At 29.4% G+C, this 57,671-nt stretch carries 60 protein-coding genes (1 of these 60 running past the window's edge); 17 read left to right on the forward strand and 43 right to left on the reverse strand.

The genetic code is table 11. The features are described 5' to 3' along the window. From ELQ07_RS05050 to ELQ07_RS05120, 15 genes are all read right to left on the reverse strand, one after another. Positions 1-935 (reverse strand): DUF4422 domain-containing protein (locus tag ELQ07_RS05050; RefSeq protein ID WP_134224826.1); only part of this gene is annotated, 935 nt, incomplete at its 3' end. 9 nt (positions 936-944) lie between these two features. Continuing rightward, positions 945-2,222, reverse strand: a complete 1,278-nt coding sequence (locus tag ELQ07_RS05055; protein WP_166738575.1) for a glycosyltransferase — start codon at positions 2,220-2,222, stop codon at positions 945-947. Between the two features lie 42 nt (positions 2,223-2,264). After that, on the reverse strand, positions 2,265-3,368 hold the full coding sequence (gene glf / locus ELQ07_RS05060; RefSeq protein WP_134224828.1) for a UDP-galactopyranose mutase: 1,104 nt from the start codon (positions 3,366-3,368) through the stop codon (positions 2,265-2,267). A 1-nt stretch (position 3,369) separates the two neighbouring features. Then, positions 3,370-4,344 (reverse strand): UDP-glucose 4-epimerase GalE, encoded by a 975-nt coding sequence (galE, locus tag ELQ07_RS05065; RefSeq protein WP_134224829.1) that lies wholly within the window; start codon positions 4,342-4,344, stop codon positions 3,370-3,372. Continuing rightward, positions 4,341-5,639: a UDP-glucose/GDP-mannose dehydrogenase family protein gene (locus tag ELQ07_RS05070; protein ID WP_134224830.1), complete on the reverse strand. Its 1,299-nt coding sequence runs from the start codon at positions 5,637-5,639 to the stop codon at positions 4,341-4,343. The genes galE and ELQ07_RS05070 overlap by 4 nt, the downstream gene beginning before the upstream one ends. A gap of 5 nt (positions 5,640-5,644) precedes the next feature. Continuing rightward, positions 5,645-6,601 (reverse strand): UDP-glucuronic acid decarboxylase family protein, encoded by a 957-nt coding sequence (locus tag ELQ07_RS05075; RefSeq protein ID WP_134224831.1) that lies wholly within the window; start codon positions 6,599-6,601, stop codon positions 5,645-5,647. Positions 6,602-6,654: 53 nt separating this feature from the next. Then, entirely contained in the window at positions 6,655-8,037 is a 1,383-nt protein-coding gene (locus tag ELQ07_RS05080; protein WP_134224832.1) for a glycosyltransferase family 2 protein, read from the reverse strand. A gap of 3 nt (positions 8,038-8,040) precedes the next feature. After that, positions 8,041-9,090 carry a glycosyltransferase family 2 protein gene (locus ELQ07_RS05085; protein WP_134224833.1) on the reverse strand — a complete coding sequence of 350 codons (1,050 nt, stop codon included), beginning with the start codon at positions 9,088-9,090 and terminating at the stop codon, positions 8,041-8,043. Further along, entirely contained in the window at positions 9,077-10,708 is a 1,632-nt protein-coding gene (locus ELQ07_RS05090) for a galactosyltransferase-related protein (RefSeq protein WP_134224834.1), read from the reverse strand. Before ELQ07_RS05090 ends, ELQ07_RS05085 begins: the two co-directional genes overlap by 14 nt. Beyond that, positions 10,708-11,655, reverse strand: a complete 948-nt coding sequence (locus tag ELQ07_RS05095) for a KpsF/GutQ family sugar-phosphate isomerase (protein ID WP_134224835.1) — start codon at positions 11,653-11,655, stop codon at positions 10,708-10,710. The genes ELQ07_RS05090 and ELQ07_RS05095 overlap by 1 nt, the downstream gene beginning before the upstream one ends. A 9-nt stretch (positions 11,656-11,664) precedes the next feature. Continuing rightward, the gene (locus ELQ07_RS05100; RefSeq protein WP_134224836.1) at positions 11,665-13,323 is read right to left on the reverse strand and encodes a polysaccharide biosynthesis/export family protein; all 1,659 of its coding nucleotides are present in this window, start codon (positions 13,321-13,323) and stop codon (positions 11,665-11,667) included. A 1-nt stretch (position 13,324) separates the two neighbouring features. Continuing rightward, positions 13,325-14,443 (reverse strand): capsule biosynthesis protein, encoded by a 1,119-nt coding sequence (locus ELQ07_RS05105; protein ID WP_134224837.1) that lies wholly within the window; start codon positions 14,441-14,443, stop codon positions 13,325-13,327. Next, complete coding sequence (locus ELQ07_RS05110; protein WP_022552422.1) at positions 14,443-15,105, reverse strand: ABC transporter ATP-binding protein; 663 nt, start codon at positions 15,103-15,105, stop codon at positions 14,443-14,445. The genes ELQ07_RS05105 and ELQ07_RS05110 overlap by 1 nt, the downstream gene beginning before the upstream one ends. Continuing rightward, positions 15,102-15,884 (reverse strand): ABC transporter permease, encoded by a 783-nt coding sequence (locus tag ELQ07_RS05115; RefSeq protein ID WP_070246281.1) that lies wholly within the window; start codon positions 15,882-15,884, stop codon positions 15,102-15,104. The genes ELQ07_RS05110 and ELQ07_RS05115 overlap by 4 nt, the downstream gene beginning before the upstream one ends. Positions 15,885-15,955: 71 nt before the next feature. Continuing rightward, entirely contained in the window at positions 15,956-16,363 is a 408-nt protein-coding gene (locus ELQ07_RS05120) for a hypothetical protein (protein ID WP_134224838.1), read from the reverse strand. 73 nt (positions 16,364-16,436) lie between these two features. Between ELQ07_RS05120 and ciaI the strand changes: the two genes are divergently transcribed. From ciaI to ELQ07_RS05135, 3 genes are read left to right on the forward strand one after another with little or no spacing between them, the layout of a single operon-like run. Next, positions 16,437-17,000: an intracellular survival protein CiaI gene (gene ciaI / locus ELQ07_RS05125; RefSeq protein ID WP_002826203.1), complete on the forward strand. Its 564-nt coding sequence runs from the start codon at positions 16,437-16,439 to the stop codon at positions 16,998-17,000. A 36-nt stretch (positions 17,001-17,036) separates the two neighbouring features. Next, positions 17,037-17,726 (forward strand): dUTPase, encoded by a 690-nt coding sequence (gene dut, locus ELQ07_RS05130; protein WP_134224839.1) that lies wholly within the window; start codon positions 17,037-17,039, stop codon positions 17,724-17,726. 1 nt (position 17,727) lies between these two features. Further along, the gene (locus ELQ07_RS05135) at positions 17,728-18,441 is read left to right on the forward strand and encodes an EI24 domain-containing protein (protein ID WP_063674786.1); all 714 of its coding nucleotides are present in this window, start codon (positions 17,728-17,730) and stop codon (positions 18,439-18,441) included. On the opposite strand, the gene tilS is transcribed toward ELQ07_RS05135, so the two are convergent. Together tilS and rimO are read right to left on the reverse strand one after the other, a co-directional pair. Continuing rightward, the gene (tilS, locus tag ELQ07_RS05140; RefSeq protein WP_070316813.1) at positions 18,424-19,389 is read right to left on the reverse strand and encodes a tRNA lysidine(34) synthetase TilS; all 966 of its coding nucleotides are present in this window, start codon (positions 19,387-19,389) and stop codon (positions 18,424-18,426) included. The two genes, ELQ07_RS05135 and tilS, sit on opposite strands and share 18 nt — an antisense overlap. Beyond that, positions 19,379-20,698, reverse strand: coding sequence for a 30S ribosomal protein S12 methylthiotransferase RimO (rimO, locus tag ELQ07_RS05145; RefSeq protein ID WP_134224840.1), 1,320 nt, complete (start codon positions 20,696-20,698; stop codon positions 19,379-19,381). Before rimO ends, tilS begins: the two co-directional genes overlap by 11 nt. A gap of 74 nt (positions 20,699-20,772) precedes the next feature. On the opposite strand from rimO, the gene ELQ07_RS08255 reads away from it, so the two are divergent. The 3 genes from ELQ07_RS08255 to prfB all read left to right on the forward strand — a co-directional run bounded on the left by ELQ07_RS08255 (position 20,773) and on the right by prfB (position 23,523). Beyond that, complete coding sequence (locus ELQ07_RS08255) at positions 20,773-21,765, forward strand: hypothetical protein (protein ID WP_208359323.1); 993 nt, start codon at positions 20,773-20,775, stop codon at positions 21,763-21,765. A 254-nt stretch (positions 21,766-22,019) separates the two neighbouring features. Next, positions 22,020-22,304, forward strand: a complete 285-nt coding sequence (locus tag ELQ07_RS05155; RefSeq protein WP_243833563.1) for a hypothetical protein — start codon at positions 22,020-22,022, stop codon at positions 22,302-22,304. A 121-nt stretch (positions 22,305-22,425) separates the two neighbouring features. Then, positions 22,426-23,523: a peptide chain release factor 2 gene (gene prfB / locus ELQ07_RS05160; protein ID WP_002867022.1), complete on the forward strand. Its 1,098-nt coding sequence runs from the start codon at positions 22,426-22,428 to the stop codon at positions 23,521-23,523. A gap of 130 nt (positions 23,524-23,653) precedes the next feature. On the opposite strand, the gene ELQ07_RS05165 is transcribed toward prfB, so the two are convergent. From ELQ07_RS05165 to ELQ07_RS05175, 3 genes are all read right to left on the reverse strand, one after another. Continuing rightward, positions 23,654-23,935, reverse strand: coding sequence for a hypothetical protein (locus tag ELQ07_RS05165; protein ID WP_079862131.1), 282 nt, complete (start codon positions 23,933-23,935; stop codon positions 23,654-23,656). Positions 23,936-24,091: 156 nt separating this feature from the next. After that, positions 24,092-25,210, reverse strand: a complete 1,119-nt coding sequence (gene truD / locus ELQ07_RS05170) for a tRNA pseudouridine(13) synthase TruD (protein ID WP_134224841.1) — start codon at positions 25,208-25,210, stop codon at positions 24,092-24,094. Beyond that, the gene (locus ELQ07_RS05175; RefSeq protein ID WP_070316807.1) at positions 25,179-26,000 is read right to left on the reverse strand and encodes a thiamine-phosphate kinase; all 822 of its coding nucleotides are present in this window, start codon (positions 25,998-26,000) and stop codon (positions 25,179-25,181) included. The genes truD and ELQ07_RS05175 overlap by 32 nt, the downstream gene beginning before the upstream one ends. Before the next feature lie 86 nt (positions 26,001-26,086). On the opposite strand from ELQ07_RS05175, the gene ELQ07_RS05180 reads away from it, so the two are divergent. The 10 genes from ELQ07_RS05180 to ELQ07_RS05225 all read left to right on the forward strand — a co-directional run bounded on the left by ELQ07_RS05180 (position 26,087) and on the right by ELQ07_RS05225 (position 33,783). Next, positions 26,087-27,160 (forward strand): DUF5644 domain-containing protein, encoded by a 1,074-nt coding sequence (locus ELQ07_RS05180; protein ID WP_070316806.1) that lies wholly within the window; start codon positions 26,087-26,089, stop codon positions 27,158-27,160. Beyond that, positions 27,157-27,540 (forward strand): hypothetical protein, encoded by a 384-nt coding sequence (locus ELQ07_RS05185; protein ID WP_002870895.1) that lies wholly within the window; start codon positions 27,157-27,159, stop codon positions 27,538-27,540. Before ELQ07_RS05180 ends, ELQ07_RS05185 begins: the two co-directional genes overlap by 4 nt. Further along, positions 27,533-28,216 (forward strand): 16S rRNA (guanine(966)-N(2))-methyltransferase RsmD, encoded by a 684-nt coding sequence (gene rsmD / locus ELQ07_RS05190; protein ID WP_070316805.1) that lies wholly within the window; start codon positions 27,533-27,535, stop codon positions 28,214-28,216. The genes ELQ07_RS05185 and rsmD overlap by 8 nt, the downstream gene beginning before the upstream one ends. 58 nt (positions 28,217-28,274) lie before the next feature. Further along, positions 28,275-29,321 carry a flagellar basal body P-ring protein FlgI gene (locus ELQ07_RS05195; RefSeq protein ID WP_070316804.1) on the forward strand — a complete coding sequence of 349 codons (1,047 nt, stop codon included), beginning with the start codon at positions 28,275-28,277 and terminating at the stop codon, positions 29,319-29,321. Then, positions 29,321-29,662 carry a hypothetical protein gene (locus ELQ07_RS05200; protein ID WP_002869194.1) on the forward strand — a complete coding sequence of 114 codons (342 nt, stop codon included), beginning with the start codon at positions 29,321-29,323 and terminating at the stop codon, positions 29,660-29,662. The genes ELQ07_RS05195 and ELQ07_RS05200 overlap by 1 nt, the downstream gene beginning before the upstream one ends. Positions 29,663-29,724: 62 nt before the next feature. Next, positions 29,725-29,922 (forward strand): flagellar biosynthesis anti-sigma factor FlgM, encoded by a 198-nt coding sequence (gene flgM, locus ELQ07_RS05205; RefSeq protein WP_002792053.1) that lies wholly within the window; start codon positions 29,725-29,727, stop codon positions 29,920-29,922. A gap of 41 nt (positions 29,923-29,963) precedes the next feature. Next, on the forward strand, positions 29,964-30,398 hold the full coding sequence (locus tag ELQ07_RS05210; RefSeq protein ID WP_070300822.1) for a flagellar protein FlgN: 435 nt from the start codon (positions 29,964-29,966) through the stop codon (positions 30,396-30,398). A gap of 9 nt (positions 30,399-30,407) precedes the next feature. Further along, a complete protein-coding gene (gene flgK / locus ELQ07_RS05215; RefSeq protein WP_088303592.1) occupies positions 30,408-32,234 on the forward strand; it encodes a flagellar hook-associated protein FlgK in 1,827 nt (608 codons plus the stop codon). Between the two features lie 16 nt (positions 32,235-32,250). After that, a complete protein-coding gene (locus tag ELQ07_RS05220) occupies positions 32,251-33,015 on the forward strand; it encodes a TIGR02757 family protein (RefSeq protein WP_134224842.1) in 765 nt (254 codons plus the stop codon). Between the two features lie 3 nt (positions 33,016-33,018). Further along, positions 33,019-33,783, forward strand: a complete 765-nt coding sequence (locus ELQ07_RS05225; protein WP_070300830.1) for a TSUP family transporter — start codon at positions 33,019-33,021, stop codon at positions 33,781-33,783. On the opposite strand, the gene ELQ07_RS05230 is transcribed toward ELQ07_RS05225, so the two are convergent. Next, positions 33,755-34,972, reverse strand: a complete 1,218-nt coding sequence (locus tag ELQ07_RS05230; protein ID WP_134224843.1) for a hypothetical protein — start codon at positions 34,970-34,972, stop codon at positions 33,755-33,757. The genes ELQ07_RS05225 and ELQ07_RS05230 overlap by 29 nt on opposite strands. 95 nt (positions 34,973-35,067) lie before the next feature. Here ELQ07_RS05230 and ELQ07_RS08410 point away from each other — a divergent pair, with 95 nt between their 5' ends. Beyond that, positions 35,068-35,202, forward strand: a complete 135-nt coding sequence (locus ELQ07_RS08410) for a hypothetical protein (protein WP_257841183.1) — start codon at positions 35,068-35,070, stop codon at positions 35,200-35,202. A gap of 37 nt (positions 35,203-35,239) precedes the next feature. Here the strand turns inward: ELQ07_RS08410 and ELQ07_RS05235 are convergent, their stop codons facing one another. The 22 genes from ELQ07_RS05235 to bumR form a co-directional block, all read right to left on the reverse strand. Further along, positions 35,240-36,421: a type II secretion system F family protein gene (locus tag ELQ07_RS05235; protein ID WP_070316801.1), complete on the reverse strand. Its 1,182-nt coding sequence runs from the start codon at positions 36,419-36,421 to the stop codon at positions 35,240-35,242. Further along, on the reverse strand, positions 36,418-37,977 hold the full coding sequence (locus ELQ07_RS05240) for a GspE/PulE family protein (protein ID WP_070316800.1): 1,560 nt from the start codon (positions 37,975-37,977) through the stop codon (positions 36,418-36,420). Before ELQ07_RS05240 ends, ELQ07_RS05235 begins: the two co-directional genes overlap by 4 nt. Continuing rightward, positions 37,967-38,554: a hypothetical protein gene (locus ELQ07_RS05245; RefSeq protein WP_002936491.1), complete on the reverse strand. Its 588-nt coding sequence runs from the start codon at positions 38,552-38,554 to the stop codon at positions 37,967-37,969. The genes ELQ07_RS05240 and ELQ07_RS05245 overlap by 11 nt, the downstream gene beginning before the upstream one ends. Positions 38,555-38,557: 3 nt before the next feature. Next, positions 38,558-39,166 (reverse strand): ATP-binding protein, encoded by a 609-nt coding sequence (locus tag ELQ07_RS05250; protein WP_070316799.1) that lies wholly within the window; start codon positions 39,164-39,166, stop codon positions 38,558-38,560. Continuing rightward, positions 39,159-40,571 carry a pilus (MSHA type) biogenesis protein MshL gene (mshL, locus tag ELQ07_RS05255; protein WP_002862130.1) on the reverse strand — a complete coding sequence of 471 codons (1,413 nt, stop codon included), beginning with the start codon at positions 40,569-40,571 and terminating at the stop codon, positions 39,159-39,161. The genes ELQ07_RS05250 and mshL overlap by 8 nt, the downstream gene beginning before the upstream one ends. Continuing rightward, positions 40,549-40,860, reverse strand: coding sequence for a hypothetical protein (locus ELQ07_RS05260; RefSeq protein ID WP_002862131.1), 312 nt, complete (start codon positions 40,858-40,860; stop codon positions 40,549-40,551). Before ELQ07_RS05260 ends, mshL begins: the two co-directional genes overlap by 23 nt. Before the next feature lie 23 nt (positions 40,861-40,883). Continuing rightward, on the reverse strand, positions 40,884-44,444 hold the full coding sequence (gene nifJ / locus ELQ07_RS05265; protein ID WP_134224844.1) for a pyruvate:ferredoxin (flavodoxin) oxidoreductase: 3,561 nt from the start codon (positions 44,442-44,444) through the stop codon (positions 40,884-40,886). Positions 44,445-44,536: 92 nt separating this feature from the next. Then, positions 44,537-45,178, reverse strand: coding sequence for an HAD family hydrolase (locus ELQ07_RS05270; RefSeq protein WP_002867040.1), 642 nt, complete (start codon positions 45,176-45,178; stop codon positions 44,537-44,539). Continuing rightward, entirely contained in the window at positions 45,178-46,137 is a 960-nt protein-coding gene (cadF, locus tag ELQ07_RS05275) for a fibronectin-binding outer membrane protein CadF (RefSeq protein WP_088303597.1), read from the reverse strand. The genes ELQ07_RS05270 and cadF overlap by 1 nt, the downstream gene beginning before the upstream one ends. Positions 46,138-46,262: 125 nt before the next feature. Then, the gene (gene rpsI, locus ELQ07_RS05280; protein WP_002851459.1) at positions 46,263-46,652 is read right to left on the reverse strand and encodes a 30S ribosomal protein S9; all 390 of its coding nucleotides are present in this window, start codon (positions 46,650-46,652) and stop codon (positions 46,263-46,265) included. Positions 46,653-46,654: 2 nt separating this feature from the next. Then, on the reverse strand, positions 46,655-47,080 hold the full coding sequence (rplM, locus tag ELQ07_RS05285; protein ID WP_002779321.1) for a 50S ribosomal protein L13: 426 nt from the start codon (positions 47,078-47,080) through the stop codon (positions 46,655-46,657). Positions 47,081-47,163: 83 nt separating this feature from the next. After that, positions 47,164-49,929, reverse strand: coding sequence for a RecB-like helicase (locus ELQ07_RS05290; protein WP_088303598.1), 2,766 nt, complete (start codon positions 49,927-49,929; stop codon positions 47,164-47,166). After that, positions 49,926-52,292 carry a PD-(D/E)XK nuclease family protein gene (locus ELQ07_RS05295; RefSeq protein WP_134224845.1) on the reverse strand — a complete coding sequence of 789 codons (2,367 nt, stop codon included), beginning with the start codon at positions 52,290-52,292 and terminating at the stop codon, positions 49,926-49,928. The genes ELQ07_RS05290 and ELQ07_RS05295 overlap by 4 nt, the downstream gene beginning before the upstream one ends. Then, positions 52,289-52,810, reverse strand: a complete 522-nt coding sequence (locus ELQ07_RS05300; RefSeq protein WP_088303600.1) for a FixH family protein — start codon at positions 52,808-52,810, stop codon at positions 52,289-52,291. Before ELQ07_RS05300 ends, ELQ07_RS05295 begins: the two co-directional genes overlap by 4 nt. After that, positions 52,797-53,399 (reverse strand): hypothetical protein, encoded by a 603-nt coding sequence (locus ELQ07_RS05305; RefSeq protein WP_002851454.1) that lies wholly within the window; start codon positions 53,397-53,399, stop codon positions 52,797-52,799. The genes ELQ07_RS05300 and ELQ07_RS05305 overlap by 14 nt, the downstream gene beginning before the upstream one ends. After that, positions 53,396-53,497 carry a hypothetical protein gene (locus ELQ07_RS05310; protein ID WP_002858872.1) on the reverse strand — a complete coding sequence of 34 codons (102 nt, stop codon included), beginning with the start codon at positions 53,495-53,497 and terminating at the stop codon, positions 53,396-53,398. The genes ELQ07_RS05305 and ELQ07_RS05310 overlap by 4 nt, the downstream gene beginning before the upstream one ends. Then, positions 53,494-53,715, reverse strand: coding sequence for a DUF4006 family protein (locus ELQ07_RS05315; RefSeq protein ID WP_088303601.1), 222 nt, complete (start codon positions 53,713-53,715; stop codon positions 53,494-53,496). Before ELQ07_RS05315 ends, ELQ07_RS05310 begins: the two co-directional genes overlap by 4 nt. Continuing rightward, a complete protein-coding gene (locus ELQ07_RS05320; RefSeq protein WP_002851306.1) occupies positions 53,712-54,575 on the reverse strand; it encodes a cbb3-type cytochrome c oxidase N-terminal domain-containing protein in 864 nt (287 codons plus the stop codon). The genes ELQ07_RS05315 and ELQ07_RS05320 overlap by 4 nt, the downstream gene beginning before the upstream one ends. Continuing rightward, entirely contained in the window at positions 54,575-54,838 is a 264-nt protein-coding gene (locus tag ELQ07_RS05325; protein ID WP_002851307.1) for a cytochrome c oxidase, cbb3-type, CcoQ subunit, read from the reverse strand. Before ELQ07_RS05325 ends, ELQ07_RS05320 begins: the two co-directional genes overlap by 1 nt. 4 nt (positions 54,839-54,842) lie before the next feature. Next, complete coding sequence (gene ccoO, locus ELQ07_RS05330; protein WP_002855439.1) at positions 54,843-55,508, reverse strand: cytochrome-c oxidase, cbb3-type subunit II; 666 nt, start codon at positions 55,506-55,508, stop codon at positions 54,843-54,845. A 12-nt stretch (positions 55,509-55,520) separates the two neighbouring features. Further along, on the reverse strand, positions 55,521-56,987 hold the full coding sequence (ccoN, locus tag ELQ07_RS05335) for a cytochrome-c oxidase, cbb3-type subunit I (protein WP_070300841.1): 1,467 nt from the start codon (positions 56,985-56,987) through the stop codon (positions 55,521-55,523). A gap of 125 nt (positions 56,988-57,112) precedes the next feature. Next, positions 57,113-57,671: the 3' portion of a butyrate response regulator transcription factor BumR gene (gene bumR / locus ELQ07_RS05340; protein ID WP_088303602.1), read on the reverse strand. Its footprint extends 122 nt past the window's final position; only the last 559 of its 681 coding nucleotides appear in the window; the start codon falls outside the window, past its right edge; it ends in the stop codon at positions 57,113-57,115.

Consider the following 57,671-nt stretch of genomic DNA (forward strand, 5'->3'; position numbering starts at 1 on the left):
ATAATTTTTTTCCCTATTTTATAAGATAAATGATTTTCAACAATTTTAACAGCACCGACCATTTTATTTTCTATGGTATTTTGCACAAAAGAAATAGGCAAAAATTCAACATTATTATGATTATCGCGAATATATTTTAAAAAAAACAAAGTTGAGACAAATTCACTTATCCATGCCAAATTCCGTTTTTCCCATAAAGAATCTAAATTCTTTAGCATTTCTTCGAAAATATCAAAAAGACTAAACATTATATCAAATAAAAAAGTACAATATTTACAAAACAATTCTTTTTTCATTATAAACATATTACATGGATAATAAGCAGTTCCTTTAGAAAATTCGATAAATATATCATAATAATCTGGATATTTATATTTAATAATATATTCAAGAGTTTTAAAACTAGTATTAGTTAAACCATGCTGTCTGCAAAAAAATTCTTCTATATTTGTTTCATGAAACAAACTCTTTTTAAAATCAAACATATAAGGAATAATTAAATCGCATTCTATTTTATCTTTTAAAAAATCATTTATATATTTGATATAAGTATAATCAATTTTATTAATAATATATGAGTATCTAGCATCAGAATCAAGCTTTAAAAAACTTGATAAATCTTTAGAAATAAAATGGCGTCTATAATGCATAAAACCTATATAATCGAGATTATATAGGTTGGAATAATTCTTCCATATCCAATAAATACCAGTTAATTCACAAAAATAACGATTCAAGTGTGATATATTAAACCCTATATTATCTTGTAACATATTTTCTGATAAAAAACTAAATCCGCTATCAGTAATATAACCATCTTTAGTTTCTTGAGTATATATTTCTTTGCCTAAAAATATCGGTTCAAATATATTGCTTTTAATTAAAAAATCTGGTTTATGATAACCTATAAAAATTTTTATTAAATTATTTCTCATAGATAAATCTTAAAATTTATTCTTAGTTACTCTATTTTTTAAAAAATAGAGTGGATTTTTCAAAAACATAGCTCCAATTTTATATAAATGACTTTCTTTTATCTGTAATGCATCTAAATAATCATCGTATTGTTCTAATTTTAATTTATTTAAGGTTGGATTAATATTAATAATACTTTTAAAAATTAATTTTGAAAAAATATGGAATACAAAAATTTTTAATATTACGAACGGAAGCTTATATGGTCTTGTATTTACGATAGCGTTTCCAATTTTATAAGATAAGTGAGATTTAACTAATAATACAGCACCCAAACATTTGCTATTTAATTCATATTGAAAAAATAATAAATTTTGATATCTTTTATCGCCAAAAAAATAAAATTGATTTTTATAAGAAGAATATAAATCTAGCGAATTAAAAAATTCTTCCTTGTTTAACTTAAGCAATTCTGCAAAAGTAAATGCTTCAGTTCCACCCAAATTAATCCATTCTTTATGGTTGTCATACCATTCATCATACGCACTTCCTAGATAAACTTTCCAAGGTTTATTATATCCCAATAAATGAATTAATTTTGCATTATTTTTATTTTCATAAGAAAATACATGATATATATCTTTTGGAAAAATATCAACTTTTAAATCAAATTTCTCAATCATCATTTGCAATATACCTTGCTCAGCATATCTTAGTTTTGAAGAATATTGTTCTAATTTTTGATATAGATATTTTCTTATTTCCAAAGGATTCTTTAATGCATCAGAGAATATAATTAAACCTGAAGCATAAGCAGTGGCATTCATATCGATTTCATCGATTTCATCGATAAAAAAATCTCTTATAGAGTGATTGATCGGATAAGGATATAGATCTAAAGACATTGAAATACCAGTTTTACCATAATTTAACAAACCACTAATATCATCAACAATTAAAAAATCACTATCAAACCAGACAACTTTTTTATATCGATCTAAATAAGTCAACATTTCAAATCTAGCATAAGGCATATTTGAAAAATATTTTAATCTTTCTCTATCTTCCAAATTTGAAATTTGAAAAGTATATTCCTTAAAAATAATATCTGAAAATATTTTACATATCGCATTTTTATCTTGTTCTTTTGCATTTTTATCTGTATATATAATGATATCATCAAACATATTCTGTGAATATTTTTTTAATCCAATAAGAACATTAGCTACAGCAAACAAATAATCATGAGTTGCAGCCATAATTAACAAAGCTTTTTTTTTATTTTTTTTATCATAAAAATTATTCATAATCATCAATCCTTTCAATCTTATTTGAATATAAAAAATAATCTACTTAATCTTTAACACTCTCTCTACAGCCTTATCCATATCATAGTACTTGTAATCGCCAAGCCTACCTAAAAAATACACATTTGTAAGTTTAGTAGCTTCATTTAAATATCTCTCATATAGTTTTTGATTTTCATGATTAGGTATAGGATAGTATCTTTCGTTCTTGCCTTCTTCATATTCACAAGGAAATTCATAAGAAAGTATGGTTTTATTAGATTTTTCATCAAGATAATATTTATACTCAACACTTCTTGTAAAATCGTAATTTTCAGGATAATTTATCTGAGGACCTGATTGCATATACTCTTTATCAAAGGTTTCAAATATTATATTTAAACTTCTATAAGGTAATTTTCCAAATTTATAATCAAAAAATTCATCAATCGCTCCTGTATAAAACAATCTTTCATATTCTATATCTTTTTTTATATCTTTAAAATCAATATTTAATTGTACTTTTATCAAAGGATGGTTGATTATATTTTCAATCATTTTTGTATAACCATCTTTTGGGATAGCTTGATAAGTATCTACAAAATATCTATCATCACGACTTATATATACAGGAACCCTTGCACTAACTGAAAAATCAAGTTCTTCAGGTTTTACACCCCATTGTTTTACTGTATATCCCAAAAAAACTTTTTTATAAATATACTCGGCTAAAAATTCTAAATCTTTATCGTTTGCATTTTTTAATTCTAAAATAGGAATTTTGGAATTAAAAGTAAATTTACTTACTAATTTTTGTTCAAGATCTTTAGCTAAATACTCTGGAAAAACTTTATGCAAAGTATCAAGATTAAATGGGATATTTACCTCTTTGCCATCTATAAAAGCTTTTACTCTATACATAAAATAATGCCATTTTGTAAAACGACTTAGATACTCCCATACTTCTTTGATACTAGTATGAAAAATATGAGGTCCATATTTATGGACAGTTATATTAGTTTCTTGATCCTTATAATCATAAATATTTCCACCGATATGCTCTCTTTTATCTATGATTAAAACTTCTTGTCCTTTACTAGCTAAACGCTCAGCTAAAATCGCCCCACTAAGCCCACAACCTACAATTAAATTTTTTACTTTTTTCATTTTAATACTTTCTATTATTTTCCCAATCCCAAGCACTTTTAATTATATCTTTAATATCAGTATATTTTGCTTCCCAAGATAAGATTTCTTTTGCTTTTTTATTATCTGCGTATAATCTTGCAGGATCCCCTTCTCTTCTTGGTGTATAATTTATAGGGCACTTTTTACCACTTACAATTTCAGCTGCACTGATGATTTCTTTTACACTTGTACCTATTCCGGTACCAAGATTTATGCAACCGCTAAATTTATATAAATTTTCTAAGGCTAAACGATGAGCCAATGCTAAATCTTCTACATGAATATAATCTCTTATGCAAGTTCCATCTTCGGTATCATAATCATTTCCAAAAATATTTATAGCAGGAATTTCTCCTTTTATAGCCTTTAAAACTAAAGGAATTAAATGAGTTTCAGGTTCATGACTTTCACCGATAAGTCCATCATTGCTTGCACCTGCAGCATTAAAATATCTTAAAGAAATATGCCTTAAACCATAAGCTTTTTCATAGTCAGCAAAAACTTGTTCTATCATAAGCTTAGTTCTTCCGTAAGCATTAATAGGATTTTGAGGGTGTTTTTCATCAATTGGAGTATATTGCGGCTCTCCGTAAGTTGCACAAGTACTTGAAAATACTATATCCTTAATATTATTTTCAAGCATTGCATTTAAAAGATTTATAGTTCCTACTACATTATTTTGATAATATTTTGCAGGATTTACAACGCTTTCTCCTACATAAGCAAAAGCTGCAAAATGCACTAGAGCATCTATTTTTTCTTGCTTGAAAACATTGGTTAAAGAAAAGGTATCTAGTAAATCTGCATGAATAAATTTAGCTCTTTTATCTATAGCTTGTTTATGTCCATAGATAAGATTATCCATGACAATACAATTATAATCATTGTCCAGCAAATGTTTTAAGGTATGTGAGCCTATATATCCTGCACCACCTACAACTAAAATATTCTTCATCTACCTACACCTTGATACTCAAAACCTAACTTTATAGCTTCATTTTTATCAAGTAAATTTCTTAAATCAACAATTTTTTTATGCCTTACCAAATCGTAAGCCTTTTTTAAATCAAGACTTGAAAATTCTTTCCATTCTGTTAGTATAGCAATCACATCAGCATCTTTTATGGCTTCATACATGCAATCAGCATAATCAATCTTATCCTCTAAAATTTGCTTAGCTAAATCCATAGCCTTTGGATCATAAGCGCAAATTTGAACTTTTTGTTCCAAAAGCCTAAAAACAATATCTACAGCGGGACTTTCTCTACAATCATCAGTGCCATCCTTAAAAGCAAGGCCAAGTACGGCTATTTTTGGATTTTTGATATCTTTAATACTATTTAAAATTCTTTCGCACATATGGTTTTTACGCTCTTCATTTCCCTTGATAGCTGCATTGATTAAAGTTAAATCGATATCATTTTGCTTACCCATAAAAGCCATAGCTAAAGTATCTTTTGGAAAACATGAACCTCCATATCCAGGCCCAGGATTTAAAAAGCGATCTCCTATCCTAGTATCAAGACCCATACCTTTAGCAACTTCTAAAATATCAGCTCCAGCTTTTTCACAAAAATTTGCCATTTCATTAATATAATGAATTTTAATAGCCAAAAATGCATTTGAAGCATATTTGATAGTCTCTGAAGAACGACGACTTACAAAAAGCAACTCGCTTTTTCCTTTAAAAGGCTCATAAAGTTTTTCTATCACCGCTTTTGCTCTTTGTGAATTTGTTCCTACTATAATTCTGTCTGGATTGAAAAAATCATATACTGCAAAACCTTCTCTTAAAAACTCAGGCAAAGAAAGAACATCAAATTCTGCATTTGGATTTTTCTTGCTAATTAAACTTTCTATATCATCACCCGTACCAACAGGAACAGTAGATTTTGTAGCAATTACTGTATAACCTGTTAAATAATCAGCTAACTCAGTTGCAGCTGCATGAATATACTTCATATCTGCTTCTTTTGTAACTGGGTGCGGTGGAGTTCCTACTGCTATGATCACTAAATCCGCATCTTTAATACCTTCTTGCATAGAAGTTGTAAATTTTAAACGACCTTCTTTTACATTTTTATGAAAAAGCTCTTCAAGATTATCTTCATAAATTGTTAAAATTCCACTATTTAAGGCATCAATTTTTGATTTTTCTCTATCTATACAAATAACATCATTTCCAAGTTCTGCTAATCCAACACCTGTTGGAAGTCCAACATAACCTGTTCCTATGATTCCTACTTTCATAAATTTTATCCTTTAAATTCTGTAATTTTTTCTTTAAAATACTTTATAGTTTTTTCTAAACCTTCATCTAAATTTATCTTTGGCTCCCAATTAAATTTAGCTTTAGCTAAAGAAATATCAGGTTTTCTTTGAGTTGGATCATCTAATGGCAAATCTTTATAGATAATCTTTGATTTAGAACCTGTTTTTTCTATAACCTTTTGCGCTAACTCTTTTATGGTAAATTCACCAGGATTACCAGTATTTATAGGTCCTTGAAAATCTTTTGAAGAATTCATCACTTTAATAATAATATCAATTAAATCATCCACATAACAAAAAGAACGCGTTTGCGAACCATCTCCATAAATTGTAATATCTTTTCCACTTAAAGCTTGACATATAAAATTACTTACAACCCTGCCATCATTTGGATCCATATTTTCTCCATAGGTATTAAAAATTCTTATTATTTTAATATCCACACCTTCATGCCTATGATAATCAAAAAATAAACTTTCTGCACATCTTTTTCCTTCATCATAACAAGCACGAATTCCTATAGGATTTACATTGCCTCTATATTCTTCATTTTGTGGATGAACGAGCGGATCTCCATAAACTTCTGAAGTTGAAGCTTGTAAAATCGTTGCATTATGCTCTTTTGCAAGTTCAAGCATATTTATAGCGCCATACACACTTGTTTTTGTTGTTTTTATGGCGTGTTTTCCTTGATAAGCAGGTGGAGAAGCTGGACAAGCAAAATTATAAATTTGATCAAGCTTTTGTGTGATTTTTAATGGCTTGCAAATATCATGCTCTATAAAAGTAAAATTTTCATTTTCTAAAAGTTCTTTGATATTTTCCATTCTACCTGTATAGTTATTATCTACACAAATAATTTTATTACCTTCACTAAGCAATCTTTTACATAAATTAGAACCTAAAAATCCCGTTCCCCCAGTGATTAAAATAATCTTCATTATAAACACTTTCCCAATTTCTATAAAAACTTATTATTATAATTCAAACTAGCTTATATTAAAATAATTTTTAAAAATTTCCCTAAACGATAAGAATAATGTTTTTTGATTTTTCTACTTTCTAGATCTTCACTACAAGAAGAAAAAACAATAAAAGGGTAATTTTTGATTGTTTCTTGAAACAACTCTTGTTCTTTTTGAATATTTAGTATCATTTTTTTAGCATTTAAAACAATTTTTATCAAACCTCTTAAACTTCTATAGTTAGATAAAACAAATTGCCCTAAACGATAAGACAATTGATATTTAAGACATTCTGCTCCACTTAAATGAAATTTTTCAAAATAATCTTTTAATTCTTGCAGTTTATTTTTAAGCAACAACGGATCTTTATCTATAAAAAAAATAATCAAAGTTCTATCAAGCAAAGTAGGCAAAAAGGTTTGTTCAACAAGGATTGATATTTCATTATTTGAATTATATTTTAAAACTTTTATCAATTCTAAACAAGTAAAAATCCAATTCATAGACATTTGATACCTTTTTAATTCATAGGTATTTTTATTAAATTCTATATATAAAGTATACAAATAAGAGTTAGTATTTATGCTATATTGTTTTTGATTGCTTATACTGTTTTCTCTAAAACGATATATATATTTTTTCTCAGGATATATGTATATATTATCAGCCATAGAAAAAAGTGCTATACCAAAATGATGATCCTCATGGATGATCTGATTAATAAATTTAATATTTATTTTTTGCAAAAAAGTAAAGTCAATCATTCCTTGCCAAGCATACCAAAATAAATAATTACCTATTTCCCTAGTCCTTTTTAACCATTGCAAAGGAGCAATGATTTGTTCTTCTGTGTAATCATAAATTTCCATTTGAGTCGCTTTATTTTTATTTAAAAACTTATAATCAAACCAAAGAACATTAACCCGATTCATTCTAGGAACACATTTTTCTATACAATCAAGCTCCCAATAATCATCAGAATCCAAAAAGATAATATAGTCTATACTAGGATAAATAAAATCAGCTAAATCTTTAGTAGTATGAAAAGCTTTATAACTTTTATACACTATATAAATTTCATAGGGATTATTACCTTCTATATTAAATTCTATTAAAGAATTTTTTTCTAAAATTTGAGTTTTATTTTTAAGTATATATTCTCCACTAAAATACTCTATGCCGACATTTTTAGCAGAACTATGACCACCATTTTTTTTATCAAAAAGTATAAATCTTTCATCTTTTAAAGTGTATTCTTTAGCTATATTAAATGAGTTTTCATCAGTGCTACCATCATTTACAAGTACAACTTGTAAATTTTTATAAGTTTGATTAACAACACTATCTAAACATTCTTTTAAGTATTTTTCTACATTATAGATTGGGATAACTACGCCTACTGTTTTATTCATCTTTTACCTAAAATATTTTCTTTTTATTCTAAAAATCTTTTTTTTTATACTATAAAAAACACTATTATATTTTTTATAGTATTTACTAGGATCTTGAACAATGCAAGAAACTTCAGATATTTCACTAACTTTAAACACTGTTTTATCTAACTTATCATAAATAAGTGAAAAATCTTGTGAAAATTTATATAAAAATTCTAACTTATACTTATCATCAATACGCTTTAAATTCCATGAATATATTTTAAATTTAAAACAATAAAAAACATCTTGCAATCTACTTTTAAGCTCTAAATTCTTATCAAAAAACTTATCTAAAAACTCAAACTCATCGCAGACACAATATATTTTATCTTTACTCTTAACCGAAGCATTTTCATTATCTTGTCTATAAAAATAAAACCCCTCTTGACAAAAATAAATACTTGAAGCCAAACTTAAAATTTGAAACCATAATCCTATATCTTGATAAGAAGCACCCTTTGTTTCATTTGCTCTTATATTGTATTTTTTAATAAAATCCATTTTATAAAGACTAGATTGATTCATATTCCAAGAATTTATAATAATACTTGGATTTAAATACGAATTAGTTTTTTTATTATATAAAGCTTGATCATAACATATAGAGAGGTTTTTAAAAATTCTTTCTTTCTCCTTATCTTCAAAACCAATAAAATCAGATTTAACTACTTGGCAATCTTGATTGCAAGCTAATCTATAAAGTTTTTCACACATATCTATTTTTACATAATCATCACTTTCAACTATTGTGCAATATTCTCCTTTGGCTTCTTTTAATCCTAGATTAATTTGATAACCCAAACTCTTTTTTTTTGAAAAAATAATTTTAATTCTACTATCTTGCTTTTTATATGATTTTAATATATCTATAGTTCCATCAATTGAATATGCATCTATACATAAAATTTCAATCTCTTTTAAACTTTGAAAAATCACACTGTCTAAACATTCTTTTATATATTTAGCCGAATTATAAGAAGGGATAATAACAGAAATTTTAGGTTTAACTAAACATTTATACGTTTGCATTCTTTTTAGCTCTCAAATCCTCAAAAAACCCCTTAGGATTAAAAAACAATTTTCTTGCCAAACGATAAAATTTAGTATGTGAAATCATAGCACCAAGATACTCTAAACCTAAAATTTTCATCAAAAATGAAAAAGGTCTTATACTCTTAAGCTCATACAAATAAGGTTTATAAATAAAAGATCCTAAAGGATAAAAGCTTTTATCATGTTTTTGCGCCATCAGCATTTTTTCTTTATCAATGATGATTTGATAAAAAATCCCATCATGCTCAAAACTATAAACTTCGTTAATCAAATAATAAAGCATTTCATACAAATCACACTTATCATCATTATTTTGGCTTAAAAAATCCAAGATAACTTTTTTTTCATCCTTCTTTAAAGTTAAGAAATATTCTTTCACTTGATAAAGTTTTTGCTCGCTTAAAATTAAATCTTGTTTATAATCTAAATCTAAATTTTTTGCAAAAAACCAAGAATGAGGTAAAATTCCTTTTTGAAAATAAAAAATATCACAATAATCTATACCATCAATTTCTTCTTTTATACTTGCATCCAAAAATATTTTAGTGATTTTTTCTTGTTGTAAAAAATCCAACAAAAGTTTATATTTTAACTCTTTAGCTATAAAAAAATCACTTATATTTTTATAAATGGTTTCTCCCACATAAACACTAATATCCTTAAAATCATAATTTTGGTCTTTAAAAAGTATTAAAACTTTTTCACCTTTGGCTTTAAAAACTTGCAAAGGCTTTAAATCATGTTTTTTGATATTTTTTAAATGCTTATAAAAAAGCTGATGATTCTTATCTTTATTTTGCATATAAGCATTTTGATTGGGTTCTACATGATAAAAATGATACATATAAATTCCATAAAAACAAGCCTCATGACCAAGCAATGAAAACCAAGATCTAAAACCTTTAAAGTTAAAAAAATTCCAATTTCTAGCATCATAGCTTAAATTAGTAGGCATTTTTTCAAAACTCACACAAGCTTTTAAAATTCTAGCAAAAAGATCAAAATCTTCATAACCATGCCCAATAAAATTTTCATCATTTCCACCTAATCTTAAAAACTGATGTTTATTTATCACAATACTTGAAGTAGAACTTGGGGCAAAAAATTTTACCCAAGTATTTTTTGCTGTAAATAAATCCTCTTGTATTAAAATATCCCAAAATTTCTCATCGTATTGTTTTAATTTTTCATTAGCATCTTTATTAAGATACACTACGGGTAAAACTACCAAAGCATTGATATTTTGAGAAATATTTTTAATTTGAACTAGTTTTAAAATTTTTTCAAAATTATCTAAAGAAATATAACAATCCACATCCAAAAATAAAAGAACATTTGAATGCGCATAACTTGCTCCTAAATTCCTACATCTTCCTTGAGAAAAAGCTTTTTGATTCATATCTTTAAGATAAATATGATGATTTGTTTGGATAAAATTTTTAAGCTCGTGATTTTTAGATGAATATCCTTCAACAAAAATAAATTCTATATTCTCATCACTTTGAAAAAATTTAGCTTTTTGAAGAACTCTTTCTTCTATATAGGGACGTTCTTTACTTAAACCAAAAGGGATAATAACAGATAAAAGAGCCATTAAACATTTCCTATGGCATAAAGCTGGATAATACCTACAACTTTTTCTTCTTTTCCTACTATAATTTCTTTGATTTTATGTTTTAACATGATCTCTTCTGCTTCACTTGCCATAGCATCAGCATCGACTACTTTAGGATTAGTGCTCATGATTTCTTTAGCTTTAAAATCAAATCTTGGCTTATCGCTTGCCTTTAAAGCACGACGCAAATCTCCATCAGTGATGATACCAACCAATTTTTCATTTTCAAGCACCACACAAAGCCCTAGCTTTCCACTAGTCATCACATCAACAAGATCATTAAATTCAGTATCAGGATGCACTATAGGAAGATTGCTTGAAACCATAAGATCTTTTACTTTAGTTAAAAGCTTACGTCCCAAACTTCCCCCTGGGTGAAAAAGTGCAAAATCATCAGGCTTGAAATTTCTTGCTTTCATCAAAGCAGCTGCTAAAGCATCTCCCATAACTAAAGTTGCCGTTGTTGAAGACATAGGAGCAAGCTGCAAAGGACAAGCTTCCTTTTCCACAGCTATATTTAAAAATATATCGCCTTGCTTTACAAGGGTAGAATTTTTTTTACCACACATTACTATAAGTGGAATTTTGCGCTTTTTTATAGCTGGAATGATTTTTAAAATCTCTTCAGTTTCTCCTGAATTTGAAATAGCAATTAAAGCATCTTCAGGGGTTAACATTCCAAGATCTCCATGCAAAGCCTCTCCTGGATGGATGAAAAAGCTTGGCGTTCCTGTACTTGCTAAAGTAGCTGCTATCTTAGCGCCTATATGGCCTGATTTACCCATTCCACTGACTATGCAACGCCCTTTAGTATTTAACATCAAATTTATAGCTTGATTGAAATTTTCATCTAAATTTTTAGACAAATCCAAAATAGCTTGTGCTTCTTTTTCAAAGACTTCTTTGGCTATTTCAAGAGTATTCATATTTAAACCTTAAAGATTAAGCACAACATTGGTTGCGATAGCAATTTGATAAAGAATTTGAGTTAACATTGAAAAAATTTGCAAATTCTCACTATCTACTTTTGGCAATACCAACACAGAATCACCTGGTTTCATATCTATACCACTATGATATTTTTCAGCTTTTCCATTGCTTCGTATCACCAAAACTTTTGAAGTATCCGCTCTTTCTCCATAACCTCCTGCAAGATTGATATAATATCTTAAATCTTTACCCTTATCATACACAAAAGCCCCAGGTAAAGAAACCTCGCCTTGAACTATGATGAGATTATTCTTACTTGGCACATTAATAGTATCACCATCTTCCAATATAACCGAGCCATAAGACTTTGGATTATCGATGACAATTTGACCCTTAGGCTCTACTTGCTTAGCTCTTTGAATAAATTCTAAAATCGTTTTTGCTTGTTGAGCTCTTATAGCTGCGCCTTGAGCTGTAACAGAACTGCTAGTTAAAGCTAGAGTTTCAAGCTCTTTAAGCTGAGCATTGATAAGCTCTTTTTGAGTTCTAGCTACACTTTTTCTAAATACTTGCAAAGCTTGCATGTTTGATTGCGGATTAGCCTTGATTAGTTTAGAAATATCTTCTAAAGTCGTTCCTTTACCTACAATTAAAGTTTTTAAACCATTATGCTCGCCATTTACACTTATAGTTATATTTTCAGAAACATACTCAGGGTGAAATTCTACCTCATCTCCTGTTCTAAGTAAAACTTTTGAAAATTGCATTTTATTATAAGCACTGACATTAAGTTTATGATCTTCACCATAACTTTTTACGATAGCATTAGTCACGATAGGTTTAGCACCTGATACTCTAGCTAAGTCAGCTAAAGTTTTAATATCATTTGAAAGTTCAAAACGAAAAGGTCTTTGCACATCACCGTTAACAAAAGCGTAATTTTGAACATTTCCTACTAAAATAACATCTCCACTTCTAAAAGGAAAAAGATCCATTTGCCCTTTTAGCAAAAAATCATACAAATCGATATTTTTTATCACACTATTATTGCGCAAAATTTGAATATCTCTAAAACTTCCATATTCTAAATTTATACCCCCTGCTTTATCAAGATACTGTATCACTGAATCCGAACTAAGTCCTTGATAAAGTCCTGGAGCATTAACACTTCCTGTTACAAAAACACTGACATTTTGATAAGCATTCATATCTGCATAAACAAAAACATTGCTTTTATAGATTTTATTAACATGTGCTTTTATAACACTTACAAGGGCGCTATTTTTCACACCTAGTAAATTTACAGCTCCTACTTTAGGGATAAAAATATTTCCTTGAGAATCCACCACTAAAACTTGCGAAAACTCAACAGCTCCCCAAATTTTAAGACTGATTTGATCACCAACTGCGATCTTATAATCTGGGTTATAAACTCTTTGATTGTAATTTTTAAAATTTCCATTAAAAAGATGAGCACCAAATACTAAAATTTGATGAATTTTTGTAAGATTATTTTCTTTATTTGCCATATCATAATTTGTGCTTAAATTTTGATCTATACTAGTTGTAGTAGAACCTTGATCTTCCGCTGAAATGATTTGTGAAACATCCACAGCTCCAAAACATAAAATACAACTAAAAAATAAAATTAATATTTTTTTCATTTTAATACTTATGCTCCTCTATTATCATTTTAATAAATTTAACAATCCCAAAAATCAAAGATAATACAATAAACGCTGTTAAAATATCATAAATTCTTTCAGGATATTTTGCACTTTCTGGAATATCTGGACTTTGAATGATGACAAGTTGTTTTATTTTCCTTAAAGCTTCTACTCTAGCACTTTCATAAGCTTTTAAAGCTGCTTCATAGGCTTTTTGCGCAAAAGTAGCTTCTATAGTTAAATCCTGAAATTTAGCAGCCAAATCATTAAGCTTTTGAGAAGAATTGTTAGCTGAAATTTTAGATTTTTCCCTTAAAAGCTGTTTTTTAATCGCTTCAATTTCTGCTTTAAGTGCTACTACTTCAGGTGCTGCATCATTCATATAGCTTTGTAAAGTTAAAAGCTTGGCTTCTTTTTGAGCTAGATTAGCCTCAATTTGTGCAACCAAACTTGCTTTATTTTCAGCTTGCTTTAAAGGATCAAAAACTCCATATTTATTTTGAAAAGCAATCAGATCATTTTGTGCTTTTTGATATCGTTCTTTGTATTTTTGTACTTCATTTTCAGCAAAAGCCATTTGTTCTCTAGCTGCTTTATGAGAGATTTCGTTGATAAATTTTTCGCTTTCTTGCATAATAGTTTGAGCAATCAAATGAGCTGATTTAGGTGTAAAACCCTCTACTTCTACCTGTAAAAGCTTAGTGGTTTCATCTGTATGCACCTTAACTCTTGCTTGGTAATATTTAAGATAAGATTCTATCGAACTTGAATCCCAAATTTTAAAAGGCAAATCTATATGTTGTTCTTGATAAAGACTTTTAAGTTTGATTTTTTCATCCAAAATCTTTAGCATATCACTTGATTCTATATAGCCTTTTAGATAATTTAAATCTTCACTTGCCGTAGAAGTGTTACTAAGTAAAGATAAAATTCCACTTGTTTGAGCACTTTCTCCACTTGTTGATCTAACATCTAAAATCATCGTGCTTACATATCTTGGTGCTGCAATCAATGTATAATAAATCACAACAAAAATCATTATAAACCAAACAATTTTAAAAGAATCAAATATACCTAAATCTTTAATTTTTTCTAATAAAGTTTTATTTTCTTCCATTAAGCTTTTCCTTGATACGCAGCTATTCCTTCATCTACATCATCATAAACCGTAATTTGTCCATTTTTCATATAAATTATTTTATCACACCATTCTTTAATTTCAGCTACATCATGAGATACCATAATCACTTTTGATTTGCTTAATCTTTCCCTATATAATTTCACGCTTTTTTCCCTAAAAGCAGGATCTCCAACAGCTCCAGCTTCATCAATTAAATAATAATCAAAATCAAAGGCCATGCTAAGTCCAAAAGCTATCCTAGCACTCATTCCCGAAGAATAAGTCTTCATAGGCTCATCAAAAAATTTCCCAAGCTCTGCAAAATCTTCTACGAATTTTACTTTTTCTTGAAGCTCTTGTCCTTTATAACCATATACTCTAGCTACAAATTTAGCATTATCTCTAGCAGTTAAAGAACCTTGAAAAGCTCCATTTAAACCTAAAGGCCAAGATAATTTTTTATTAGTAATTATTTTACCACTATCAGGAAGCTCTGCCCCGCTTAAAAGTCTCATGAGAGTGGACTTACCTGCACCATTACCCCCCATCAATCCTATACTACAATTTTCAGGAAATTCAAAAGTAAAATTTTTAAAAACATAATGCCTCCCACCGCTAAATAAAGGATAAGATTTAGTTAAATTAATTAGCTTTATCATTCTTTTTTTGCCGCCGTTAAAGCTTGTCTGTTATAGTAATAGACAAAAAGTCCTATAAATAAAACAAGTAAAATCCAAAATATAGCATAAAAATAACTATATTCATCTTGTAAAGGATAATTCTCAAAAAAATTAAATCTTAAAAGTTCAAAAATATGAAGTAAAGGATTATAATATAATATATCAAGTAAAGGACGAGGAGTTAGCCAAGTAGGGAGTATAACACCTGAAGTCCAATAAAACACTATGCTAAAATAAGTTAATAAAGTTCTTAAAGGCTCTACAAAATGCCAAATAATAGCAAAACAAACCCCCAAGGCAAAAGCTGAGCACATAAGTAAAAAAATACAAAATAAAACTCCAAGTAAATGAACTGGGAATACATCAAATCTAAAAAACCATCCTACAAAAAAAAGCACAGTGATAAAAATCACAAAATAAATACAAAACTCAAGCAAAGTTCTAGCAATAAATACATGTATAGGCTTTACAGGTTTATAAGCAAAAAGAGCCAAATTTGCCTGAGTACCATTCATAAGTTGAGTTACTATACTTCTAAACATAAAATAAGGCATAATACCTGAAATTAAAAACATAAAAATAGAAATTCCTTCAGGCATAACTTGATGATGATATTCTCTTATAATAGTGACAATTGCTGTGATAGCAAGTGTTATTGACATTGGTTCTCCAACTACCCAAAGATAACCCAAATGCCTATTAGCACCAAATCTAGTTTTTAACTCCCTAAAAAATAAAGCGTGAATTACATTTAACATTTATTTTCTATACCTAACAATTTACATAAACTATAATCATAACTCATTTTTTTAAATAAAATCATAAAAATTTATTTTTTACAAAATTCAAGCTTTTTACTAAGTCCTAAAGCATTGTTAGTAAATTTAAGCCAAAAAAGCTCTAAAGCATAAATTTTTGCACTTTTATCAAGCTTAGCAAAGGGAAATTTAGAAAAATAAATTTTCATTTGTTCCTTGCTTGCCATTTTAAACTCGGCCTTAGCTTGCACACCTTTTAAAAAGGCTATTTTATTTTCTTTAGTTATATTAAGTGCTATACTTGAATTTTCACTAGCTAATCTTATATGCTTAGTATCTTCATGAGAAGCGATAATAAAAGCTAAATTCTTCTCATCAAAAACATAAAAAGCACTAGCTGTATAAACACCTTTTTCATCAATCATAGCCCAAGATAAAAGCTGCTCATTTTTTATAAATTCTAAAATTCTTTCATCCATATTGTAAAATTATACTAAAATATTTTTAAAAATAACCGATTTATAATCTAAACTATAAATATAAGGGGAAGAAATGCAAATTGATGCTAGTAAAAACCAAAGTTTTTCGATGGATTATACAACAAAAAGTGGCAAACATTTAGCCTTATCTATGTATGATAATCAAAGCGTAAGTTATGCAAATAATGAAGAAGGTAAAACTCTTAATCTTAAGCGTCAGTATGGCTTTAGCTTTACTTTTGAAGGCTCTAAGCTCACACAAAATGATCTTGATGAGATTAAAAATGCTATGAAAGAAGTTGAACCTATGATCAAAGACTTTTTAGCAAATTCTAAAGTCGGAGAGTTAAAGCCAAAAGAAATTATAGAATCAGCTATGCAAATGGCAAATGTTCTACCAACACCAAATGATGAAAACCATCAAAATGCTATTATGAATAATTTTACAAATAAACTCAGTGATTTACTAAAACAAAATCAAACAGATGATAAAGATATCAATGCTTCTATGCTTGAAGATAGTAAAAAACTCCTCGATGAAGTTTTAGAACAAATGAAAAAACAACTTGAAAAACAACAAGAAAAAGCCAAGGAAAATCAAGATAAGACAGATGATAGTTTAAATCTTTACGCTTAAATCATATAATATTAAAAATTATCAAGGAGTTTTTAAATGACAAATATCGAAATTTTAGAAAATATGCTCAAACTCCAACAAAAACTCAACGATGAAACAAACGGCTTAAATTGGGAAAATGGCTACACCAAAGAAGGAAAACTGATCAGTTGGAGACGCTGTATTTATATGGAATGTGCAGAACTTATAGACTCTTTTGCATGGAAACATTGGAAAAACATTTCAAGTCCGACAAATTGGGAAAATGTGCGTATAGAGATTGTTGATATTTGGCATTTTATCTTAAGTCTTTTACTTGAAGAATATCGCGATAAAAACGGTAAAGATTTCAAAGCTATAGCTACAGAAGTTAATACTGTGAGTGTATTTCAAGATTTTTGCAAAGAAGAAGAACATCCTAATGAGAGTGATATTTATGGTATTTTAAATGATATAGAGCTTATTATCCACAAATGCAGTGGCTTTGGATTTAATCTTGGAGAATTGCTTTCAACCTATTTTACTTTAGCTATCAAATGCGGACTTAATCTTGAAATTCTTTATAAAACCTACATAGGTAAAAATGTTTTGAATATCTTTAGACAAAACAATGGTTACAAAGAAGGTAGCTATAAAAAAACTTGGAATGGCAAAGAAGACAATGAAGTTTTAGCTCAAATTTTAGAACAAGAGCTTGATTTTGATACTATTTATAAAAAACTAGAAGAATGCTATAAAAAGGCATAATTTGGATATTTTAAAACTTGCGATCAAAGATTTTTTAAGTCTTAAATTTTTAAAATTTGCCTTAATTCCTTTGATTTTTAGCCTTGTGCTGATGCTTTTTTTAGGAGTACTTGGCTTTTCGGCTTTGCTGGATTATTTTAATTCTTTATTTAGCGTTGGAGAGGATTCGTTTTGGGCGTGGTTTTATGCCCTTCATTTTGTGCAAATTTTAATCACCATCATAAGCTTTTTATTTTCAGGTTTTATTGTTGTTTTTGCTTCGGTTTTTTTAGCCCTTTTTATCACTTCTTTTCTCACTCCTTTTATCGCTAAAGAAATCAACCAAAAATATTACCATTATGATAATACAAACGAAGTTTCAACCCTAAAAACTATCTTTGAAATTTTTAAAATTTTTATAAAATTTATAGGGATTTTTTTACTTTGTACCTTGGCTTTATTTTTACCTTTTATCAATATTTTTGTATATTATCTTGCCTTTTATTATCTCTTTCACAAACTTTTAATGATTGATGTTACAAGCACGATTTTAGACAAAGAAAGTTTTAAAAGCTTTCTTTCTGATTTTTCGCCTTTAGAGTTTAAATTTAGCACTCTTTGTTTTTATCTACTCTCATCAGTGCCACTTTTAGGACTTTTTTTGCAAGTGTTTTTTGTGATTTTTCTCACACATTTAGCCTATCAAAGAATTTTAAAATTAAAAGCTAAGGCTTAAAATATCGATTTTGTGATTATACAAATAAGCTCTTAAAAGTCTTGGAATTTTAGCTATTCTGCACTCTTCTTTGAAATTTTTGGGTAATTTTTGACAAGTTTCATACTCAAAAACAATAGCTTGTTCATTTTTATATACAAGTGCTATTTTACCACCTAAAACACAATCGCCCTTTAAAAACTCCTTTCTTTGTGCCGTACTTAAAAGTAAACCTTTCATTTTCACCGCTCTAGCAATCAAACTTTCATTTTTAGGGCAAATAAGAAGTCCTTGAACTTCTTTGATATTTTCAAAGTCATAAAGTTTTTTCCTATCTTCATCAAGATAAGAAAAGCTTCTTTTTAAACCCTGATGAAATTCGCTCACAAAGGCATTAGAGAAATTTTTTCTTATATAATTTCTAAAATATTTTTCATTTTCATTGCTTTCATCATGGAAATAAAAAATATCTTTTTCTTTTAAAAAAGATGAAATTTCATCTTTACTTATAAAGAGTAAAGGACGTAAAAGTGTATAATTTGATCGTTTTTCACACTCTTGCATACCTAAAATTTCAGCCAAACCTGCGCCACGAGAAAGTTGCATCAAAAACCATTCAAATTGATCATTTAAATGATGAGCTAAAATAAGATGATCATAATCTTGCTCAAGACAAATTTTTTCAAAAAAATCATAGCGAAAATCTCTGGCTTTTTTTTCAAAATTACTTTGAAATTTAGGAGCCTGTTTTATGAAAATTTTTTTATGAAATTTCAAAGCAAGTTCTTTGGCTTTTAACTCTTCTAAATCACTATTTTTTCTAGCTTTATAATTTATCATCACAAGATCAAAGTCGATCTTTTCTTGCATTAAAAGATAAAAAAGCGCACTAGAATCACTTCCATAAGAAAAAGCGAGTAAATTTTTACCCCTTTTTAAAAGGGCTAAAATTTCATCTTTAATTTGCATCTACTTTTCTTAAAGCCTTAGCAAGGAGCTTTTTATCAAGGTTTTGTAAAATTTCACATTCATAAATTTGCCCCATTTCTAAATTTCCACATTCACTTTCATTGATAAGAATTTCCCCATCAATCTCTCTATCCCATCTTAAATCTTTAGCTGCGATAAAAAACTCTCCCTCGCTACTTTCTCCTGTGCAAACTGCTAAACGCTTTTGCCCTACTTCTTTTTCAAAACTTTTTTCTATCACTTCATCAACAATTTTTTCTATGATTTTAAGTCTTTTATTGATCACTTTAAAAGGCACTTGCTCCATATCAAAAGCAGCTGTATCTTCTTCCTTAGAATACGCAAAAACACTCACCCTATCAAAACCAAAGTCTTTAACAAACTCACAAAGCTCTTCAAAATCCGCCTCACTTTCACCTGGATGCCCTACGATAAAACCCGTGCGTAAAAAGCTATTTGGCGCACTTTTCATTAAATTTAGCATTTCTTTAAGTCTTGTGCTATTTGCCCCACGCTTCATGATTTTAAGCATATTATCACTTATGTGCTGCAAAGGCATATCAAAATAATTTACAAAAATTTCAGAAGCTATAATGCGTTTGATCAAAGCTTCACTCGCACTCGTAGGATAAAGATATAAAATTCTAGCCGCTCTTATACCTTTGATTTTTTCGACCTCATCGATTAAGCGTATAAGCCCATCTTTTTCACCCTTATCAAACAAATAAGAACTCGTATCTTGTGCAATAAAAGAAAAGTCCTTATAACCTCTAGCTACCAAATCTTTAAGCTCAGCTATAATGCTACTTATTTCGCGAGATTTTAACTTGCCTTTAAAACTTGGGATAGCACAAAAAGAGCATTTTTGATTACAACCTTCGGCGATTTTTATAAAAGCATGGAAATTTGAACCTGTGATAATACGTTTAGAATTTTCACTTTGCAAATAAGTCGAATTTGAAAATAAATTTGTTTTTTTAAGTATCATTTCGTCGATTCTTTCATAATCACCCACACCTGTGAAAAGATCAACCTCAGGAAGTTCTTTCATAAGTTCTTCGCGGTAACGCTGCATCAAACAACCCGTAACCACCAAAAGAGAATCTTTTTTTCTTTGTTCGTGCAAATCCAAAATCGCATTAATGCTTTCTTTTTTTGCACTGTCGATAAAACCACAGGTATTTACGATCAAAACATCGGCTTTACTTGGTTCATCGCAAAGCTCATAAGCACTAAGGCGTCCTAGCATGATCTCACTATCGACTAAATTTTTATTACAACCTAAAGACATAAGATAAAGTTTTGACATTTTTCTCGCTTTTTTAAATTTTTTGATAAAATAATTTCTTAAAATCATATCAAAATAATAATTAGGAAAAATTTATGAATGAAAAAAATGTAGTTTTATTAGGTGGAAGTAATTCTGTAATGGTAAATGGGTTGCAAAAAGGATTAAAAGAAGGTATTGAAAAATTTAATACCACTGTCAACAAGGAGCAGGAGAAATTAAAATTTTATAATTTAGCCTTGGGAGCATCTTCATCACTACAAAATTTATACGAGTTGAAACGCGATAGAAATAAAACTATACTAAAAAATGCCGAACTTATTATTTCTGAATCAAATGTAAATGATTCTTGGTCTTATAATAATATCGAAATTTATGAAATTGTAAAATCATTTTTTACAGAATTAAGTTGTTTGAATAGTAAAATATTGATTCTGATACTACCTTTTTTTAATTACAATTCTAAAGTCATTAACCAAATTCACAAAAAATTAGCTCTAAAATTTAATTTTAATATCATCGATATAAATAACTATTATGAAAAATTTAATTTAATTGATTTTTCTTTTTTAAGAGAAAAAGATGGCTCTCATCAATTTGATATAATTTACTCACAATTAGGAAATAGTATTATTAATAATATAGAAAATTTTTTAACAAACAATACACATAATACACACAGTTCAACCTTTCATTTTAAAATTTGCGAAGCAGATGCATTGGAAAATTTATCAAAAAAAAATATCATGTATTATCGCTCTAATTCTGCTTTTAATGAAAAATGCATAAGGTTATTTGACTCCAATCTACTAAAATTTCCAAATAAATATAAAGGGTTTAAGCTGATAGGTTATCACTGTTGGACAACAGAAGAAGATGCAAATATTTGTGTTTCACCAAATTGGTTAGAAAGACGAAAAATTACAAGCAATATTCTTATTTATAATAAAAATGGTGAGATTTTATTAAAACCTTGTCTTGATAATATATTTGTTGATATATATTCTTCCATTTGCATTGATGAAGATACATACATTAAAGTTAATAAAGATTCATTATCTTATTGTGATTTCATTGCATTTTTTTAACCTATCCAAAAAAACATATTAATAATAATTTAAACTTTGAAAAATTACAAAATATTAACATAAAAATTCCAAAAAAATATAATTTTAATCACTTAATTCCCCAAATAGAAATTTATAAAGAAATCATTAATGAATATCATTTTTATAAGGATAAATCTACCTTATCACAAGAAAATCTACTAAATTTCCAAAATAACTACGGAAAAGCCAAAACAAGAATTCAAAACCAACTTTCTTATAAACTAGGACAAGCTTTGATTATAAATTCTAAAAGTGTATTAGGTTTTATATCTTTACCTTTCATAATATTAAGTATTGTTATTTCACATAAACAAGAACAAAAGGCTTATAAATTTAAAGTAAAGAAAAATCCAAATTTAGCTTTACCTCCTTTAGAAACTTATCCTGATTATAATGAAACTTTAAAAGAAAAAGAATGTTTTACTTATAAATTAGGAGAAGAATTTATTAAGGCTAGTAAGAATTGGTATGAGGGGGGGGGTATATCAAATTTATCTTCAAAGATGTGCCTAGGTTGAAGAGGGAGTTTGGGAAGAGGTCAAATAAGAAATTTTCTTAAACATTCACAAAAGTAGCAATAGATTTTTTAATGTAAAATTTGCTAAAATAATACCTTAAAAATGAAGAAAGAAAATTTTTATGGATAATTACGAATTTAGCGAACTTTTAAAAACTTTAAAAAACAAAGTCGGCAACATAGCTTCCATCATTAAGCCTGAAAATATCCAAACAAGGCTTAAAGAAATTGAAGAGCTTGAAAATTCTCCTTCTTTTTGGAGTGATGTAAAACAAGCAGGGATCATAGGAAAAGAAAAAACCAAAATTACCAATCTACTTAAAAACTATGAAAATGCTTTTAACGCTCTAAATGACGCAAGCGAACTTTTCGATCTAGCCAATAGCGAAAACGATACAGAAACGCTTGAAGCTTTATTTAATGACGCGCCAAAACTTGAAGATACCATCACAAGTCTTGAAATTTCCATGCTTTTAAGCGGGGAAAATGATGGTAAAAATGCCATTGTTTCTATTCACCCAGGTGCGGGCGGAACGGAAAGTAATGACTGGGCAAGCATACTTTATAGAATGTATTTAAGATTTTGCGAAAGAGAAGGTTTTAAAGTCGAAACTCTAGACTTTCAAGAAGGCGAAGAAGCAGGGCTTAAAGATGTGAGCTTTTTAGTTAAAGGCGAAAATGCTTATGGTTATTTAAAGGCTGAAAATGGTATCCATCGTTTGGTAAGAACTTCTCCTTTTGATAGTGCAGGACGCCGCCATACAAGCTTTTCAAGTGTTATGGTAAGCCCTGAACTTGATGATGATATAGAAATTGAAATCGAAGAAAAAGATATAAGAATAGATTATTACAGAGCAAGTGGTGCAGGCGGACAACATGTTAATAAAACAGAATCAGCTGTGAGAATCACGCATTTTCCAACTGGTATAGTTGTACAATGCCAAAATGACAGAAGTCAGCACAAAAACAAAGCTACCGCTTTTAAAATGCTAAAATCTCGCCTTTATGAACTTGAACTCATGAAACAACAAGATAGTGCTAATGCTGGAGAAAAAAGCGAGATAGGCTGGGGGCATCAAATCCGCTCTTATGTGCTTTTCCCTTATCAGCAAGTTAAAGACAATCGCAGTGGAGAAGCTTTTTCTCAAGTGGATAATATCCTTGATGGGGATATCAAAAAAATGATAGAAGGTGTTTTGATTGCTTTGAAAGCGGAATAACAGGCTTAAAATAAGTAATTTTCATATCAGTATAAAAAAGATAGCGGGAATTTCCCGCTTATTTTATTTTAAACTCCACGCCCTATAGCATTTTCTATTTTACAATTTTCTACTTTATTATCTCCACAAATTAAAGCCCAAAATTCTCTTTTATCGTTTTTATCTTTATTGACATTAATATCATATATTGATAGCCTTTAATGGTGCTATAAAGTTGAAAATCTTTTGATTTTAAATATTTATATCTTTTATCATCAAAATTTTTCAAAGTTTCAGAAAAATAAAATTCCATATTAGCATTATTGTTTTTTGTTTTAATTAATTCAAAACCTTTTTCTACAAAAGGATTTAATTCGTTTTTATTAAATTCCACAAAACGATCATCACCGCCACAACCTATAATCAAAGTCATAGCTCCTAAAGCTAAAACACTTGTTAATTTTTTCCATTTTTTACTCCTATTTTAAAAATTAAATTAATATAATTATACCTAAATTTAAAATTTAAATATCATTTTTTGCAATAAATTCTAAAGTAAAAATCACATAAAATTTAACTCATAATCATTTCACTCAAACAAATTTTTATGCAAAATTTCTTCTAAAACTACAGTGGCATAAGAGCCTTTTTGCAAGAAAAACTCTATACAAAAATGAGCTTTTTCTTCATCATAACGCCATTTTAACTCTTCTAAATATCCCCACATAAAGCGTCTTGAACCTTGCATTTTAGCCTTAAACTCCAAAGCATCTTTAAAAATTTCATTTTCTAAATTTAAGGCCAAACCCTCTCCTGTTTCATAAGTCTTAGCACCGATTAAAAGCCCCATGGCACTTATATCTCTTGCTCTAAAACGTTCAAGCTCAGCGCTTAAATCCTCGCATAAAAAACACTTTCCAAAAGGATAATGCCCTAAAACTTCGCCTTTTAAAAGCTTAAAAAATTGTTCTTGTTTTTTAAGTTCCTTAGCTTCTTCTTTAGAAATTTTATAAATTTGAACTAATTCTTTTTCACTAAAATCATTTGCAAAATGTGATAACTCCACTCTTTTACTCAAATAGCGATTAAAAAGCTCACTTTGAAAAGCTGAAATTAAAAACTCTTTCATTTTGACATTTTTCATCTTTCTACCACGCAAAATTTCAAGCCCTTCTTTGTAATTATCCCCAAATTTTCCAAAACGCTGATAGCCAAAATAATTCGCAAAACCTTGTTTATCCAAATTCATCAAAGCTTGTTCTAGTTTTAAAGCATCGCTTGGTAAAACTTTTTTTAAGCGTATGAAAAAAGAATTTCCTTTTAAATGGCCTATTCTTAGCTTGTTTTCATGGGTAAAAATTTCTAAAATTTTAAGTTTAGGATGAGAAAAATTTGACAAAAAACTCTCAAATTTTTTAGGCATAGAAAGGTATTGAAAGGTTGATCCTTGCTTGTCTTTAAGCCCTGCATAACCAAAATCTCTTATTTTAACCCCGCTTACTTCGCTTAAAATTTTTAAAGCTTCATTTGTGGTTAAATCTTTTTTATTGATATGCAAAATAAGATGCTCACCCTTACCGCTAAATTCATACAAAGGTCTTTCACGCACTACAAAATCATCGCTATTTTTACTAAAATACGCATTAATAGGGCTGTGTTTTAAACTATACAAAGGCTTAAAAATGATGTTCTCTTCCGCTAAATTCATATTTTCCTTTCACTGCTTTTCCAAAGATATTTAATTTCACGCCGTGTTTTTTGGCTATTGTTTCTATATTTTGCCGTTCTTTTTCATCAAAAGCAAATAAAATTTCATATTCTTCTCCACTATAAAGCGTATAATCATCAAGTTTTTTAAACCAAGAAATACCGCATTTATTTAAAGCTAAAAGTCTTGATAAATCTTTGCTTAAACCATCTGAAATATCCATAGCACAAGAAATTAAAGGTGCGATTTCATAAAAAAAACTAGCTCTTAATTTTGGCTTTATAAATACATGGTTTGGTTTTAAAGTACCCCCATTTTGCAAAATTTCAAGCCCTTTTAAACTTTGCCCTAATTTTCCTGTATAAGCAAGTAAATGTCCTTTTTTTAAACCTTTTCTAAAAACAGCTTTATTATTGATCTTTGAAATAATAGTAAGACTAATGTCTATTTTATCATTGCTTATAGTATCGCCGCCTATGATTTTTATATTAAATTTCCTAGCTGTTTTTAAAAAACCTTTTTGCAAGGCTTTGATCTCATTTTCACTTAAATTTTTTGGTAGAGCAAGTCCTAAAAGTACGTATTTTGGCACAGCATTCATCGCAATAGCATCTGAGATATTAACAAGCATTGCTTTTGTAGCGATTTGCTCTAAGCTAAACCACTCTCTTTTAAAATGCACATTTTCAAAAAACAAATCCTTGCTAAAACACCAATCATCGATAATAGCTCCATCATCGCCATTTTTTTCATTTAAAAAAGCTTTGATAATAAAATCTTCTTTGTTCATAATGCGTGATTTTATAAAATTTCCTTTTAAATTCTAGTGAATTTTAGAAAAATTTTATATAATATAGAAATATTTAAGGAAAAACCATGAAAAAATTAGAATTAAGAATTTTTAGATTTGATAAAACCAAGGATTATGAGGCTTATTATAAACCCTATGTTTATGATAATTATGAAAATTTTGCAAGTTTTTATGATTTGCTTTTGCAAGTTCAAGATGATGATATTTATTTTGATTTTGATAAAGATGAAGATACTTACATAGTTGTAAATAAGCAAATCATACCACTTTTTACACCTTTAGAAAAAATAGCAAAAGAATTTGATTTTAATCTTTGTATCGAGCCTTTAAGCACAAAAAGAGCCATTAAAGATCTTATCATCGATAAAAATGATTTTTTAGACAAATACAAACATCTTGAAAAATTTGGCGATGAAGAAGATAAAAAGCTTTATGCAAAATATGATTATTTATATTATGCAAGTGAAATTTTAGACTATCTTCCTGAATATATGGGCGATGGAGTGTTTTATTTAGCTTCAAAAATGATAGAAAAATATCCTGAAAAAAAGATAGAAATTTTAAAAACTCTAGCAGATAAAGAAAAAGGGATTTTTTATCATCTTCAAAGCAAAAATGAAATTTTAGAAACAACGATCAAAAACCTACAAAATGAAATTTTAAATTTAGGGCTTTTTGATAACAATATTTTACACTTTGATTTACCTAAAACTAATGCTTTTGATAATGAGATCAAAGAACTTAAAGAAATTAAGCATAATTTTAAAGATTTCAATGTGGCTTTTTATGGTTTTAATGCTTGTAATACTTTAAAATCCAAACTTAAAGCTAAATTTATTTCCTATGAAAATAGCACAAAAAATAATGGCTTTACTTTGCTGAATTTAAATCCCACACTAAGCTATAAAATGGCTGCAGATATTGTTTTAGATGCTTATGATAGCGGGGCTGATTTTATGGTAGTAAAAGAAGAAAAAGATTTTTATCTTTTTGATACTTGTGCTAAAAAACTTATGCAAACAAGCAAAAGAGATTTTGAAGACTTTTATATTTTAAGTCGTTTTGAGTTTTTAGCCCTTATCCAAGGCATACAAGCCCCATCATTAAAAAATCACACTTTAAAGGTTAGTTTGATATGAAAATCTCTTTAGAATGTAAAGATCTCATCATAGAAAAAACTTTAGAACTTTTTTTAAAAGATCATTTAGTGATGAAAAAAGATTGTGATTTTATTATTAGCGATGAAAAAATTCACACCGCAAAACCCTTATTTATCATCTCTAAAAACTCTCCATTTTTAAGCGTACCATTTAGTAAAGAAGCCTTGTTTGAGTCTTTAAATGAATTTGATAATGCCTTAAAAGCAGCAGCTTTGCAACTTGCACTTGAACAAAAAAGACTGCTTGAAGAAAAAATTGACGCTATTGCCTTAGAATTTAAAAAAGATTATGAAAATAAAATCGATCTTGCCATAAAAGATCTTAAAAACAAACTCGTAAAAGCACTTAATGATGAATGATGAATTTATAAGCGTTAAAGACTTTTTTAATCATAATGAAAAAAGAAAAAAATTTCTTCAAAAACAAGAAATTAGCTCCCCTAAAGAAAAAATAAAAAAAGTCAAAGAAATAAAGCTTTATACAAATATAGAAAGTGGTAAATACAAGGGAAAAAAACTACTTTTACCTAGTCTTACAACAACAAGAAGCACTAAAAGCATAGTAAAAAGTTGTGTTTTTAATGTAATAAGAGAAGATTTAAGAGATAAAATTTTCATTGAAGCCTTTGGTGGAAGTGCTTTGATGGCGGCTGAAGCACTAAGTAATCATGCTTTAAAAGCTTATGCTATAGAACTTGATATAAAAGCTTATAAAATTGCTTTAGAAAATGCTAAAAACATAGATCCAAATTTAGAAGCAATCCATGCAAATACTTTTGAAATTTTACCGCGACTCATAGAAAATTCAAAAAATGAAATCATCTTATATCTTGATCCACCTTTTGATATCAGAGAAGGTTTTAGCGATATTTATGAAAAAATTTATCATTTTTTAGAAAATTTAGATTTAAAGACTTTAAATTTAATCATTTTTGAACACCACTCAACCATAAAAACTCCCGAAAAAATCCAAAATTTTCAAAAAATCAAAGAAAAGAAATTTGGATCAACTAGCTTAAGTTTTTACTCTTTTTAACTCACTTGGAACACTTTTTGCTTGATCTATCATCAACAATAGATTAAAGGAAGAATCCATGAGAGTTGTAACGATATTTTTACTCTTTATGACAAGCATTTTTGCAGTGCAAATCAAGGATGTAGCAAACACTGTAGGTGTAAGAGATAACCAACTTATAGGTTATGGACTTGTTGTAGGGCTTAATGGAAGTGGCGATGGAACAAGCTCTAAATTTACACTACAATCCATCTCAAACCTTTTGCAAGGTATGAATATCAAAGTAGATCCTAATGATATCAAATCAAAAAATACCGCAGCTGTTATGGTTACAGCCAAACTTCCAGCCTTTGCAAAAAGCGGAGATAAACTTGATATTACCGTTTCATCTATGGGTGATGCAAAATCTTTACAAGGTGGAACACTTTTACTGACTGCACTTCGTGGGATTGATGGTGAAATTTATGCCATAGCACAAGGCTCTATCTCAACAGGAGGTTTAACACCTAGACCAGGAGGAGCAGGTTCTCACTCAACTACTGCAACTGTAATGGGTGGAGCTAATGTAGAAAGAGAAATTCCACAAAATTTTAGCCAAAACAATGATCTAACCTTAAGTTTAAAAGTAGCGGACTTTAAAACCGCAAACGATATAGAAAGGGTTTTAAATACTGTCTTTGCCGAAGAAGTGGCTAAAGCCATCGACTCTCGCACAGTAAAACTCAAAAAACCTGAAGATCTTTCAAGTGTTGATTTTATGGCAAAAGTTTTAGAACAAGATATAGCTTATAAACCACAAAGCAAAGTTATTATCGATGAAAGAACAGGAACAGTGATTGCTGGAGTTGATGTAGAGGTAGAACCCGTTTTAATCACTCATAAAGATATCACCATAAAAATAGATCCAAACAATAACGCAGTAGCTAATCAAAATGAAATCGATATGAAAGATGGTGGTTTTGTAGATCCAAGTTCAAATACCTTAAGAATCAACAATGCAAAAAGCACAGTTGCAAATATAGCTAGAATGCTTAACAAACTTGGAGCAACCCCAAATGACATTATCGCTATTATGGAAAATTTAAAGCGTGCAGGTGCAATTAACGCGGACTTGGAGATCATCTAATGAAAGTTGATAATTTTTTAAATACTTATAGTATGAATAGTGCTTTACTTGATCGTGCGGCTAAAGCAAGAAGCTTAGAATCAAGCATCAAAATAAATGACAATGATATAGTTACAAAAACCAAAGAAGATGAAGCCTTGAAAGAACAAACAGATGCCTTTGAAGCATTTTTTTTAAAGCAAGTTTTAGATGTATCTTTAAAAAGTCAAAATTCACTCTTTGGAAAAGATGCCAGCGATGAAATATACTCTTCCATGTATAATGATACCATGAGTAAAGCTTTAAGTGGAGGTATGGGTTTTTCAAAATTATTATACGATTTTTTAAAAGAAAGGGGTTAAGTTTTTTAAATTTGGGTCGATATGGTTTGTAGAGGATTATAACTAAGATCAAGGAGGCAGAAATGATCAATCCTATACAACAAAGTTATGTGGCAAATACCACATTAAATACAAATAGAATAGATAAAGAAACTAAAACAAACGATACTCAAAAAACGGAAAATGATAAAGCGAGTAAAATCGCAGAGCAGATTAAAAACGGTACTTATAAAATCGATACAAAAGCTACGGCTGCTGCGATTGCTGACTCTTTAATCTAAAACTTTCATTCTCTTTTTTTTGAGAGAGAAAAGGAGAAAATATGCTTAAACAAAGACTTGATGAAGTAAATGCTATCTTAGCAAAACTTATTGCTTTAACCGAAGAAGATATAGAAAATATCAAAGTGGCTAAACATGAGAGTGTAACGCCAAGTGTAGAAGAAAAAAACAAACTTATCGCCAAATTTATTACAGCTAAAAAACAACTTGATGTTGCCTTGGTTGAGCTAAATAATAGCTCTACAAAAGGGCTTAGCGAACTCTTAGATGATGAAGATAAACAAAAACTAGATCTACTTAAAAAAAATCTTCAAAACCTTCATAGTAAAAACAAAGAGTATGCTAAATTTGTTCTTATTGTCAAAGATTTTCTTGATGGCTTAGTAAATAAAATGTTTGATATCAATGATGGAACAAATAATGCTTATGGAGATAAAAAGACAAATCCAGAGTCAATTTTCAAGATCAATGTATAAGGATTTATAATGGGTATTTTTGGAACATTATACACAGGTGTTACAGGCTTAAAGGCAAGCGAAGTTCAAATCGCAACAACTGGAAATAATATCTCAAATGCTAATGCAACTTTTTATACACGCCAAAGAGTGGTGCAAACTACAAATGGGTATATTACCACAGGTGGAGTTCAAGTAGGCACAGGAACTGCTATAGAAAGTATAGTACGTTTGCATGATGAGTATTCTTATTATAAATTAAAAGGTGCATCAAACCAACTAGAATACACTAAATATATGGCCTCAACCTTACAAGAAATCGCTCAGCGTTTTCCAGACTTACAAAATACTGGAATTTTGAAAGATTTAGAAAATTATAACAAAGCTTGGAATGATTTTGCATCTAACCCCAATGAAAATGCCACAAAAATAGCCCTTGTAAAAGCTTCTCAAACCTTAACAGAAAGCATTAATAACACTTTTGCAACCTTGGATAAAATCCAAAAAAAAGTAAATGATGATATTAAAAATACGGTTGATGAGATTAATAGAATTGGCGAAGAAATTGCCACCATAAATAAACAAATTTATGGACAAGAAGCCTTACCAACAGAACACGCAAATGAGCTTAGGGATAGAAGAGATGAACTTGAACTCACTCTTTCAAAGCTAGTTAGCGCAGTTGCAAGTAAAAATGAAATCAATCAAGATAATCGTCTTGATACAACCATCACTGATCCAGGACATCAATACAATCTAAGTATAGAAGGTTTTAGTATAGTAGATGGAATAAATTTTCATCCTTTAAAGCTTGATTATGATGATAAAAATAAATCTTATAGCATTTATTATGAAACTCCTGATGAAAAAGTTCGCGATCTTACTGCCAAGATTAGCGGTGGACAGCTTGGTGCTCAACTTGACTTACGCGGTAGAAACTATAGCAAAAGCGAAGGAAAATATGAAGATGGAATTATCCAAGGTTATATGGACTCTTTAGATACTTTTGCTAAGACCATGATCAATGAAACTAACAATCTTTATGCGAGTTCTGCGAAAAGTTCTGTCACTTCTGATTATCTATCTGGGCTTAAGGGAGATATTCCTTTAGTTAATTACGATAGAACCATACAACCAGGAAGTTTTGATATAGTCATTTATGATGATAAAGGCGATAAAAAACTCACCAAAACCATCACCATAGATGTAAATACAACCATGAATGATATCATGCGTCAAATCAATGCTAATACAGATGATAATGACAATAAAAATTCAAACGATGATGTTGATGATCATATCAATGCAAGTTTTAGCTACGATGCAAAAACTGGAGATGGTTTATTTCAAATCAATGCAAAACCAGGTTTTAAGGTAGCCATTGAAGATAAGGGTACAAATTTCGCAGGTGCGTTTAGTATAGGTGGTTTTTTCAGCGGAACTGATGCAAGTGACATGAAAGTAAAAGATTCCATCTTAAATGATCCAAGTACAGTAAGAGCAAGCTTAAATGGGGTTGATAGTGGCAATGACATGGCAAATAAAATCATCCAACTTCAATATGAAAAAGTTAATTTTTATAATGAAGATGGCACCATCGATAATCTTACCATGGAAGAATATTACCGCAAACTTACAGGTAAAATAGCCTCAGATGGTGAAAATAACAATGTCGTAAATTCAAGCAATGAAACTCTTTATAATTCTGTTTATAGCGAATACCAATCTAAAAGTGGTGTAAATACAAATGAAGAATTAGCCGCTCTTATACAATACCAATCAAGTTACGGTGCTGCAGCAAAAATCGTCTCAACCGTAGATCAAATGCTTGATACCTTACTAGGGCTTAAATCTTAAGCTCTAGTAATATCAAGTGAAAAATTTTATCCATCTTAAAGCTAAGCTTGATTTTTTAGCCAATCAAAAAAATACCAATCATTCTCTTTTTGAAACTCCAGATCCTTTGCAAATTGCTAAAATTCACAATGATGAATTTATTGCCTTAATTTGTGCTTTATTTGCCTATGGAAATGCTAAAAATATAGTAAATTTTCTAAAAAAACTTGATTTTTCTTTATTAAACCTTCAAGAAAAACAAATAAAAAAAGAACTTAAAAATTTAAAATACCGCTTCCAAAATGAGAAAGATATACAAGAAATTTTTATCACTCTTTCAAGACTGAAAAATGAAATTTCACTCTACGAACTTTTTTATCAAGCCTATCAAAAAAGAGAAAATACCACAGATGCCATCTTAGCTTTTATGCAAAAAATCAAAACCTTAAATTCATATTCAAGTTATGGGTATGATTTTTTCTTTGGAAAAATTTGGCAAAACAGCCCTACTTCACCTCTTAAACGCTACAATATGTATCTAAGATGGATGGTTAGAAAAGATGAACTTGATCTTGGACTTTTTACCAAAATTCACACCAAAGATCTTTTAATTCCACTTGATACACATACACATAAAATTTCCTTGACTTTAGGACTTCTAAAGCGTAAAATATATGATTATAAAAGTGTTTTAGAACTCACGCAAAATTTAAAAAAATTAGATGCAAATGATCCCATAAAATATGACTTTGCACTCTATCGTTTAGGACAAAGTAAGGAAATTGACAAATTTAAGGAGTGAAAAATGGGCTTTGAGCACTTAGATATGATTTATTATTTCATACTTTTTTTTGTAGCCCTTTTTGCTGGTTTTATAGATTCTATTGTAGGCGGAGGAGGACTTATTACTCTACCAGCACTCATAGCCTGTGGAATTCCTGCGCATTTATCCTTAGCAACAAACAAACTCCAAAGCGTCTTTGGTTCTTTTACGGCTACTTTAACTTATTTTAAATCCACTACTCTACCTCATCTTGTTTGGGGTGTTTTTTTTACAGCTTTAGGAGCAGCTATAGGAAGTTATAGCGTTCTTTTTGTAAAAGATGAGCAATTAAAGCTTATTATCTTAATCTTTTTAACTCTTACTTTCTTATATACAGCCTTACGTCCTAACTTAGGCAAACACGAAAGTGAACCTAAAATAAAAAATATCAAAATTTTTCATTTAATTTGTGGCTTAACTTTAGGATTTTATGATGGATTTTTAGGGCCTGGAACGGGTTCATTTTGGATTTTTGCTTGTGTGATGCTACTAGGTTTTAATATGAGAAAAGCAAGCATTAATACTAAAATTTTAAATTTCACTAGTAATATTATTGCCCTTGCTATATTTTTATGGCAATACGAACTTTTATGGGCTGTAGGCTTGCTTATGGGCGTAGGACAAGTTTTAGGAGCTTATTTAGGCTCAAAACTTGTATTAAAAACTAATGGAAAGTTTATTAAAACTTTATTTTTAATTGTTGTAGGAGCTACTATCATTAAAGTAGCTTGGGATTATTTTTCTTAAAATCTTTTTTAATTTTTAACACTTCAAAATAAAAATTAATATATCCGCCTTTATACCAATTTTTATGTGCTTGTATCAAAGCATTTCCTAGTTTATATGAAAAATAATTTTTATATCTTAAGGCCTCTTCATAATCGCTAAAATTTTCTAAATCCACCCTATTTTTGGCTAATTTTTTATGAGCTTTAGAAATTTTTATAAGCACAAAGGGCATTTTTAAATATCCTTTGAAGCTTTTTGAATTTTCTATCATTGCTATACCTAACTTATAAGAAAGATGATTTTTCACTAAGCATACTGCTCCTAAGGGCTTTGATATAAAATTTTCTTGTTTTGTAAGATTTTCAAATTGTAATTTTGAAAAAGGCGTTTTACTTTCATCTTTATAAAGCTTGCACTCACTTGTATCACTATCTTTAAACAAAGCAAAACGATTTTTATGGGTATTATTGTAAATATAATCATATAAAAATTCTAATTTTTGCGCTGCAGTTTCGAACTTTTCAAGCTCTGCTTCAATCAAACTTGGATCTAGAAATTTATCTTTTTCAAAATTAAAAATAAAATCATTTTTTGACATATTTTGATACTCCCCAACTTGTTTTTTTGTTAAATGAGGTGTATGATCTCTAGTCCAAAAATTATCGCTTTTTATAAACTTTGAAGGATTTCCCGCATAAATGGAATTTGAAAATTTCACTCCACTATTTACACTTCTTGCCCCTAAAATGCATCCACTCGCTGCAAAACTTCCTTTTAAGATAGCAAGTTCTCTCGCACACCAAATATGATCGCCCATATAGATACTTTTACCAACATTTATACGTTCATAACTTTCACTAAAAATCATATGATGATCAGTTGTATCTAGCCAAATTCCCCATGAAAACATACAATCGCTGCCTATAATAATATTTTTACTCTCAAAAACACCCATATGTACGCCGTTAAAAGAAGTATTATTTCCAATATAACAAACACTATCATTAGATATTTTAATATTTCCACTTCCTGCCTTGTCGCCTATAAAAACTAAAGAATTATTTTGGCAAAAAATAATATTAATAGAAGAAGAAGCGCCTGCAAAAAAGACTATGTTGTTGTATCCTTTAAATTCTAGCTTTAAATTTTTTTGTAAAGATAAATCTCCATAAATTATATTGCCTTTTTCATCGACAGTTTTTAACATCGATAAGTCCTATTTTTTAAAATTTTAGTCCTAAATTTACCTTGTTGTCTTTTAAAGCATTTAAAGATAAATTTAATAAAAATTTTGGATTTTAAATGACACAAAGAGATATAGCTGGAAAACTTGATATAAATGTCAAAACCTTACGCAAGTGGAAAAAAGATCGCCCCAAGGTTTATAAACTTTTAATGATAGGTTTACCAAGCAGAAACTTTGCTTCAAAAACTTAAAAATGAATGTAAAGAATTAGAAGATCTCCTAAAATAATTAGATAAAATTTATACCCGAACTAAGCTCCCACATAGGTAAAAATATACCTAAAGCCAAAAACAAAACTAAAAGCGCCACAAATAAAGTCATCATAGGCTCTAAAAAAACCAAAAATCTATCCATTAAATTTTCACTTTTTTGTTGATAATATTTGGCAATTTCTTCACTTAACACTTCAAGTCTTCCACTTTTCATCGCAACGCTAAGCATAGAAAACACCAAAGAATCAAAAATATCAATCTTTTTAAAAGCCTGACTTAACTCAAGACCAGAATCTATAAAACTAAAAAGTTTTTTATACTGAAAAATTAAAAATTTATTTTCAAGCCCTATAATAGCTAAATCAAAAGCTTTAGATATTGAAATTCCATTTTTTAAAAGCAAAGAAAAAACCATAAAAAAATAATAATTTTGATTATAAATAATCAAACGAGAAATCAAAGGTATTTTTAAAAATAAAAAATCGCAAGAAAAAGCAAAAGAATGAAAATTTTTATAAGCTAAAATAAGCATAACAATAAAAATAACAAACAAAAATATGCAAAAAATTCCATAGTCATCTAAAAAATTATAAATTTCTAACATTACATGCGTGATAAAAGGCAAACTCGTGCCTAAATTTTCAAATAAATCTTTAAAATTAGGCACTACAAAAAGCATTAAAAACAAAAATGCTCCGATAATACTTAAAAAAACCAAAGTAGGATATCTAAAAGCCTTTTTTAATTGTTTTTGAGTCTCTAAGCTTTTTTCTCGAAGTTTAGAAATTTGACTAAACACTTCGCTGATTTTTCCTGTCTTTTCAGCCGTTTTAATCAAGGCTAACTCCGCACGATTTAATCCAAAATTAGCATTTTCAAAAGCTTGATTTAGATTTTGAGCTAAAATTAAATTGTCTAATATTTTTTTCATAATCTTGCAAGAATGCATAAGATATAATTCTCTAATCGCTTCTTGAACACTTAATCCAACTTCACACAACAAAGCCAGCTCTTTAAAAAAGAGTATAAAATTTTCATCTTTTAATCTCTGAAAATTAGATTTTTGAATTTCTTTTATATTAATGATTTTCCAATTCTTTGATAAGGCTTTTGCTTGTGCTGTATTTAAATTTTCAGCTTTTATAGTTTTTGTATAATTTTGATTGTTTTTAAGAAATTCTACTTCATAAAATTTCATCTTACAACCCTTAAAAGCTCATCTATACTTGTAAGACCTTCTTTGGCTTTTTTTAAACCTTGTTCAAACATAGTTTGAAAACCATATTTTTTTGCAAGCTCCATTAAAATCGTTTTATCTTGATTTTCCCTAATTGCACAAGCTAAATCTTCATTGATCTCTAAGCACTCAGCGATTAATTCTCTGCCAAAAAATCCACTATGATGACAACGCTCACATCCTTTTGGTTCAAAAAATTCACCTTCAAATTCAATATAATATTTTTTGCTTTTTTGCTTACACCAAGGACAAAGTTTTCTAACCAAACGCTGTGCTATAACAAGACTCAAAGCCGATGCTATCAAGTAACTTTTTGCTTGCATATCCAAAAGCCTATCAATGGTACTAAGAGCATCATTAGTATGTAAGGTGCTTAAAAGCAAATGACCTGTTAAAGAAGCTTTAAGTGCAATATCTAAACTTTCTTCATCGCGAATTTCTCCTATCATGATAATATCAGGATCTTGCCTTAAAATTGCTCTTAAAACACTATTAAACTCGACTCCAACTTTTGAATTGAGCAAAATTTGCTGCACTAAAGGAATTTTATACTCTATAGGATCTTCTGCGGAGATAATCTTTTTTTCAATACTTTTCAACTCATTTAAACACGCGTATAAAGTTGTGCTTTTACCACTACCTGTAGGGCCGGTTAATAAAATCATTCCATTGGGACGATGTAAAATCTTTTTTAAAATTTCTAAATTTTTATTTCCAAGATTTAGTTTATACAAATCCAAAATTTCTTTATCATGTTTTAAAATTCTTATAACAACACTTTCGCCATAAATCAAAGGCAAACATGAAACACGAAAATCATATCTTTCATTTTCAAAATCTAATTCAAAACTTCCATCTTGCGTTTTTCTTGATTCAGCTAAATTCAAACAAGCTAAAAATTTGACATGAAAAACCAAAGCTTCATAAATATCCTTCTCAAAAATAGCAAATTCACGCAAAATTCCATCAACCCTAAATCTAATCAAAGCGTCATCATTCCTTGCTTCTATATGAATATCACTCGCATGAAAAGATAAAATTTCATGTAATAAAAAATCAAAAATTTGACTGATGCAACTTTGATCATCTCTTTTTTGATTTTCTTGCCATTCAAGTCTAAGCTTAATGCTTAATCTTTTAATCTCCTCTTGAATGCGAATTTGATTTAAAATTTTAGCTATCTTTAATTCATCGGCAATTGCAGTGTCGATTTTTTCACAAATCATAAAAGTCTTAACTTGCTCTAAAAGCTCTAAAGAACAAGGTTTGGATCTAATAATCATAAAGCCGTCATTGTTTTTAATAAGCAGAAATTTAAATTTTAAAAGTAAAGAAAAAGGTATACCTTCATCAATAAAATCATTATCTTCATCTAAATCAACAAAATGTAAATTACAAAAATTTGCTAATTTTTTAAAAAAATCCCAAGAAGTGATATTAAATTTAGTGCAAATTTCATCAAGACTTATTTCATTATCAATATAAGCTTGAAAAATTTTATCCATTCTACTTTCCATCTAATTCCATTAAACCATAATAATTTATATAAGCATCTAAAGCACTTTGAGCTTCTTTTTCTTCGCCTAAAGCTCTTTTAGCCTGAGCAAAAATCAGCCAAGAATCTTGTTTTTGCTTGTCAAGTTCATTGGCTTTTAAAGCCCAAAATATTGTCTTTTGATAAGCTTTAATATCAAAATACTTCTTAGCTAGATTTAAAGCCTTTTCATAGCTTGGATTTTGATAAAAAGATTTTTTTAAATCAGAAATATTTAAAATTTTAGAATCAATTTCTATCTTACTAATATGTGTATTTTCCTGCACCGCTTTAACTTCTTCTAGTTCTTTATATAACTTTTCCCTAGAAATCTTATTTTTTTCTTGTAAAATTTGCGCTTGAAGAATCTTTTGCTCTAAATGCTTTTTATGTTCAATAGCTTGCAAATAAATATTTTTTTGCTTATTATATTTTTGCATTAGCACAAAAAAACAAAATGCTATAACTGATATTAAAATAACTAACAATAAATATTTTAAATATTTTTTAAGTAAAAAGTATTTATACCTAAGCTCAAGCTCTTTAATTCTTTCTTGCATATCTTACCTTAATAAGCCATTCTCTAAAGCACTAAGCTTTAAAATATACTCTTGACTTTTATTTTTATCAAAAAAACTATTTATCTCATAAAAACTTTTTAAAGTTTTATCAATATATCTTAAATTTCCTTGAGAAATTTTTTGTAAAAACTTAAGACATTTATTTGAAAAATTCATTCCGAATTTCAATTTAATATAATCATCAAGCTCTAAAAGACTAATATTTTTCAATTCAAAACAAGCACTTAAACGACTTTTAAAATGCTCTTTTTTAAGTATATTTAACTTTTTATGAGAACTTAAAACAAAACTTATAGAATCACTATAAATCCTAATGCTTTCTAGCATTGCATAATCATACATTCCTACTTCATCAAGAATGATTAAACTCTGACCTTGTGAAATCAAAAACTCAATTTTTTCTTTTAAGAAACTCTGATCTTTAAAATTTTCATTAATAAAACCAACATTATATTTTTTTGCCAATCTTTGCAACAATACACTTTTACCGCTACCACTTTTTCCCCATAAAAAAATAAAAGCTTTTTGGCTTTCTAAAATTTGATTGATTTGATGAAAAATTTCTTCTCTAAATGGAATAATTTTACTCATAATGCTTAAATCCTAGATCTTTAAGACTTGGAGCGTTTACACTATCTACTATACTTGGAGTGATAATAAAAACAATTTCGGTTGCTTTAGAATTTAAAACTTCTCCTTTAAACAAAGAACCTAGGATTGGAATTTTTGATAGAAAATTGATAGAATTTTTCTCATTAGATTTATCGTGAGAAATCAATCCACCTAAAATTAAAGTTTGATTATTCTCTACTTGCACAACACTAGAAAGCTTTTTTTGTATGGTATCAGGAGCAATAGTTCTTGGTTCTTTTTGTCGTTTATTATCTTCTGGATACTTAAAATCACTTAAGCTTGGATTAATCCTAAGCATTATTTTTCCATCATCAGAAATTTCAGGCAAGATATTGAGTAAAATGCCTACAAAAATAGAATAATTATTATAACTTTCACTAACAGTAGTCCCATTTTCAGTACCTTTAGAACTTTCTTTAACTTGATAATTTATAGTATCGCCTACAGAAATAATGGCTTGTTGGTTATTTAAAGCCATAAGCTTTGGATTAGAAAGCACGCTAGTTTTTCCATTTTGAGAAAGAAAGTTAATAATAGAATCAAAATTTAAATTCGCCCTTAAACCCAAATTCTTAACAAAACCTTGCCCATTTTGAAACTGAATAAAAGAATTTTCATTATTTACTTGTGAATTTAAACCTATATTAAAATTTTGCCAATTAATCCCACTAGAATGGCTTTCATTTAAACTCACAGCAAGTATACTAACATCGATAATAACTTGTTTTTTAAGACGATTTTCTAGTTTTTGCAAATAATTTTTCACACTTTTTAACTGAGAATTTGTTCCAGTTACTATAATAAGACCTGCATTGGGATTTATAATGGGAGTTTTAGCCTCATAATCTTCATGAGAATTTTTTAATAATACAATAATCTCTTTTTCTATATTTTGCCAAAAATCAAATTTTTCCATACTTTTAATCATATTGTCTTCTGCGTCATCAAAACTACCGCTATATTCACTTTGCCTTGGTTTAGCGTCTACAGACGCTTTAGTTATGCTTTGTCCTTCTCTGATAGAAGTGATATAACTTATCTTAAAAATCTTCGTATTAATGCCTGAAATTCTTAAAATTTTACCATCAAAATCATAGCTAAGATCATGCTCTTTGATAAAAAAATTAAAAATTTCGTCTAAACTCATTTGATGAATATTGACAGAGTTTTGCAACGTTTCTAATTTTTCTTTGGCAATTTTATCTTTAACAATAATACTAAAAGAACAATATTTTGCAAGCTCATCAAGACTTTCTTGTATGCTTAATTTTTCATTAATACTGATATCAAAAAGACGCTTTTGACAATCTAAAGCATAAAGATAATGGCAAAAAAGAATGTTAATTAATATTAATCTTATCATTTTTATTTATTTGGATTGCAATTTCTAAATTATCATATTGGAATTTAATCTCTTTAGTATTTATTTCATGTATTATAGCATCATCAATCATATCACCTTTTTTATACCATCGATCATAAATTTTTACTTTATCAAGCATAATTGCAGTAATTTTAATATGTCTTAATTTTTCAAAAGTAGGATTCACAAATGGGTTTTGAAGAGTATTAAAATTTATGCGATTTTCTTTATCTATAAGTTTAAAATACTCTTCAAAATTATCTTGTGCAAACAAAGTGCTAAAACACAATGTAGCACTAAAAATATATTTTATCAGCTTTCAACCTCATTGCTATAATCAGCCATAGCGATACGCTTAAGCTGTCTATAGCGACGTTGAGCGTCTTTTTTATTGCGTTCAAAAAGCTCAGCAGCGTGTTCAGGATTTGCTTTTTTAAGTGAATTATAACGCACTTCATTCATTAAAAATTGCTCATATAAATCCCAATCAGGCTCTTTTCCTGTTAGAGTTAAAGGATTTTTTCCTTGCTCTTCTAAACGAGGATCAAAGGTATAAAGTGGCCAATAACCACATTTTGTAGCAAGCTCACCTTGCTCTCCTGAGTAACCAAGCCCACCTTTAATACCATGAGCTATACAAGGAGAATAACAAATCACCAAAGATGGTCCATCATAGGCCTCAGCTGCAGTGATAGCTTTGATAAGATGAGTATAATTTGCCGTTGAATTTACTTGTGCTACAAAAATATAACCATAAGTCATAGCAATTTGACCTAGATCTTTTTTCTGTATAGGTTTGCCTGCTGCTGCAAACTGTGCTACAGCTCCTGTTCTAGAAGATTTTGAACTTTGACCGCCTGTATTAGAATAAACTTCTGTATCAAGCACTAAAATATTTACATTTTCTCCACTTGCTAAAACATGATCAAGTCCGCCATAGCCTATATCATAAGCCCAACCATCACCACCAAAAATCCAGTGAGATTTTTTACTTAAATACTGTTTAAGCTCTAGTATATCTTGCACCGCTTTAATATTTTTATTTTGCTCTAAAATAGGGATCATTTTATCTTTAATTTCCACAGACATAACACCATTGTCTTTATTTGCAATCCAATCTTTAAAAAGGGCTGATAAAGCATTTGGAACTTCTTGCATACTTTCATTCATGATATGTTCAATGCGGTGTCTTGTGTTTTCAGTTGCAATTTTCATACCCAAACCAAACTCAGCATTGTCTTCAAAAAGTGAATTTCCCCAAGCAGGACCATGTCCATTTTTCACACTTTTTCTATAAGGAGTTGATGGAGCTGAACCCCCATAAATAGAACTACATCCTGTCGCATTAGCCACAATCATTCTTTCACCGAACAATCTTGTAATTAAAGTAATATAAGGAGTTTCCCCACATCCAGGACATGCCCCATGGAATTCAAATAAAGGTTGGGCAAATTGTGCTCCTTTTGTGGTTTCTTTATTTAAAATATCATCTTTATAAGTGATTTCTTTAAATAAATAATCCGCATTCTCTTGCTCACCAAAATCCATCTCTTCTTGAAGTGGTACCATAACCAAAGATTTTTCTTTAGTAGGACACTCATGAACACAAAGCTCACAGCCTGTACAATCAAGTGGAGAAACTTGAATTTTAAAGCTTAATTTTTCTCCTTTAGTTCCTTTAGCTTCTAAAGCATGATCTTTTACACCACGAGGTGCATTTGCCATTTCTTTATCATTGATCAAAAATGGCCTGATAACAGCATGTGGACAAACTGAAGCACATTGATTACATTGGATGCAATTTGCCTCTATCCATCTTGGCACCATAACCCCGACACCACGTTTTTCGTATTCGGTTGTGCCGTGTTCAAAACTTCCATCTTCATAACCTAAAAAGGCTGAAACAGGTAAATCATCGCCCTTAGCTGCGTTCATAGGTTTTACGATTTTTTCAACAAATTCAGTACCTTTATAGGCATTGGTTTGTTCTTTTTCTTTAAGTTCTAAATTTTTCCAATTTGGATCCACTTCAACTTTTACAAGTCCATCAGCACCCACATCAATAGCCTTGTAATTCATTTCTACAATAGCATCGCCTTTTTTACTATAAGATTTATACGCAAGCTCTTTCATGTATTTTTGTGCGTCTTCATAAGGAATGATTTTTGCAAGTTTGAAAAAAGCTGATTGCATAATGGTATTTGTACGATTTCCCAAACCTATATCACGAGCTAGTTTGGTTGCATTGATGATATAAAAATTTACTTCTTTTTCAGCTAAAGTTTTCTTTACTGCATCTGGAAGTTGTCTTATGGTTTCTTCAGCATTCCAAATACTATTTAAAAGGAAAGTTCCGCCTTTACGAATTCCTGCTAAAACATCATAAATTTCCAAATAAGCCGCTACTGAACAAGCGATAAAATGCGGAGTTGAAACAAGATAAGTTGAACGAATAGGTTTTTTAGAAAATCTTAAATGGCTTCTTGTATAACCCCCTGATTTTTTAGAATCATAAGCAAAATAAGCTTGAGCGTAAAAATCCGTTTTATCTCCGATAATTTTAATCGAGTTTTTATTTGCACCCACAGTTCCATCAGCACCAAGTCCGTAAAATAAACATTCGATCGTACTTTCATCTCCAAGTGAAATTTTCTCTCCAGTACTCAGTGAAGTATGAGTTACATCATCAACTATACCTACAGTAAAGCCATCTTTTGGATTATCAAGTTTAAGATTTTCAAATACTGCTATCATTTGAGCAGGATCAACATCCTTTGAAGAAAGTCCGTATCTTCCACCCACTATAACAGGAGCATTTTCTCTTCCATAGAAAGCTGATTTTACATCAAGATAAAGTGGCTCCCCAAGACTTCCTGGTTCTTTGGTTCTATCTAAAACTGCGATTTTTTTCACTGATTTTGGCATAACATCAAAGAAATATTTTAAACTAAATGGGCGATAAAGATAAACTTTTAAAATCCCTACTTTTTCACCCTTAGCATTAAGATAGTCCACTACCTCTTCAAGTGCTTGAGTTACAGAACCCATAGCAACAATCACACGCTCTGGCTCTTTGTGACCATAATAAGTAAATGGTTTGTATTCTCTACCTGTAATTTTTGAAATTTCTTGCATATATTCATTAACAACATCAGGCAAAGCATCATAAAAACGATTGCTTACTTCTCTAGTTTGAAAATAAATATCATCATTTTGTGCCGTTCCGCGTGTTTTTGGATTTTCTGGATTTAAAGCATTATTTCTAAATTCAAGCAAAGCTTCTCTATCTAATAATCTATCAAAATGCGCATAATCCATCACTTCAACTTTTTGAATTTCATGGCTTGTTCTAAAACCATCAAAAAAATGTAAAAATGGCACTCTTCCCTTAATCGCAGCTAAATGTGCTACACCAGCTAAGTCCATGGTTTCTTGCACAGAATGCGAACAAAGCATAGCAAAACCAATTTGTCTTGCCGCATAAATATCTTGATGATCACCAAAGATAGATAAAGCTTGAGCAGCCAAAGAACGCGCTGCTACGTGGATTACACAGGGGAGTAATTGACCTGCTATTTTATACATATTTGGAATTTTAAGGAGTAATCCTTGAGAAGCTGTATAAGTTGTAGTCAAAGCCCCAGCCTGTAAAGATCCATGCACACTACCTGCAGCTCCTGCTTCACTTTGCATTTCTACGATTTTTACAGGAACTCCAAAAAGATTTTTTTTGCCTGCAGCTGCCCACATATCGGTGTAATCAGCCATAGGAGAACTAGGTGTAATAGGATAAATTCCAGCAACTTCAGTAAAAGCATACGCAGCGTATGCAGCAGCCTCATTTCCGTCCATAGTTTTCATAATTTTACCCATTGAGACCTTCCTTTATATTGATAATTTTTATAATTTTTTAGCTATCAATTTACTATAAATTCTCTTAAAAGGCGTTTAACGAAAACTTGAAATTAGTTTAATCTAGCTATATAATTAACAGCCTCATATGCATTTAAAAATACCATAGAATAGGCTTTTAATTCATTTTCATTGCCATAGCCACAAGCTAAGGCCAAAGGAGTGATATTAGCAGAAATTGCAGCTTGAATATCTAGTATTGTATCGCCTATCATATAGGCATTTTCTTGAGTTTTATTGAGTCTTTTTAAGGCTAAAATTATAGGCTCGGAACTTGGCTTTGGATTTGTGACATCTTCAAGAGTAATTAAAGTTTTAAAGAATTTTTTAACTCCCAAATAATCAAGTAAAATCGGAGTAAATTTACCTCCTTTTGTTGTAACTATACCAAGATCTGCAATTTCGCTTCCAAGTTCTAATGCTTCTTTTGCTTTAGGCAAAAGAGTGGTTTGTTCTAAATAAATTTGTGCATAAATTTCACGATAAGCTAATACAAATTCTTTACTTAAATTTACTTTATCTGGATAAAGCATTCTAAACATTTGCTCTAAAGGATAACCTATGAGATTTTTGATTTCTTCATTATTTTTAGAAGTTAATCCAAGGGCTTTAAAAGCTCCTTGGAAAGAATTTAAAATAGCATCAGTAGAATCAATTAAAGTGCCATCTAAATCAAATAAAATAGTTTTATTCATTATCTTAAAATAAATTTAGCATCCACTCTTCTATTATCCGCTCTACCTTCTTTAGTGTCATTGCTTGAGCGAGGATTATCTTGTCCATAACCTACTGTTTTGATGCGACTTTTTTCTACACCATATTTTTCAAGTTCATTAGCAACACTTTTAGCACGTCTTTCTGAAAGCTTTTGATTATAAGCTCTTGAACCTATATTATCTGTATGTCCTTCAAGAATAGTATCATATCTTTCATTTTCATCTAAAACTTTTGCAATTTCTTTGATTTTTTCTTGAAAAGTTGGATTTATAGTAGTTTTATCAAAACCAAAATGACCTTCCAAAGAAATAGTTTTTTCGCAACCATTTTCATCTAACAAAGCACCTTCTCTTGGTTCTACAGGACATTTTGCTTGTGGAGCTGGATGAGTATCAGCAACTTCTTCTACAGCTTTTTCCTTTTTGCCACCAAAACCAAAACTAATACCTAAAGTTGAAACCCAATTATGGTTTGCATGATTAAAATTAATTTGATCTCTAGTTTCAAGTCTTAAAGCCAAAGAATCACTAAGGCGGAATTTTACACCCGCGCCATAATGTCCAAATCCACCGCTTTTATTATCATAAGCAGCATTTGAAAAATCCTCATATCCTCCACCTGCTAAACCATAGAAATAAAATTTCTCACCTACATCAATACCTTTAATAGCACTCAAATAAGTTCTTGTAATATCTGTAGTTTTATTTGTATTTGTATATTTAACATCAGAATAATGCTCTAACCCAAATTCTAATTGATCAAGCCAAAAATCGTCAAAATGATAACCAAGTCTAATCCCTGGTGCATAACGATTATCCATATCTAAATTACCTTCAAAGTAATTATAGTTTAAAGTTGGAGTGATTTCAAATTTTACATTGTTATCAGCACCGAATAAAACACTTGCCAAACCTAAACATAAGAATATTTTTTTCATAGAAAAAACCTTTCATTGTGTTATAAAATAAAAATTTAAATTTTGCAATTATAACATAAATGATAGAAAAAAGGATGAGTTTTATAAAAAATTGTAGAAAGGTGGGAAAATCCCACCAAAAAATATTAACGTTTAGAGAATTGTGGGCTTCTTCTTGCTTTGCGGCGTCCATATTTTTTACGCTCAACAGTTCTACTATCTCTAGTAAGAAGTCCTTTAGGTTTTAATAAGGCTCTAAAATCAGCATCCATAGCTGCTAAAGCTCTTGAAATTCCATGTCTTAAAGCTTCAGCTTGAGCACTATAGCCCCCGCCTAAAGTAGTTGCTTTAATATCCATTGAAGTTTCTTGTTTAGTCACAAGTAAAGGTTGAACCACTTTAAGCTTAATCGCCTCGTGTCCACCAAGCCAAGTGTTTAAATCAACACCATTAACACTAATTTTACCACTACCTGGTTTTACCCATACCTTTGCGATAGCAGTTTTTCTCTTACCTGTTGCGTATGTTGTTGCCATGATTATTTTCCTTCTTTAGCAATTTGCGCAGTGTGTGGGTGCTCACTACCCGCATAGATTTTTAATTTTTTAAGCATAGCTCTGCCCAAATTTGTTTTAGGAAGCATACCTCTAACTGCTAATTTATATAATTTTGCAGGATTTTTTTCAAGTAAATCACCAAATTTTTCGCTTTTTACACTTCCAAAATATCCTGAATGTCTATGATAAAGCTTATCTTCTGCTTTATTAGCACCTGTAAATACAGCTTTTGAAGCATTGATGATAATTACATAATCACCACAATCAACATTTGGAGTAAAGCAAGGCTTGTTTTTACCTCTCAAAATTGTTGCTACTTCAGTTAAAAGACGACCAAAGCGTTTGCCTTCTGCGTCTAAAACAATCCATTCTCGTTTTACTTCGTTTGGCTTTGTTATCTTTGTCATAATTTTTACCTTTGCCAAAAATTTAAAATGTGATTGTATAAAAAATAATATTAATTTTTACTTAATTTAAGTAAAAATAAAGTTTATATTTCCAAAATTTGAATTTCATTTTCCAAACAATAAACTATAAAAGCACGTACTTTATCTTTCTTCAAAATTTCACTAATGGCGATCTTATAAGTTCTTACCTGCTCTTTATGTTTATCTTGCATAGCAAGACCTGTTTTATAATCAATTATAAAAGCTTCTTCATCTTTTAAAGCAAGCAAGTCTAATTGTTTAATTTCTCCATTAAAACTCAAAGCTTGTTCTTTTAAAAGCTTTCCATCACCAATCAAATTTTGAAATTGAATATTTTTAAGCAAAATTTCAATTCTTTTAAAAAGCTTTTCAAAATCACTCTCATCCAAAAAATGTCTAAATTTGCTCTTGCATCTTTGAGTAAGTATTTGAAAATTTTCACCCTTAGGGAGTTTTAAATTTTGCATAAAAAAGTGAAAAGCATTTCCAAAATATAGCTCTTTACTATCAAGCTTTTCTTCACTTTGAACTTCTTGTGGGCTAATTTTTTCAAATTTTTGTAAAGCTTGAATACTTTCTTTTTTAACACTTAAAATTTGCTCTTTGCTTTCTAAAAAACCTCTCTCTTGAGAATGTATATTTAAAAATCCCCCCTTAAAATAACTTGGATAATTTCCATTTACACTTTCTTCGTTTCTTTTCACGATGATCAAACTTTCCTTAGCTCTTGTAAAAGCCACATAAAGTTTATTAATATCATCTTCATAATTTGCTCTTGTAATATTTTCTTTAAAAAGAGTATAAATAGGCTCTTTAGTAAGCTCTCGAATTTTATCTTTAATATGGAGTTGCCAACCTTGATTGATATCATATTCAAGCATAATGTCTTCATTGTTTGAATTGTTTTTAGATAAACTATCAAGCAAAATCACATGATCAAATTCCAAACCCTTAGATTTATGCACACTCATAATACTAATACCCATATTTTGTTCGCTTACTATTTTCAAAGCACAAGGCTCAAATAAAAGTTTTAAAAAATTTTCCTTAGTTTTAGCATATTCGATGAATTGCATTAAAGCGATATCATTTAAATCAAGTTTTAATTCTTTTATTAAAAAAAGTACATTTTCCATAGCATTTTTTGAAAAATCAAGGGCGATTTTTCTGGGCTCAAAACCTAAAAGTTCTTTTAAAAATACCAAGTAAAACTCATCGCCAAAAATACAATATTTAGCATATTCTAAAACAAGTCTTACGCTTGCTTTATTTTCAAGCAAAACATTACTTTGAGTAAATGCGGGAATTTTTTGCTCTCTTAAAAAATCCAAAACCATATCTGCATCGCTATTTTTCCAACACAAAATACAAATATCATCATAAGAAATATTTTTAGATCTTAAAAAATTAATTTGCTCAAATAAAGTTTCTAAAGTCTTTTCCTTGATTTCTTGGGCTTGGTTTTTAACCTTTTGTTCTTTAGATTCCACAATACGCACAAAACCGCCTTTTTTACTTTCTAAGGCAAATTGCTCTTTATAATCTTTGATTTTTTCTTTAAAAGTTTCATTAACAAAATCAACCAAAAGCTCTTTAGAACGATAATTAGTATTTAAACTATCACTTTTAATTTGACTAAATTCTTGTTTTAACAAATCAAATAATTCTTTTTTTCCTTTACGAAAGCGATAAATACTTTGTTTTTTATCTCCTACATAAAAAAAAGTGCGATTTTTCTTAGCCCCTTCTCCTGAAACAAGCTCAGCGATCAAAGGGCGTAAAATTTGATATTGGATCACGCTTGTATCTTGAAATTCATCAATAAGTAAATGCGAAATAAAGCCATCTAAACGAAAATAAATCATATCCTTAAATTCACTGGTTATTAACTCATAAACTTTTTTACTCACATCTTGGAAATTTAAGGTATTTTTATCTTTATGAAATATATTTTTAGCTTCACTATAATGATTTAAAAGATTCATTAAATTAGCAATTTTATAATTTTCAAGCTCTATAGCATAAGTATTTAAAGCATTTATAAGCTCCATTCTTTTTGCGCTAAAATACAAGTTAGTGCTTTCTAAATCTTGCAAATATTTTGTACTTTCAAATTTTGTCATAAAGCTTGATTGCATAAACACGGATAAATCTAAAACTTCGCTTTTAAAATTGTCACACAAATTTTTATAATTTTTTACATGAGTAAGACCCAAACAATAACTTCTTAACTCACTATAAGCTTTATTGATATAAGCTTTAGATGGATTTGGAATTTTAGGATGATTTTGAAAATAAGCATTCTCATAAAATTTTTCAAGCTCGTTAAAAAAATTTTCTTTCTCATCAACTAAATTAATATAATAAGCCAAATCTTTTAATTCATCTTTTTTAAGAAGTTTTAAAAAAATCTCTCTTACATCAAGCTTCTTTTCACTCATTGTAAAATCACTACTTAAGCCCAAATTTAAAGCAAAAACACGCAAAATTTTTCCGAAAAAAGCATCAAAAGTACTGATTTTTAACTCTGTTCTTAAAAATTCTTCTTTTTTAGCATCTCTTAAAGAAATAAGCTCTTCTTTATCTTTACCTAAAAGCTTGCAAAGTTCATTGCATTCACTGGTTTTATTTTCTTTTTCTAAATTTAAAAAAGTCTCAATAATTCTTTTTTGCATTTCATTAGCAGCTTTTTTGGTAAAAGTTAAAGCTAAAATTTCATTAATCCTAGCCCCTTTTAAAATAAGCGCTACAAAACGCACACTCAAAGCAAAGGTTTTTCCACTTCCCGCGCTCGCTTCTAATGCCAAAAAAGGCTCAAATTGACTCATTTTAATTCCTTTTTATAAATGAGTTTATAAGGACAGTACTCATCTTGTTCATTTTCAAACTCTATTTCTTCCTTGCTCATAAGAACTAAGTCTTTAAGTCTTTCTCTTAGCTCATCTAAACCTTTAGCTTTTTGGTGCAATATTTGCATACTATTTAAATCATAAAAACCCACGTTTGCATTTTCATCATATAAGGCTTGGTAAAAAGCAAGTTGATAAGAATTGCTTGGTACTTTTCCACTTTTATAATCAATGATCAAATTACCTTCTTTTGAACTATCGATACGATCTATAGTGCCCTTAAGTTTTATACTATCTGTTCCGAGCTTTAAAATATTATTTAACTCAAGCTCTGTATGTGCGACATAAAAGCCTTTTGAAAAATGCTCTTTTTCATTTTTAGCAAATTGTATAAATTTTAATTTAAATACTTCAAGATCAAGTTCGCTAATATTGTATTTTTGATATTCTTTATCCAATAAATTTGCAAAAACTTTTATATCAAAATCATTATTTGCATAATTTTTATAATAAATTTCAAGCATTTTATGGATGAAATTTCCTTGATTTTTCGCTTTGCTTTCCTCGCTTAAAACCCTAGGTTCTGCTAAATTTAAAACATAACGATAATAATAAGTTCTTTTTTGATTTTCCAATAAATTAAAACGACTAAAAGAAAGCGCAAACTCGAAAGGATTATGCTTTAAAATAGGAGCTTTTATAGGAGTTAGATTAGGTTTTATGCCCTCATAGTCTAATTTTAAAGCATTAAGATAAGCTTTTTGATGGATATGAGTTTCATAAAAAAAGTCAAAATCAAGTTCATCTAAAAAACGTGATTTGCTCTTTTCTTCATTTTCCACAAAGCAAATACTTACTTCTAAAGCATTTTTCATCAAGCTTTCATAATAAAATCTTTGTAAATTTTCTCTTCTATCATAGCTAATCAATCCTGCTTTTTTACGCACTTCATTGTTTAAAAAAAGTTCATTAACACTTCTTTTAGGAATAAATTCTTCATTAAAATCAACCAAAATTACCCCATCAAAACAAAGCCCACGACTTTCTAAAAGTCCCATTACCGTAACCTTACCTCCGCCTACATCACTAAGGGAAAGTTGTGAAATTTGCATGAAAAAAAGATGGATCAACTCTTTAAGAGTTAAAGACTGATTTTTCAATAAATCTTTAATAAAATAAAGTTCTTTTCGTATCAAATAAACAAGCTCTTGCTTTTCATTTTCTAAAAACAAAGCAAGTAATTTTTCAAAATATTCAAAATCACATTTCTCATCAAAATACTTTTTAAACTCTATAAAATCAAGCTTTAAAGAATGTAAAAGCGTATTGTGATAATCAAAAATCATCTGCGTGTCTTCAAAATAATCCTCTTGATTTTTATAAACAAAAGAAGCACTACTAGCACTTTCATAAAGTGCTTGAAATTTTTGATAAAACAAACTTTCTTTAATACTAATCCCACTTGCAAAATTAAGCATATTGTCTTTATCAAAAAGTCTTAAAAACTCACAAAAACTTTCATCTGGAGTTATAACTACAATATTTTCAGGCTTTAAACCTTTGCGTACAAAATGTGAAATTTCATCCATAACAAAGGCGCATTGTAAAGCCCTTAATTCAAAAGATTTGAGTTTAATTTTTGAATTTTTTGTTTTAAAAATTTCTTCTTTTAAAATCTCTTGTTTTGAAAGATTGATTTCATAATGAGTGTTTATTTTTAAATCAAATGTTTTTAAAAAATCAAGTTTTAAAAGATATTCAAGATTAAATTTACTTGTTTTAAAACTTAAAACCACTTCTTTAATCTGAGAAATTTCACTTAATAAATTTTCTTCAAATTTACTCAAAAAACCTTGCAAATCATAAACTATAGCTTCATACTCATCTAAAAAATCTTTATTAAGAGTGTAATTTTTAGGCAAAGAAAGATCATCATAAAAAGAATTCTTTTCAAGCAAAGCAAGATAATTCTTATATACCTCATCTAAAATTTCCAAATGTTCATTATAGGTAGCATAATAATCATTGTTTTTAAGATCTTCTATGCTTTTTTTTTCTAAACTAAGTTCTTTAAAAAAAGAAAAAAGATATTCGTTATTTTTCAAAAAAGCAAAAAATTCTACCGAAATTCCTAGTTTTTTTTCTAAATCCTTACTTTTTAGACAAGCTTCTTGCATTAAAAGCAAGCTTTCATAAGAACTTGCCTTATGAAAATTGCTCAAACAAACTTTATCTAAAAATTCACCTATATGAATAGCACTATCTAATAAGGCATTTTGCTGTTTTTTTTGGTTATAATACTCTCTAATTTGTCTTGAAGAACTAAAAATTCTTAATTTCATTGAGCATTTAATTCGTAGCTAAAAAAACCCACTGTTTCTTGATTTGCATAAAACTTTAGCTTAAGCTCCCATCTACCTTTATCTAGTTTAGGTAAAGCGATACTTAAAATTCCATTTTTAACTTGTCCTTCTAACTTTTGATCAAAATTTTTAGTGAATGGTCTTGTAAGAAGAGCTTGAACTTTTAAATCATCAGAATTTATATTTTGTAATGCAGAAATTTTAAAATTTGCAACATAGGAATTTTGATCCACTTCATAACTAGGAATTTTTCTTTTACCAATAAAAGTGATTTTATCATTTTGAAAATTTACTTTAAAAAAATTATCAAAATTTACTTGTTGTTTTTGTATTTGATTGTAATTATTTTCAACATTTTGATAAGAGTCAAAATAAAAATCATCCTCATACACAGGATGGTGACTTGCTATAAAAATCGTTACAATACAAGCAATAATTATAGCCAAAAGTGAAAGCAAAATACCATAAGGCCAAAAACTTTTTTTAGTTTCTAACATTTTTTTTCCTCTTTATTCTTCTTTGTGCATAGTATAACAATGCAAAGCAAATAAATCCATAGATAAGTATTCTTAAGATATTGATAGTATCACGATTTGCATTACCTATAGAATGTTCTAATTGTAATCCTAAGGATTTTGCCACACGATCTACAATATCTGCATAACCATTAAGTATAGCAGCATTATAAATATCACCTTTATTTGTAGCTAATATCGGCAAAATAGATCCTGTTCCAGGATAAGGACTAAGCACAGCTTCTTTATCAATCAAAGCTAAAGCACCTTTTGAGCCCACTATATCAACTTTGTGAGAATTTTTCGACAAAAGAAGCAATATATAAGATTGAGGAAGTTCTTTTTGTTTATTTAATAAAGTTTCAATTTCAGTTTTATCACCAACCATAACACCGATAAAAATATTACTTTTTTGGTAAAGCTCTTTTCCTATAAGATTAATCTCATTACTTACTTTTTGACTTAAAATATTTTCATTAAAAAGTACAGCATCAAGAGCAAAAACCCTAGAAGGCAATAAAACAAAGAAGAAGATGGCTAAAAAAAAGCCATCTTGTAATATTTTTTTCATCCTATATGAAGATGATTTACGGTCAAAACCGACCAAGCGGTGATTGCAGCAGCAACAACTAAACCAATAACAATTAAATATTCCAAAGCCTTACTCATTGTGCTTCCTTTATACTTCTATGATCTTGTTTTTTTGAACCAAACATCTTTACACTTTGTACATCTTTAAGACTATATGGCTTTTGCATCACTTCTTGCTGAGCTTTAAGACCCCAAATAGTTAAAACTACTAAGATAGCAAGTAACAAAACCGTAGCAATTAACATACCTGTAACACCTGAAAGAGAAAACACACATCTGTTATTATTTTCCATCATTCACCCCTTGAAAGAGAAATTACATACTCGCCAACAGCTTCTTTTTGAATATCATTAAGTGTTGGAAAACTCGGCATTGTTCCTATAAAACCAGCCTTACCACTATGTAAAACATCTACTACAAAAGCTGCAGAACCGTATTTTGTAAGATCTGGGAACATTCCATCTTGACCTTTTCCATCTTCTCCATGGCATGCTGCACAAGTTGCATAAGCTTCTTTACCTTTTGCTACTAAATTTTCATTTGCAGTTTTCTTAATAGCTGAAAGATCTTTTGCTACATAAGCAGCAATAGCAGGGATATCTTCTTCTGCCACACCTAAATCAGCAGCACCAAGCATTTCTCCACCTGGAAAATTCATACCTTTTGAACCATGTTTAATTACATTGATTATACCTTCTTCGCTACCCCAAATATTTAAATTTTGAGCTTTACCATTGATACCATCGCCTGTAATTCCATGACAAGCTGAACACTGAACTAAAAAGATATTTTGACCCATTGCTATTTTATCTTCAGGAGATAAATTTTTAAATTTTTCTTCGAATTTTGTATTATGAGTTGCTACTTCTTCATTGTATTGACCTATACTTGAAAAAGAATTTAAAGGATATCCCCATAGAAAATACCAAATAGCCCAAACAATAGTCAGGAAAAATACCACAGCCCAACCAGTAGGAACAGCATTTTTATACTCTCCTATTCCATCCCAACTATGTTCACTAAGCTCTGACTCGCCTTTTTTTTCTTTCATTTGCTTAAACATTCTACCCACAATAACTAGTGTGATTAAAATGATAAGAATAGCTCCAATTAAAGATAAGAGATTAACATTATCTTCTAAATTTAACCATTGCATTAAGCACTCCTTTTACTTTCTAATACACTATCATCAATATCATCTTTTAAGGCAAGGTTTGCATAATTTTCATAATTTCTCTCACCTTTTTTTTCTGTTCTATATAAATGATACCAATACGCATATAATACTATTGACAAAAACATCACGAGTGCAAAAAAACCATAACCTTGGAAAATCTCCCACTCATGTTTTTGAACTGTTGCTAAATCAAATGTGATTAAATTTTTAATCACATCAAAAACTATTGATAAATGTTCCATCATCTTACTTTAAGCTATTTAAATAAGCGATCAAAGCAACTATTTCTTTGATTTCACCTTTAGCAAAAGCATCTTTTACTTCTTGATTTTTCATTTGATCAACTATAGCCTGAGCTTCAGCTTTTACTTCAGCTTGTGCATCCTCCCAAGAACCAAGTTTTGTTCCATTTTCTGTATCATAAGGAACATTGAAAACTTTTTTCACAGTTAAAGCCTCAGCATAAGCAGTTTCAATATCTGCATTATTTTTAAACATATGCTTATATGAAGGCATAATAGAATCTGGAACAACAGAAGTAGGATCCCACATATGATTTTCATGCCAATCAGCTGTTCTATAATTTCCTACACGAGCAAGATCAGGTCCTGTTCTTTTTGAGCCCCAAAGAAAAGGTCTATCATAAGCAAATTCACCACTTACAGAATACATACCATAACGATCTGTTTCTGATTTAAATGGACGAATAAGCTGTGAATGACAAGCATTACAACTATCTTTAATATATACTGCACGCCCTGCAAGTTGTAAAACCGTATAAGGTTTTTTACCTTCAATTGGTCTTGCATTTTCTGCAAAATTTGGTAAAACTTCAACTATGCCTGCATAAGCAATCACTACAAAAACAGCTACAGCAAAAAAGAATGGATTTTTTTCTAACCAACTAAACATATTTTCTCCTTTTTATGCTGCCATAGGCGAAGCGCTTTTTGGTTCTTTATCAAGCACTCTTCCACAAGCAATTGTTTTGTAAATATTATAAGTAAACATAAAGAAACCGATAAGATACAACAATCCACCAATCGCTCTAATCCAATAATAAGGAACAATAGCCACAACAGTATCAATGAAGCTATAAAGCAAGTTACCATACTCATCTGTCGCTCTCCACATCATACCTTGAGTAATACCCGCAATCCACATTGAAGCAAAATAAAGAACTATGCCTGTGGTTTGGATCCAAAATTGAGCTTCCATTAAAGATTTGCTATAAAGCTCTCTTTTGAAAACTCTAGGAGTCATATGATAAAGCGCAGCCATAGTCATAAATCCTACCCAACCTAATGTTCCATCATGAACATGTCCTGGAATCCAATCTGTAAAGTGTGCTAAAGCATTAACAGATTTAATTGAAAGAATTGGCCCTTCAAGTGTTGAGAACATATAGAAAGTTGATGCCAAAATCATAAATTTAATCAATGGACTCTCGCGAAGCTGGCTCCACTCACCTTTCATAGTAAGCAAGATATTAATCGCTGAACCCCAAGAAGGTAAAATCAATACTACAGAGAAAACCGAACCCATAGTTTGCATCCAATCAGGTACAGTTGAATAAATCAAATGGTGACCACCTGCCCAAAGATAAACAAACATTAAGCCCCAAAATGCAAATAAAGAGAGTTTATAGGAGAAAATCGGCTGACCACTTTCTTTTGGCAAGAAGTAATAAATTTGAGCGATAATACCCACAGTAAATACAAATGCCACAGCATTATGTCCATACCACCATTGTACTAAAGCATCATTTGTTCCTGCATACATTGATACACTATGCCACCATTTACCCATTCCAGTAACAAAATAAGTTGGTACTTCCATGTTGTTAAAAAGATAAAGCATAGCTATACCTAAAAATGTAGCTATATAATACCATAGAGAAATATAAAGAGTTTTTTCACGGCGAATTCCAATAAGTCCAAAAATACTTACACCCCATAAAACCCAAACAAGAACAACAAGAATATCTAAAGGCCACTCAAGCTCTGCATATTCTTTAGATGTAGTCACACCCATAAACAAAGATATAACAGCTAAAACCATAGTAAGCATATAAAGCCAAAAATGAAGCTTACCAACAACCATTAAAAATCTTGACTCAGCCATACTTACCTTAAGAACACGCTGACCTATATAATACCAAGTTGCCCAAATCCCTGAAAGCATAAAACCAAAAATCACACCTGAAGTATGAAGTGGTCTAAGTCTTGAAAAAGTGGCATATTCTCCTGCTAAATAATTTAAGTTAGGATATGCCATTTGAAAAGCTATAAGAGTTCCTATAGCCATACCAACAATGCCAAACAATACGGTTGTAAACATAAAATATCTTGCAACCGTATAGTCGTAATTTAATACATTACCTGGATGCATCGACTTTCTCCTTAAAATTTTTGATAACAAGAGAATATTATAGAATATTAATTATACATTTTTTCTTAAAAATGATAATTTTGTTAATCATTTGTTACGCTTTATATTTTAAGGCTAAATCAGTCTTATTTATTGATATTTATCTTATAACCTAAACTTGGTACATTTTTTATAAAATCTTCACCCACTTTATCTCTTACTCTTTTAATAAAAGTTCTAACAGCAGTATCACTCACATGTTCACCTATCCAAACATTTTTCTTAATATCTTCATGCAAAACCAAAGCCCCAGGTTGCTTTAAAAGCAAAGAAATAAAAGCCAATTCTTTTTTAGTTAAAACAATTTCTTCACCATTGTAAATCAAAGTTCGTTTAGTTTTGTTAAATTGATATTCTTCAGAAATTTTTACAAGCATATTTGCTTCAATTTTTTCGCCTATCAGATAATCTAAAACTTTAAACAACTCTTCTATATCAATAGGTTTGATCAAATATTTATCTATACCAATATCAATAGAACGCAAAAGTCTCTCTTTCTCTGAATACGCACTAAGAACAACAATTGGGACATCATCTGAAATTTCTTTAATCTCTCTTGCCATATCCAGTCCATCCATAATAGGCATAGCAATATCTGTGATAACTAAATCCGGTTTAAATTTTTTAAATTTTTTAAGCCCTTCA

The organism is Campylobacter sp. US55 (genome assembly GCF_004378955.1).
GTDB classification, from domain to species: Bacteria; Campylobacterota; Campylobacteria; order Campylobacterales; family Campylobacteraceae; genus Campylobacter_D; species Campylobacter_D jejuni.

What these genes read in the sequence shown, in the direction of transcription:
- truD (WP_134224841.1), bottom strand. Translation starts at nt 25,210, where the DNA reads ATGAATTTAGCGGAAGAGAACATCATTTTTAAGCCTTTGTATAGTTTA.
- ELQ07_RS05075 (WP_134224831.1), bottom strand. Translation starts at nt 6,601, where the DNA reads ATGAAGATTATTTTAATCACTGGGGGAACGGGATTTTTAGGTTCTAAT.
- ELQ07_RS08255 (WP_208359323.1), top strand. Translation starts at nt 20,773, where the DNA reads ATGAATGAAAAAAATGTAGTTTTATTAGGTGGAAGTAATTCTGTAATG.
- rplM (WP_002779321.1), bottom strand. Translation starts at nt 47,080, where the DNA reads ATGACAAAGATAACAAAGCCAAACGAAGTAAAACGAGAATGGATTGTT.
- ELQ07_RS08410 (WP_257841183.1), top strand. Translation starts at nt 35,068, where the DNA reads ATGACACAAAGAGATATAGCTGGAAAACTTGATATAAATGTCAAAACC.
- ELQ07_RS05095 (WP_134224835.1), bottom strand. Translation starts at nt 11,655, where the DNA reads ATGAATACTCTTGAAATAGCCAAAGAAGTCTTTGAAAAAGAAGCACAA.
- ELQ07_RS05080 (WP_134224832.1), bottom strand. Translation starts at nt 8,037, where the DNA reads ATGAATAAAACAGTAGGCGTAGTTATCCCAATCTATAATGTAGAAAAA.
- ccoN (WP_070300841.1), bottom strand. Translation starts at nt 56,987, where the DNA reads ATGCATCCAGGTAATGTATTAAATTACGACTATACGGTTGCAAGATAT.
- ELQ07_RS05245 (WP_002936491.1), bottom strand. Translation starts at nt 38,554, where the DNA reads ATGCAAGAAAGAATTAAAGAGCTTGAGCTTAGGTATAAATACTTTTTA.
- ELQ07_RS05105 (WP_134224837.1), bottom strand. Translation starts at nt 14,443, where the DNA reads ATGGAAGAAAATAAAACTTTATTAGAAAAAATTAAAGATTTAGGTATA.
- ELQ07_RS05295 (WP_134224845.1), bottom strand. Translation starts at nt 52,292, where the DNA reads ATGAAATTAAGAATTTTTAGTTCTTCAAGACAAATTAGAGAGTATTAT.
- rimO (WP_134224840.1), bottom strand. Translation starts at nt 20,698, where the DNA reads ATGTCAAAACTTTATCTTATGTCTTTAGGTTGTAATAAAAATTTAGTC.
- ELQ07_RS05270 (WP_002867040.1), bottom strand. Translation starts at nt 45,178, where the DNA reads ATGAATAAAACTATTTTATTTGATTTAGATGGCACTTTAATTGATTCT.
- flgM (WP_002792053.1), top strand. Translation starts at nt 29,725, where the DNA reads ATGATCAATCCTATACAACAAAGTTATGTGGCAAATACCACATTAAAT.
- ccoO (WP_002855439.1), bottom strand. Translation starts at nt 55,508, where the DNA reads ATGTTTAGTTGGTTAGAAAAAAATCCATTCTTTTTTGCTGTAGCTGTT.
- ELQ07_RS05100 (WP_134224836.1), bottom strand. Translation starts at nt 13,323, where the DNA reads ATGAAAAAAATATTAATTTTATTTTTTAGTTGTATTTTATGTTTTGGA.
- tilS (WP_070316813.1), bottom strand. Translation starts at nt 19,389, where the DNA reads ATGCAAATTAAAGATGAAATTTTAGCCCTTTTAAAAAGGGGTAAAAAT.
- nifJ (WP_134224844.1), bottom strand. Translation starts at nt 44,444, where the DNA reads ATGGGTAAAATTATGAAAACTATGGACGGAAATGAGGCTGCTGCATAC.
- ELQ07_RS05175 (WP_070316807.1), bottom strand. Translation starts at nt 26,000, where the DNA reads ATGAACAAAGAAGATTTTATTATCAAAGCTTTTTTAAATGAAAAAAAT.
- ELQ07_RS05300 (WP_088303600.1), bottom strand. Translation starts at nt 52,810, where the DNA reads ATGTTAGAAACTAAAAAAAGTTTTTGGCCTTATGGTATTTTGCTTTCA.
- ELQ07_RS05315 (WP_088303601.1), bottom strand. Translation starts at nt 53,715, where the DNA reads ATGATGGAAAATAATAACAGATGTGTGTTTTCTCTTTCAGGTGTTACA.
- ELQ07_RS05070 (WP_134224830.1), bottom strand. Translation starts at nt 5,639, where the DNA reads ATGAAAGTAGGAATCATAGGAACAGGTTATGTTGGACTTCCAACAGGT.
- ciaI (WP_002826203.1), top strand. Translation starts at nt 16,437, where the DNA reads ATGCAAATTGATGCTAGTAAAAACCAAAGTTTTTCGATGGATTATACA.
- ELQ07_RS05320 (WP_002851306.1), bottom strand. Translation starts at nt 54,575, where the DNA reads ATGCAATGGTTAAATTTAGAAGATAATGTTAATCTCTTATCTTTAATT.
- flgK (WP_088303592.1), top strand. Translation starts at nt 30,408, where the DNA reads ATGGGTATTTTTGGAACATTATACACAGGTGTTACAGGCTTAAAGGCA.
- ELQ07_RS05325 (WP_002851307.1), bottom strand. Translation starts at nt 54,838, where the DNA reads ATGGAACATTTATCAATAGTTTTTGATGTGATTAAAAATTTAATCACA.
- ELQ07_RS05085 (WP_134224833.1), bottom strand. Translation starts at nt 9,090, where the DNA reads ATGCAAACGTATAAATGTTTAGTTAAACCTAAAATTTCTGTTATTATC.
- ELQ07_RS05235 (WP_070316801.1), bottom strand. Translation starts at nt 36,421, where the DNA reads ATGAAATTTTATGAAGTAGAATTTCTTAAAAACAATCAAAATTATACA.
- ELQ07_RS05165 (WP_079862131.1), bottom strand. Translation starts at nt 23,935, where the DNA reads ATGACTTTGATTATAGGTTGTGGCGGTGATGATCGTTTTGTGGAATTT.
- ELQ07_RS05210 (WP_070300822.1), top strand. Translation starts at nt 29,964, where the DNA reads ATGCTTAAACAAAGACTTGATGAAGTAAATGCTATCTTAGCAAAACTT.
- ELQ07_RS05310 (WP_002858872.1), bottom strand. Translation starts at nt 53,497, where the DNA reads ATGAGTAAGGCTTTGGAATATTTAATTGTTATTGGTTTAGTTGTTGCT.
- ELQ07_RS05290 (WP_088303598.1), bottom strand. Translation starts at nt 49,929, where the DNA reads ATGAGTCAATTTGAGCCTTTTTTGGCATTAGAAGCGAGCGCGGGAAGT.
- rsmD (WP_070316805.1), top strand. Translation starts at nt 27,533, where the DNA reads ATGAATGATGAATTTATAAGCGTTAAAGACTTTTTTAATCATAATGAA.
- ELQ07_RS05200 (WP_002869194.1), top strand. Translation starts at nt 29,321, where the DNA reads ATGAAAGTTGATAATTTTTTAAATACTTATAGTATGAATAGTGCTTTA.
- ELQ07_RS05090 (WP_134224834.1), bottom strand. Translation starts at nt 10,708, where the DNA reads ATGGCTCTTTTATCTGTTATTATCCCTTTTGGTTTAAGTAAAGAACGT.
- dut (WP_134224839.1), top strand. Translation starts at nt 17,037, where the DNA reads ATGACAAATATCGAAATTTTAGAAAATATGCTCAAACTCCAACAAAAA.
- prfB (WP_002867022.1), top strand. Translation starts at nt 22,426, where the DNA reads ATGGATAATTACGAATTTAGCGAACTTTTAAAAACTTTAAAAAACAAA.
- glf (WP_134224828.1), bottom strand. Translation starts at nt 3,368, where the DNA reads ATGAAAAAAGTAAAAAATTTAATTGTAGGTTGTGGGCTTAGTGGGGCG.
- mshL (WP_002862130.1), bottom strand. Translation starts at nt 40,571, where the DNA reads ATGATAAGATTAATATTAATTAACATTCTTTTTTGCCATTATCTTTAT.
- ELQ07_RS05120 (WP_134224838.1), bottom strand. Translation starts at nt 16,363, where the DNA reads ATGGATGAAAGAATTTTAGAATTTATAAAAAATGAGCAGCTTTTATCT.
- ELQ07_RS05250 (WP_070316799.1), bottom strand. Translation starts at nt 39,166, where the DNA reads ATGAGTAAAATTATTCCATTTAGAGAAGAAATTTTTCATCAAATCAAT.
- ELQ07_RS05305 (WP_002851454.1), bottom strand. Translation starts at nt 53,399, where the DNA reads ATGAAAAAAATATTACAAGATGGCTTTTTTTTAGCCATCTTCTTCTTT.
- ELQ07_RS05230 (WP_134224843.1), bottom strand. Translation starts at nt 34,972, where the DNA reads ATGTTAAAAACTGTCGATGAAAAAGGCAATATAATTTATGGAGATTTA.
- ELQ07_RS05110 (WP_022552422.1), bottom strand. Translation starts at nt 15,105, where the DNA reads ATGATAAAGCTAATTAATTTAACTAAATCTTATCCTTTATTTAGCGGT.
- rpsI (WP_002851459.1), bottom strand. Translation starts at nt 46,652, where the DNA reads ATGGCAACAACATACGCAACAGGTAAGAGAAAAACTGCTATCGCAAAG.
- ELQ07_RS05180 (WP_070316806.1), top strand. Translation starts at nt 26,087, where the DNA reads ATGAAAAAATTAGAATTAAGAATTTTTAGATTTGATAAAACCAAGGAT.
- ELQ07_RS05225 (WP_070300830.1), top strand. Translation starts at nt 33,019, where the DNA reads ATGGGCTTTGAGCACTTAGATATGATTTATTATTTCATACTTTTTTTT.
- ELQ07_RS05055 (WP_166738575.1), bottom strand. Translation starts at nt 2,222, where the DNA reads ATGAATAATTTTTATGATAAAAAAAATAAAAAAAAAGCTTTGTTAATT.
- galE (WP_134224829.1), bottom strand. Translation starts at nt 4,344, where the DNA reads ATGAAGAATATTTTAGTTGTAGGTGGTGCAGGATATATAGGCTCACAT.
- ELQ07_RS05195 (WP_070316804.1), top strand. Translation starts at nt 28,275, where the DNA reads ATGAGAGTTGTAACGATATTTTTACTCTTTATGACAAGCATTTTTGCA.
- ELQ07_RS05240 (WP_070316800.1), bottom strand. Translation starts at nt 37,977, where the DNA reads ATGGAAAGTAGAATGGATAAAATTTTTCAAGCTTATATTGATAATGAA.
- cadF (WP_088303597.1), bottom strand. Translation starts at nt 46,137, where the DNA reads ATGAAAAAAATATTCTTATGTTTAGGTTTGGCAAGTGTTTTATTCGGT.
- ELQ07_RS05185 (WP_002870895.1), top strand. Translation starts at nt 27,157, where the DNA reads ATGAAAATCTCTTTAGAATGTAAAGATCTCATCATAGAAAAAACTTTA.
- ELQ07_RS05115 (WP_070246281.1), bottom strand. Translation starts at nt 15,884, where the DNA reads ATGTTAAATGTAATTCACGCTTTATTTTTTAGGGAGTTAAAAACTAGA.